Consider the following 43,843-nt stretch of genomic DNA (forward strand, 5'->3'; position numbering starts at 1 on the left):
ATTTATTTTTTGTTAATTTTGAATATTAGAACCATAATTAACAAGTATATCTATATTGAGAAATTTATTACAAAATTTGTTTAAAAATGATTCAAAGCTCCAATGTAAACTTTTACCCAAAAGTTTACTTTCATTTTCCCTTAAACATTGACTTCTATCTGATTTCGTTGATATTATAAAAATAGACAAAAAAAGTATACATTCAAATCATTGAAAATAAAGGGATTGAAAAACAGATGGATAAAAAGCAACATTTAATCGATGTACAACCAATTCGAAGCAAAGAACAGCTCGAAGACATGAAATGGTCTCTTAAACGTCATTGTTCAGATCGTGATTACATTTTATTTCTAATTGGTATTAATACGGGGTTACGTGTAAGTGATTTACTTAAAATGGAAACGAGTGAAATTTTAAAACTGAAGCGAAAAAAACGAAAAGAATTTAAAGTAAAAGAAGGAAAGACAAAAAAGGAGCGTATCATAAATATTACGTCCATTTTTGAGGAAGTACTTCCATACGCTGAAAGTCTAAAAAGTCCCTGGTTATTTCCTTCTCGAAAAGGTGATAAACCCATTAGTAAAATTCAAGCCTATCGACAGTTACAAAAAGCCGGAGATTTTGCCGGAGTGGAATCCTTAGGTACTCATACTATGCGTAAAACATTTGGATATTGGTTTTACAAGCAAACAAAAGATATTGCTATGTTACAAGAAATATTGAATCATAGTACACCACAAATTACACTAAGATATATCGGGATTAATAAGGAAGAAAAAGATAATGTACTTGATACATTCCGCATCTGATTTAAATTAGATGCTTGTTTATTTTCGGAGAATCGATAAGACGGATATGCAATTATGCATATCCGTCTTTATTATTTTAATAGTAATAAAATCTAATATATAATTAAAAAGTTTTTAATGAATTAATAAGGAGATGCGAGTATGAAGAAAGTCATAGGACTTATAGTATCATTATTTTTATTATTTTCTACCTATGCACCAACATTTACAGAAGCAGCCGAAGTTTTAAATAAGGTAGGCTGGGTGAAAGAAAATGAGAATTGGTACTATTACGAAAAAGATGGTAGTAAACGAAGCGACAACATTACTTTAGATGGAATAGAGTATTCCTTCTTTAAAGATGGAAGGTTATACCAAGGGAGAAAGCAAGCAGGGAAAGACAATTTATATTATAGTGAACCTGGTAAATTAAAGACCGGATGGAGTTTTTCTGCTACTTCATGGAGTTATTTAAAAGATGGGAAGTATGTGACAGGAACATTTACCTATCAAGGAAAATCATTTGAAATTAATAAGTACGGGGATATGGAAAAAGGATGGGTTACCCTTCGTTCTGCGATTAAGAGAATCTATCCAAAGCCAGAAACAAAATTTTTATTTAAATCTAAGCCTGTAAAAGATGGAGATGTTTTAGAAGTTCTCTCAAAACAAGGTTTATGGTACCAGGTCAAATACCAGGGAGAAATCGGTTATGTTCGGGTATTTGAGTCTGTTGTGATTGGTGAATCACCAGTTCGTTCCTGGGATGTAACAAAGGAAGCGACGAATTTATCTCATTTTATGATAACTGAGTATCATAAAGATCCTGAAAAGTACTTTCCGCCCAATATTCAAAAGAAATTTGATAAACAATTAGATAGTGATTTAACTCTTCTTGCGAATGGATTAACGTGGATTGATCAATTAAAAGAAGCACTCTATTTAGATAATAAACAAGGGTGGGTACAAGAAGAAGGAAAATGGACGTATTATAAAAAAGACGGGCAAAGAATTACTGGTTTCCAAGCAATTGATGGGAAACGTTTTTATTTTGGTACCGATGGTTATATGCAAACGGGATGGGTACATACAAATGGATCAGATTATTATCTGGGAACAGATGGTGTAGTGCAAACCGGAATCCAACATATTGATGGGAAAATCTATTACTTCAGCCCATTAGGTTCTGTACAGTCAGGGTTTACAAATGTTGATGGAAAACCATATTATTTTGATGCTTCCCATGAATCAAAAAATGGTTGGATGAAGCAAGAGTTTAATTGGTACTTACTACAGCCTTCAGGTGCATTACAAACAGGAGATTTTACATATAAAGATAAGAAATTCTCCTTTAATCAAGATGGAGAAATGGTTAAAGGGTGGGTTACATTAGAATCCCTTGTTAAAAAAGTATATCCAGAGCCAGATTTGAAAAAAGTATTGCGTGCAAAACGTGTTAATAATGGTGAAGTGATAGAAGTAACTGGGAAAGTTGGTTCTTGGTACGAGGTTAATTATCAAGGGGAAAAAGGATATGTACGTATCCATGATGCCATTATTTTTGACCAAGAAGCCAAAAGTCCACTTACTCTTCTTGATGGGAAAATAAAGATATTTGAAGGTGTATTTAATTATTTAAAAAGTGACGAAACACTTATAAATAACACGATTAAGATTTTAGAAGAGGAAGAACAACGTTGGGTAGATGATGCAGAAAACTTAGAGAATCTTTCCAGAGACATTAACGATGCCAAGCAAGATGTACAGTATAAAAGGCAAGTCATTAAAGAAGCGCATGATAAGTTAGAAGAATTAGTGAATGCAATGAAAGGCGATATAAGAAATTTAACGGTTACGCAAAGGAAAGAACTCGTAAAATTGCTTGGAGCCGACGGGAAAGAATTACTAGATTTTGGTATGGATACATATGTTTTTATACTTCAACAATATGTATCCATGGCTCAAGCATATGATAAAACCTACGAGATATTAAGCTTGTATGCAGATAAAACAAATGAATATCTAGAAGAACTTAGCAAAGATATTCATAAAATGAGATTGTATACGGAAGAGTTATCAAAGGGGTTTTCTGGTGTTGCTAAAGATTTAGTACCAGTCATAAATAGCTCCATTCGCTTGAAACATTCCATAGATGAAGCAAAACCTGGGATGGAGGAACTTGTGCAAGTAACTAGAAAAAATGTTCCAATTATTGCACAAGACTTACAGGCGTTAGATGCAAAAGTCCCAGGATTCTTCACAGATTTCAACATGGGATTAGATCTTGCGAATCTGTTTATGGATTCTGCGAACAAATTAAAAAGTCATAAAATTGATGTATCTGCTGCAGCTAAAAATATTGGAAATATTGATTTAAGTAGTGCTTTGTATGATTTGGGTGGAAACCCTTCTAAAATATATGACCGTAAGAATGACGGTGACCTATCATTTATATTGGATATTACACCAGTAATTGGGACAGGGAAAGAAATTGGACAACTTGTTACTGGGAAAGACGTAGTAACAGGACAAAAATATGGACCTGAAGATTATGGCTGGGGTACGCTAGCTGTTGTATCAGGTGGTACTTCACGTGTAGTCGGAAAAGTCGTAGGAAAGATTGGCGACCTTGAAAAGAAGGGAAAAGCACTAGAAGCAGCCGCTAAAGGTGGTCGTTCTGGAGAGATTGTTCTTGATAAGGTTCAAACATATGAACAAGCGAGAAATAAAGCAATGAGTTTATTGGGGGATTTAGGGACTGATTCACAACCATTTATAGGATCAATGGAAAAAAGCGCTGGTTATGGTAAAATTGTTGGTAGAGAGACTGCGGATCATAAAGCAAGATGGCGATTAGATTATGATCCTAGTAAAGGGATGCATATCAATGTAGAAGATTTTAGAAATGGAAAAAAAGATAAAGCAATTAAATATGCAATTCCTTTTGAAGGAGACGAAGAAACCTTTAAATCGTTATTAAAATATCTAAATAAATGAGGTAATAAAATGGCAACGTTGTTGGAAGAGTGTATTGAAGCATTGGACGAAGACATTGAAATTTTAGAAAATGCTCAAAGGAAAATGATAGTAACAAGTTTTGAAAATGCATTTCCTATTACATCATGGGGGAGAGTAGATTGGTCGAACATACAAAACTATGGTGATTTATATAATGAGGATGAAATAAGATTATATCTACAGAACTGTTTTGGAACATATTCTCAGACAGTATATATTATTTGGGATAATGCTAGAGTGCCAATAATAAAAACAAATTTACACCAAGTTTTAAATGTAATAGATGATGTTACAGCTGTTAGTTTTGATACCTGGATATACTCACCAGATGTGGGGTATGTTATTGAATATCATCATGATGGTGATATACGTATTGGAGACGTAAAAAATATTATTAAATAAATAGATTTTTATAAACAAACGTAGGAATTCTTGCAGTTTGGTGCCCATATTGTGCGACATGGCATCTTCATGGACAAGGAGACGGACATCGTAGTGCTCAATACTAAAATAAGAGAAGTCCATTTATTGAAAGAGGGTACATTATAAAAAAAGGTTCTAAACAAGATTATGCTTTCGCTAGAAAGTATTATGATGACTTAGATTTAAAATATCGTTATTAGAGGATTAACTATAATTTAGGAATAAATTCCTTTCGTAAAAAAAGCATCCGCTATGGATGCTTTTTTCATTGCTATATAAAATTTATATAATAAATGAGAAATTAACTAAGCAGACAACTGAATACTGTAACTCATGATGCCTCATACATTGATCCATAACTAAAATATTTAAAACAAACGTTTGTTTAATTTTCCTATACCTAATTTCTTTATCACATAAATAAAAAAAGATAAGACAATTCCATCTACATATATTCAAGGATTATATTTAGTTATAACATGAAATTAATTTTATTATAGTTAATTAATCCTGAATATAAATATATGTCTTTCTATAAGAATCCTACATTCTTCTCTATTTACCTATGTATACATCTTTACTAATTTATTATGATATAGATATTGATTTAAAATGTATTTTGCAAAATGTTAAATTAGAAATTTTAGGGGTTTGAAATATTTGTTTATTCCCTTTTCCTAAATTCACATAATTTTCAAATATTAAAAGTGCTTATGGTGAGATTTGTTATATAATGAAATCAAGCCATATGTAAGATGGTTTCCCCGTTACGAGTAATGAGATAGTTTGATTAACCTTTTATATATTATCTGAAAAAGAACTTGTAGGAATGCCTACAAGTTCTTTTGGTTTTTCATTTTAAATAACCTAGAATTGATCTTTAAAAGAAACTAAATATATTAATTAGAAAACTTGTTATTGTAACGTCTTCAACATGTTTTTTAAACTCCTTCTCATTAACCTTATTAGTCTGATAAACTCTCTATACAAGGTTCAGCCGATATTTTTTATGATTATTTGACATTATCAAGGTTTTTAATTCACACTCGCTTTTCAATCAGTTGAATTTGAAAAATGTCACTATCATTAATATCAAGCACCTTCATTTCCTCTTTAAACGAACGCCAGGGTTCCACTTTAATGGATTTTGTACTTTTATCCCGTAAAGTATATTCTCTTATATAATATGACTTTTGTTTTATATTTTTCTTCACACAATCTTCCTCCGCTATTTTTAATCGATGTAATCATAATATCTTTTTAACGAAAGCTTAGACTTAAAACCTACCTGTTTTATTATTTCTTCCTCAAAAACTTCATTTTCGATTAAACGTAAGATGAAGGTATTCCGTAGATGTTGTGCTGAAATTCCTTTTCGTAAATTCGCTCTTTCAACTTCAAGTCGAATCATTTTTTGAACAGCAATTTCTGTTAAGGCTTTTGGAGCATCGTTTTCATATGACCAGTGATAAGTTTTTCTAGTAAAATCGAATGCAACAAATAACGGATTATTGCTATGGTAACTTGGACGAACAGGTTCAGGAATAGTTTTGTAATAGTTAAATAAGCGCTTTTTATCGTCTTCAGCTAAAAGAATCATTCTTTCTATACCCACTTTCCCCGTTACAGCTATCGTATTGTTTTCGAAATGGACGTGCTTCATTTGTAGTCCTACAAGTTCTTGTAGGGTTAATCCATTATCAATGAGCAAATGCACAATAGAAATGTTACGATCCATAAGTACTGGTCGAACTGAGCGTTGTTTTTCTGTTAATCCTTCTAATGAGGTTAAAATGTATTTTAATCTTTTTTCTTCCGCTTTAGAAATAAAGTCTTCATCACGTAACGCACGATTCGGTTGAATTACAAAGTTTATATCTTCTATTGGATTAGGTAGCTCTAAATATCGATAAAGCCTACTTAGGACAATATAAACACGATGTATCGTTTTATCCGAGTAATTTCGTTGCTTCTTTAAATTATTAAAATACTCTTCATAATCCTCTGTTTTAAGTGTCGTCCATATATTTTGTAATGGAAGCTTTTTAGACTCTTGCAACCAATGGCCAAAATCTTCAATATCATATGTATAACGTTTAATTGTGGAAGGTTTTCTTCCTTTATCTAATAAGAACGTAGAAAAACGCTGTACTGTGTCTTGCAACTCTTTTGTTGGCATAACCGTATCATCCTATTTTTTCTTTTAGTATATCAAATTTCAAATGGGGTTCAGGTAAGATAAGTGTAAAAATAGGTCACAGCGATGCAGTATTCACCAATTTTTTGAGAATATTTGTAACTTAGATGTTTGTTCTTGATGTGGTGATTTCTATTAGCTGATTTAGTTGAGCACATCAATCTAAAAAACGATTATCTTTTAACATGCGAAATTCGCAAAATATTGGTGTTACCCCTTATAATATTTGTGATGACAGACAAAAAAATGGAATACAGGATTAAACAAGCATTGCAGGACTGATATCAAAATGAAATTTGAATTTTTTAGAGTGGGGGATTACTATTGAAACTTACTAGTAATATGAAATGTACCTGTGGAAGTGGAAGAAAGTACAAAAACTGTTGCAAAACTACAGATGATGAAGAGAAATTTATTTATCTTAAAGCTGAACAAAAACTATTATTTAAACTAGGTATACATGTAGATCTCGTGGATTTTTCATTTTCATATCGTGATATTAAGATAGAATTAGATGTTAAAGAAGGAAAATTTATAGCATTTCAAACAAGGAAGGTTTCTAACCGTGTAGTAAAGACACTTTTAGAAGAACATGCGAATTTTAATTACATGGAAAAAACAGTTGCCGATGATGTAATTATGATAATCAAAGATTTATGGTTGCCATTATCTTCAGCGATTGATGATCTAATAAACTGGATTCATTTAGTATTGTTTATTAATCATAATGACAGGATAATAGATGCAAAAACAAATAAGTTTAGCATTGACCAAGAAACTTGGAAAGAAGGCCCTAGTGATATAGAAGCGCACATTTCATTTTCACAACCTTATAATCTAACTCAAGAAAGAAAAGATTTTATACAAGGACAGCTAAATAATGAGAGATTACCTTTTATAGCTTTTAAATACTTAGCAAAAGCTAAGAATGAAGATGAAAGTGAAATCAAATGGATCAATGCTACGATTGCTGCTGAATTAGCTATTAAAGAATTTTATATGAATTACGATGAAAAATTTAGCTCTATCCTGTTAGAAATGCCGTCACCTCCATTGTATAAAATGTATGGAAAAATATTAGAATCTATTACTGGAAAAAAATGTACTAAACTCAAATCAATACAAAAGGGTGTGGAAATAAGAAATTCATTAGTACATAGTCCAAGTGAACAGGAACTATCTACACCTCAAGTGAATCAATATATATCTGATGTGGAGACTGCAATTTTTGAGCTATTAGATATATTAGGCAAAGATAAAAAATTTGTGGATGATTTTAACGAAAATGAGAAAACAAAAATGAAACTCTACGAAGAATTAAAAGAACAGGGAGCACATTTCATAATATCTAAAAATGGAGAAAAAGATCTATTAGCAAATATCAAGTTTCCTAATTGAAAACGAAATTTTGCAATAAGATAAGTGCTGAGATATGAATTTATAGAATTAACCAATTTTACAAATTCAATAAAAAATAGATCCTGGAGCTGCAGGATCTATTTTTTATGTGTATGGATAAAATACCATTATATGAACAACATGCCGAATAATTATTAAATTAATTTTAATAATATTACATATTTCCTGATTATTTAAAGTGGAATTTATTTGTATTTGTAATATGAATTTATGAATATCGTAATTTACATTTTATAAAACACAAAAATACCCCAATTGGAGTAGCAGTTTAATATTTAACTTGACATATATAGTGAGATTGTGTTATAAACAAATGGTAAGTGTATCCATGTTTTCGTTTACATAGCATCCAATAACAACAGCGATACATTTAACTATACACCGAAAGGAATGGTTCCAATGGAGTAGTTGAAAAAAATAACACGTTATTGTCGTGGCATCAGGAGGTGAATCCCCCTTGAACGGAAGATTAAACCTTCGTGCAATCGATAAGCTTCTAATCCAGTTCTTAGTCAGCTTAATATGGTGCGCCATTGGTTTTTATGCCAAGCCAACTATAGTTGTTTACGGCATTGAACTTAACTGGCTATTCATGACCATCATATTGGTTATCGTTTTACTAATCGCGTCTTATGTTTACAAACGTCGTCAAGAAGATAAGAACAATGAAAATCAAAATAACAAACATGCTTCATAACTCTCTCACATTTTACATGCAGCTTGCTCTCACACAGGCTGTATGTCTTTTTATTCAATAAAGATTTTTATAAGATCTTGTTTCTTTTTAATCAGCAAAAATCAAAATAACAAACATGCTTCATAACTCTCTCACATTTTACATACAGCTTGCTCTCACACAGGTTGTATGTTTTTTGTTCAATAGAGATTTTTTATAACATTTTGTTTTACTTTAGTCAACAATGCTACATAACAATATTAACATGTGCGTTTTGTTAATTCAATACTAAACCCTTAAATTTTCTACTCTAATTTGAGGAGTTTTCTGAGACTCCTCTAATATTTATCCTTTTTTTCTAAAAACCCTTAAATTTTCTACTCTAATTTGAGGAGTTTTCTAAGACTTTTCTGATGTTTATTCTTTTTTTCTAAAAACCCTCAAATTCTCTACTCTAATTTGAGGAGTTTTTTAAGACTTTTCTGATGTTTATTCTTTTTTCTAAAAACCCTCAAATTCTCTACTCTAATTTGAGGAGTTTTCTAAGACTTCAGAGAGAATAGAATTTAGTATAAAAGATTTATTTCTTAATCCATATATTCTTGCTCCCACTCAAATATTCTTATACCTTTTGTTAAAAGAAATTTAAAATGTAAAAGTTCATATAAAAACCATAGAAATAGATTCCTATTAATAAGGATTATATTTAATGTTAAGCGTTATGTATATTTGATGTCTGTTACATGATTAATTTTTATATATAGTACATTATCATGTTGGTTCCTAAATCTTAATTCATTACAGACCATATCGAAGTAATGAATATAACCCACTTCGGAATATACTTTGTTCTGTTTTTGGTATGAAATACTTACTTGCTTATTTTCAGCCATTGCACAACACACTATTTCATTTATAAGTTCTAATTTTTGTTCATCTAAGATTGGCATTGGGATATAGCTTTGTTTTTCATACAATTCATTTAATCCTTCAAACTGTTCTTTTATTGCTGAAAATGGAACCCATCGCATCATACCTCTATCAATCATGATCTGTATTCCTCCTTATGCTTTATGTCCACCTATTTTCCCATTTCTTTCCCTTTGTGTAGCACCTTTAACATAGCTAATACCTCTCATAATTGAATTTTTACCATGTTTATGCCGTATACTATCCATTGTTTTTGCTAATTTCCTTTTAGTATCTTTTTGGAGAGTATCTTCAAACAATGACATTTGAATTGCATCATCTCTGGTCAAATTTTTTAGTGTAATATGTATTTGGCGCACCGGATGACCGGAATGAAACTTTTTTAATAATTGCAATGAGACCTCATAAACATCTTCTGTTAAACATGTCGGTTGATCTAAGGTAATAGCTCGTTTAAAACCTCCACCGATGTATTTACTATAGCCTATAGAAAGCTCAATCGTACGACAGCATTTATCCATAGTTCGTAAACGAAAACAAGTTTCTTCAATCTGTTCTAGAAGAAGTAACTTTAATTTATTTGGACTGAAGCAATCCTCTAATAAAATTTGTCCTTTTGTTATAGAGGTACTTTTAGGAATGTATTTATTTGCAATCCGGCTCTCATCTATACCATAAGAAAAGCGATATAACTCTTCACCTTTAACTTTTCCAAACCGCTTTATTAGATGCTCTTTAGGCACTTTTGCAACTTCCTTCAAGGAAAATAGTCCCATATTGTGCAACGCTTCTTCTGTAGCCTTTCCAATTCCCCATACTTTTTGAAGCGGCTTAATTTCCCATAATTTTTTTGAAACATCTTCGTATGACCACATTCCAATTCTAACGCAACTTTTGCTAGGAATAGGTTAGGTGCAATTCCAATGGATGCAGTTATACCCGTTGTATCATATATCTCTTTTTGAATTCTTTTCGCAATTACAATTGGATCACGTCCAAAAAGGTGTGCTGTTTGTTGCATGTCCAGAAAGCATTCATCTATTGAGTAAACGTGTAAATCTTCAAGAGTTACATATTTTGTATAAATTTCCGTAATTTGATTTGAAATTTCAACGAAACTTCTCATTGTTGCATTCACAATAATAATGTTCGGATCTTTTGGGATTTCATACAATCTAGTTGCAGTAGAAATGCCCATTTTTTTTAGTTCGGGAGTAGCGGCAAGCACTATTGATCCTTTTCTATTTACATCCCCAACGACAGCTAGTCTTACTTTTAAAGGATCTAATCCCCTCATTACACACGCACAACTGGCAAAAAATGAACAGAGGTCTATGCATAAAATCATTCGATTTATACATTTCGAGTAATCAAACATTGTTTTACCCTCCAAAAATAGAACGTTTGTTCTTATTATATATCTTGTTTTCCGGTTTATACAATCCTTTTGTCAATAATTTTTATTGTTTCCTTACATAAATTCGAAAAAATATACGAACTATAAAAAGGATGAGGAAATCTATATTAACATTTGGAACTTTTGTCCCAACCAATAATATTGCACAGGCAGCTACTAGTTGTTATGATTCTTATAAGTTTAATGAGACATTTAGTTCTGTCCAAGAAACTGACTATTGGGCACTGTGTAAAGGGAAATTAAAAATTAAGGGTACTATAAGTGGAAGTGAATATTATGAGCCACAAGGTAACCGAGCTGTAGTAACTGTACAAATTTATCGTGAACAATGGGGATCAGATGAGTTTGTGGATGAATTTGATGTAGTTCTTTATGATGATGAGCCAGGTGACTTCAGTTATACTGTAGGGAAAACTGATTTAGCTAACTATTACTTGAAATTTAAAGCTAAAGAATATGAAGGTAATGGAAGGAAATGGACTTTTAAAGCCAAAGGAACAATTCCAACAAACTAGTTAATTTTTAATGTTGTACAGCATGATAAATATATATTAGCGATTGAACCCTATTCTCCTATACAAGGAGAATAGGATTCTTATTTTTCCAAAAGTGTCAGTGTACTATTGGTAAATTTATTAAATTATATATTTTAAAATAGTACCTCTGTCATTCTCTTTATTCAAATAACACCTAAAAAATGGGGAATGTTAATAAAAAAAGATGTCATTATAAAATGACATCTAAAATAAATTGTCTGCTTGGCGGATACAATGTGTGGTCTATCCTAAACGTTGCATACTGATGTTCTGAATAATCATTTATAGGCTCTACGTAAAGATGAAAATCTAGGTAATAAATGTAACATTTTCGGAAGTTAATTACTGGAAAGGTGGAAAATACGAACAAACTTTTGTCAAAAGCGATATCTATGTTTGTGTACTATCACTTGGACAATATTCGTAGGTAGGTTTCCAGCGACCATTTTTACAAACGTACCGAATATCACCTCTACAAACTCTAGCCCCTGGTTCATGACATGGGCTTCCTTCAAAGGAAAAATTTTGTTCGGGATTTTCTGTATTTGTATATTTTGTTTGATTGTTCATGTTTTATCACCTCCTAATAACCATTATCTTCTCAATTTGTTTAGTTACTTATTAAGGAAAGAAATGGTGACAGAACCGTCTATTTCCCGACCTAAAATTATATAAAATCTTGAATGCTTTTAGCATGGTTTTTTCCGAAATGCTGGCGGGACCCAAAAATAACTTGTAGTTATTAGCTACAAGTTATTTTTGGGCTTTAAACACGCAAATTTTCAATTAATTTATATTTGATCAAATTTAAGAACAGCCCATGTAATTAGTTGTGCTACCTTTATGGTTTTAGTCCTTGTTACTAACCATAGACCAGGAAAGAGTCCCACTCATTTATGTTTGCTTGACATCCTTAATTATTTGTACGTTTGGTTTACATTCTAATTAGTTATCTAATTCAGAGCGATATTGGTAATGTCCCACTGAATTTATCACCTTTTTTATCGTATTAGGATATGTTGAACTTATATAACCCAAATTAAAACTGAAGCTGCAATAGCCTCTTATCCTGCATGATTAAACTCTCTTTGCAAACCTCTTGTAAATCCCATAAGCATATTCTATGCGGCTAGGATAATCGGGATCTCCTGCTCGTTCAAAGGACCACTGAAATGCTTGAACGGCATCGTCTATACCCAATTTCTTAAGTCCTTTGACTCCACCATACTTTTGCAATCTGCGTACAGTTTCTTGATCACCGCCATTTAATTCATACCAAAGGAATTCAAGCTGAGTACTTAGCGCAAGTACCTCCTTACCTCTAGCATTCGCCCAATGAACTAAATTTTCCCAACGACCTGAACCTCCTGCTTGTATAGTCTCCCATTGACAAATTCCTCGTCCCGGTTTTCTTGGATTATTACCTTGTATTTGATGTGGATCCAAAGTTGGAGACTCGTGCCTTAAATTGCCCATAATACCAGCAGTTGCACCATCTAAAAATCCTAATGATTTAAAAAAATTCCAGGTTGTTTCAAGCCTTTCAGCGACTGATGATGAGTCAGTATCCCCTCCCCTGGCATTAGGTATGTTGATTTCTTGTCCAACTTGAAGATTCCTTGGGTCAATACCAGGATTTGCATTTATAATTTCATTAACATCCACATGATATATTTCTGCTAATTTCGAGAAGTTTTCTCCTTGTTGAACCTTATGCTTTCGCATTTGAGGCGAAGTGTAATATCTCTGTAACAAATCCCAAGTGTGTTTTCCGACTATTCCATCTACCTCTAGATGATTGTCTATTTGGAAATATCTTACAGCCTGGTCGGTTTTTAAGCCAAAATGCGAATCAATGTCTCCTGGTGAGAATCCAGCATTTTGAAGCGCTATTTGAACTTTATCTACATCTGGGCCCTTTGAGCCCATTTTCAATACTAGTCGAGTCATTACGGTTGTAGTCATTTTACCACTCCTTAGGAAATTGACTGAATAACAATTGTGCTTTTCGCACATAAATAATTTATGAAAAAAAGTTGAGTGCTATGTAATCTATTTTTTTACATTATTTATAGTTAACCTTATCTTTTAAGGCAAACATTAAAGAATAATCACATGAAATGATAAAACTTTTTTTAAAAATGCATTTTATCGTAAAACATGAAGGTACTAATGCAAATTAAAAGCTCTTCATTTGCATTAGTAAAAAAAGGGCATGTAGAACTACTCGTATAAATCAATTTTCGAAATTTGGCACACATTATCTTGCAGTGGCGAACAAAAAAACATATTTGCTTCCGAAATTGCATTAAACTCGGAGGCTATAGGCCATACACTATGTAGATTACACCGGAGATGGATCCAGACTAATTGCCCTCAACTATCCATTGAAATTTATGATAATCGTGCAGCATACTCTCTAGTAACAGCACCTGATTTCTTCCCTAACTGTGATTAAAGGGAACTAATGGATTGGTGGCTACAAACAGCTCCCGAAAAACTTAGAGGCTTTATTTGGGAACAAGCAAATCTTTATACTTTATCCAATACCAGAAAGGTTACTAACCTAAAATTAAAAGGTGCTAACTTCTGTGAACGTGATGATACTATGACTGTAATTGTATCTTTACCATATCAGACTCCTCCAAAATTAACCGGGCTCAACCTTCCAGAAACAACTAGACATTCTTACTTGCCCGATGCAGCATCAGGTACATTTGCACCTGGATGGGATGTCAGTTGGGATCTTACCCATAACCAGGAGGGTAAAAAATAGAATTCCTTGCTGCATATGGCCTTGGAAGTCCATTTCCTGAGGATTTTAAACTCTGTGCTGCTCTGAGCACGTACTGGACTGCTGTTGCTCCGGATGCAGCGCGTACCTACTATCCAAACTCTCCTACTGTAAGTCCATTAACTGATGAGGAAATTGGAATAGTAGGAAATTTGCCTTGGGATGGTATCAATGGTCCACTAATTAAGCAGGAAGACGAAAAAATTTTATCGTATATCCTAAAATGGAATACGTAGACTACGTTCAGATTGCCTTGGACAATAAGTTTTCTTTGATCCATACTAGTAAAGTTGGGATTTATGATTATGAGGCTAGAATATTAACAATGGCTTATGTATACAAAGCACTTGGAGCTACTCGTGAAGAACGAGATAAATAGATTGTCTTATCCTTCCGAAAAGTTAATCACGATGATGATGAATTACAAGCAGCACTAAATAATTTCGGGGATTTATCTTTTGATTCCATAAGTCCTAAAGGAACTGTGTATCGCTATGAAATGTGTTTAAAATCTAATGGAGAATCTTTGGTGTCAAATGATTTTAATAAAAATTTAATTCCCATTCAAGAAGTAGTTATTCTCTTCGTAAATGGATTAGATGTTTTATTAAAACGTGAAAAAGAGGATTGGAAGATTAAAAACGTTCAAAAACTCCTCTAACCAAGATGTCATTATTGTTGGCAGCGTACCTGCTGGTTCCACTGCCGCTATTTTTTGTGCTCAACGTGGATTACGTATAATTATAATTGACGGAGTAACTAGAAAAGTAGATGGATTAGGGCGTGTAGTAATCCCAAAGGAACTTAGAAATACGCTTGGTATTAAAGAAAAATCACCATTAGAGATTTTTGTAGAAGTAGAAAACATTGTTTTACAGAAGTATCAGCCTGATGGTGTTTGTGCATTAACAGGAGAAGTGTCAAATCATAACATAGTATTAGCAAATGGAAAGATAACATTAAGTCCATAAGGTGCAGAATTTTTACTAAAAGAAGTAGAATAGTATCTTGTAAAATAAATGCGTCTTTCAAGGGGCTTTTTTAAGTTTCATAAAATAATTTCACACAGTGTATTTGAAATAAAAATCACAAATTTATAAAAAGGGGGAAAATGTAGTTAAGAAAGGGGGCTTTATTATGACTGAAAAAGAACATATTCAAAAAATAATAGTAGAAAGTATTGTAAAGACATTTGATCATTATGGTTATGGAAATAGACTCGGAGAGAGTTGTGTATATGCTTCATATTTAACAAAAGATTTACTAAAAGAAAAATACAATTTAGATGCAGAATTGGTAGCAGGTGAGTTAGATTTTTCTCCTCGTTTTCTTCCTTTTGGTTTTATATGGAACCCACCTTATGAATTTCATATGTGGGCAAAATTAAACGGGGAAATTATCGATATTGCACCAGTTCGTCTTACCTCTAGAGATGAGTTTAAACCTGGTGGGAAATTTCATTTATTTAGAAATGAAATTATTAATGTTGTATGGGAAAAGAACTCCTTAGACAACAGGATTTATAGAGAAGTTAAAAATGGTGTAAAGAAAATAGATCCACCAGAAGAGAATGAATATAAAAAACTATATAAATATGCAAGTGACTTAATTGATAGTTGGAATAGTAAAGTTTAGTTTAGTTAGCAATATACAAAGTTCGTTAAAGGACTGTTTTAAGATCTATTTTGTGCTGGTTAGTTCATTTTTTTGTTAATTTTGTTTCTCACGTATGGCGAAACCCTATTAAAATAGAATGAAGTCGAAAGTCTAAATATCCTTAGGTAGCTCTCATAGGTGTAAGATCTATGGGGGCTTTTATAATAAGGAAATATTAAATTTCACGTATTGTAATATTTAATAAAAAGTAAAACACGGGGTAGCACCAACAAAACGCGAATTTCGTACGCTAAGGAACTTTTTTATTAAAAAACTTACTAGTTCTACAATGAATTAACTTTGTATAATTTTCTCCCCAATAAGGAATATTAAAGTTGATTGAACTTTTTTAAACACAGAAGGGAATGAAATTAAATGGAAAGATTTGATGACATGGAAATAAATGAAAAAGATGGTGACACTCATACACGAGGAACCTATATCATTTCAAAAGATAGAGAATTTTATGACATACACATCGGAATTAAGGTTACAAAATCCGGTGTGGCAGGTACTGGATACGGATCTGTTTTTATGGTTGTTGAAACAACAGACGGACAAAAACAGATATTTGGTCCGCTCACAAAAACGGTAGGAGCAAAGATTCCCGAGGGTGTACATACAGACGAAGGAGATAATCACTACCGTACAAAACTTGCATTTGATGATTCAAACGAAGTTATTTCATGGTATTTAGTAGTCGGAGCGTCAAATACCCGCGGTTTTCCAGACAGTATACCGAGTCTAAAAGAAACCATTCTAGAGAATGCAGAATTTATACATCAACTTTCAGAAATCGGCGCGGGAAAAAGTCAAAATATCGAAGGCCTAAACGTCACACGTACAACTAAACGATAAAATAATTATGACTGTAATAATCAACATGAAAGATGAATTGCAGTGGCTTAAAGATCGATGGAAAAAAAGATTCTACATTTTTATTAATCAATAAATACGTTGTATTTATAAAAGTACTTACCATAGCAAATATAAAAAAGTCAAAGAATACGTATATAGCTTAGAAAAAAGCAAACCTTCTTAAAAGGGAAGTTTGCTTTTTTCTTATTACCCCTTTACGAGGAGATGGGCAAAAACACCCACCTAATAATTCCTTAGCGTATGAAATTCGCGTTGTGTTGGCGGGACCCCAACACATAATCAATAGTCTACATTTAATTTTTATACCTAATTAATCCGCTTAACGGAGATGTTATTTTTATTCCGGATTGATTTCTTGCGAACCAAGTATATTAATTAACTGAATAGAACACACTGGGGTCTCGCCACATCACCATCAAGCTAAGATTAAAGTACTCCCAAAATAAAATTAATTTGAATTTAGCTCGTTTTTTTGTTTTGGGTGAAAAATATTTTTTTAACTTGATGGCAATGTGGTGCTACCCCCTCTTGTAAAAGGTGTTTAGCAGCCATGCATAGAATCACTTCTTTGAGGTGATGATTATGACAGTGGAAACATCAATAAGGCATAGAGAAATTACAGGAACTATATTTAGAAATGGACGGTTTCAATATGAAGCTAGCCATGTTGTATCATTTGATGATAATTATGAAGCCACCTTTATTCTAGGTGGGAAAATTAACGAGTTATTTACAATTCTTGGCCGATGTAATACGCTTTATCTTGAACCTGAGTATAAGAATGCACCTAGAATTATAATTGAACTCACTGGCTGTTATGATGAATTTAGTGAGTATTATTTTATGGATTCCTTTAGAGATGTAAATGCTTTTTTAAAGGAGATGCAACCCTTAATTGACGTTGCAAAACATATGGAACAACAAACTAAATATCCTGAATAATAATTTAAACACATGTGAGGGTGAATATACTCTCACATTTTTTGTATGCATTATGTAGTAGAGGAACATAGTTAACGAATACAGAATGTATACATTCCGAATCTATATGAGGTGATAACGTGGGGTATTTAGAACAGTTTGCTAGAAATAAAAGACGTTAGGAAAAGTCTGAGATACTAACAGCACGACTTCCTCACAGCTTATATGAGGGTTTTAAGACATACTGTGATGAGTTAGGGCTGTCTATTAGTGAGGCTGTTTGTTTACTTGTAGAACGTGAAATGGCTGGGATCAGACAACGCTTTCGATGAAGTAGCAACGACAAAAGAACACATAAAGAATACTGATAGTAGTGATGGTGTATACCAAACAACTTAATTTGTGTCCAAATTGTGTCTAAACTTATAATTTTCTTTTTTTGATATGGTGACTCCTTATTGGATACTACTTCATGTAAAATAGATATTATATTTAATTTTTTGATAGATTTCTTGCAAAATACGTATCTAGAGCGTTATTTAAATATGATACGATTGTTATATAGTAGCAAGTATTAGAAGATAAATAAAGGAAAAAGGGGACATCACTTTATTGTAAAAGTTTATAAGGAGTCATCATATATTTAAGGAGGATTAAAATGGGAAAAAACAGTCTAGGAATGAATCAGATAACGCTGGAACAATTATTACCAAATACAGATCAATTGCTGAAATTAGATGAATTAGTTAACTGCTTTAAGACACCAATGCCCGTATTGGATACTACAATATTGCAAAAGGCATTTAAAACACCAATGCTCGTATTGGATACTACAATATTGCAAGAGGCATTTAAAATACGAATGCCCGTATTGGATACTGCAATATTACAAGAGGCACTTCGTACGGTGCAGATACCTCCATCTACTTTTCAATTCCTTTCGACAATTGATATAGGAGAGATTCAGACTTTCCTAGGAGAGAGAGAGGTACAGGCGGAGATTCAACAAGAAATTAATTCTATACAGGAAGAAACTAGTCTAAAAAAGGTCATTGATTTTATAAATGATTTGGCTCTAAAAATTTTGAATGCACCAACTACTTTAAAAGAAAAAGCACCAGCTATATATTTATTTTTATGTTTCTTATTGCCTTTCATGGCTGGGAACTTTTTACTACCTTTCATTCAAGATGTTTGGAAAGAAAAGGTTTTACATGTTTCGGAATTTACAGAAGAGAAGCCTAAAGAAAATGCTAAACAATTAAAAAAATCTTTGGAAAAAGATTATGGAATCGCTCTTTCAACTGTAAATCAAATACGTGTGACCAATCGAGAAACACCAGTTTTCCAATCACATAAACGAATTTCTGGAGCAATTGATAGTATACCTTCTAATAAGCCTGTCATTATTATTGAAAAAAAACGGAACTGGTCATTTATAATGTATGCAAATACTTTAGGTGAAGAAGTTAATGGATGGGTTTTTACAGGTAATTTAGCAAAATAACATCAATATCTTTACTAATTTGTTTTTTCCTGTTGTAGAATCCTTAAGCTATTAAGGATTCCTTTTTTTGTATCTAAAATCCAAAAATAAAAAGATAAGATCCGGGAACAAAATCTTATCTTTAGCGCAAGGAATAAACAAAAGGATAACCATCATATTTTTATTATAATTTGTTTTTTGTTAATTTTGAATATTAGAATCACAATTAACAAGTATATCTATATTGAGAAATTTATTACAAAATTAGCTATAAATAATTCAAAACTCCAATGTAAACTTTTACCCAAAAGTACCATCACTAAATTTATTTTTAAAGAAAACAGGTAGTTCCGTATCAATATTAATACTTGGTTCTATTCCTTCATCAAATAATTGCTTTTTCCTTAACTCGACCAATTTATTAATATCATCAATATTTGCTTTACGATATTTCAACTTCTAATCACTCCTGTAAATGCAATAGCCAACATGCAAATATATATTTTTTTCATTTCACAAATTGTACCATAGTTTTTTGTCCAACTATGTGTAACCCCTATCTAGTATTCTCCTTAAGATACAGAATATATCCGGTTCAGTCATTCCCTTCCCACAGTACTTAAAAGTACTGTTTCCCCATATATAATAGTAACTTGGCATAAAGCAACGATGAGATTTGATTGAATAGTCTTGTCACCTTTTGGAAACCATGAGTATATAGGTTTCCATTAGCAATCGTTATAACAGGCATGATGTCACTACTAGCACTATTGTGATTGCTCCTTTTGCCTATTCGGGCAATTAATAAGATAGAGAATGTGCTAGTGATCGAGAAAAATAAAAAGGAAAATCCGCATGAGAAAAGAATTGCTAAAATCACGAAAAATAAACTTAAATAAATATTAACATAAAAAAATCGATTTATTATCGGGGGGAAAAGAATGAGTACTATATCATTTTGTGCTACAGGCGATAGCCTAATAACTCGTAGAATCTCAACGGAAGACAATAGTTTTAAGGAAATAGCGTCAATAATACAAAGCGCTGACGTGCGTTTTACAAATTTAGAAGGTACTGTCCATAATCTTGAAGGGTATCCTGGAGCAGTAAGCGGTGGTGGATGGGTAATGGCAACACCTAGTATGTTAAAAGATTTGAAAGAATATAGATTTAATATGATTGCCTGGGCTAATAATCATACCCTTGACTTTACATATGGTGGTCTTGAGGCTACAGAGAGAAATTTAAACACTCTAGATTTTGTTCACGCTGGTGCAGGGAGCAATTTGGCAAGAGCAAGTGAGCCAAGATATTTGGAACTGCCTTCAGCGCGAGTAGCTTTAATAGCAGCCACATCTAATTTTGATAGAACATGGATTGCTGGTGCACAGAGGCCAGATATAATTGGGAGGCCGGGTATTAACCCGTTGCGACATCATATGACTTATACGGTTTCAAAAGAAAAATTAGAACAACTCAAAAACATCGCAAAGGCTATTCCTGTAAACGCTACATACAATATATTAGCAAGAAGAGGTTTTGTGCAAAAAGATGGTGATGATTTATTTTTCTTTGGGGGAATATTTTTTCAAGAGGGCCTTGTGGAAGGTGAATGTACAGAACCTAATGAAAATGATATGAAACGAATATTATCAGCGATCTCAGAAGCTAAAAGGCAGTCGGATTATGTGATTGTCAGCATTCATTCTCATCAACCAAAAGGGGAAAATATAGAAGAGCCAGCGGATTTCTTAGTTAATTTTGCTAGAAGATGTATAGATGAGGGAGCACATTGTGTAATTGGTCACGGTCCACATATCCTAAGAGGAATAGAGATTTATAAAGATCGACCTATTTTTTATAGTCTTGGTAATTTTATTTTCCAATGTGAAACTCTAACCCATCAGCCCCAAGATTTATATGATAGGCTAGGCCTTGGCTTTTATAACAACATTGCAGATGCATTAGATAAACAGAGTAACACTATAGGATTTGCAGAAGAGCCGGAAGTATGGGAATCTATTATACCATTTTGGAAAATGCAGGATGGCAAATTGACTGAATTAATTCTCCATCCAATTGAACTTGATAATGGAATACTCCGTCATAGAAGAGGATGTCCCAAATTGTCCAAATCTGAAAAGATAATTAAGAAGATAGCTGAGCTTTCAAAACCATTTGGACTTTCTATAGAAAGTAGAGATGGAATCGGAAAAGTAATAATTAATCAGAAGAAATAGGGGTAGTACAACGGTTACTCGCAATACGCGCAAAATATACGCTAAGACAGTTTATGAAACAAAAAGCCGATTTTCCTATGCTAGCAAGGAAGATCAGCGATTGTATTGCCTATTTGATATTCGCAATGCTGAAAGCCCAATTTCTCAATTTTAATACTGAGAAATCGGGCTTTTTAATATTGTCATATTCTTAACGTTGTAAATGCTGTTTCCTGACGCTACCTCATATTAGTTATGAATATGTATTATCCTTTATTTATTCACGCAAATAAGTATTAAAAAAAGCGAAAAATAAATATAAAAATAACAGAAAGCCAGATTGAACAACTTATAAAATATGGGGTTGATGAAATCGTTCAAGAGAAAATAAGTGGAGTTTCTAAACAAAAGCAACAATTGAATGAACTTTTTTCCAAGTTAATTTCTAATGTCACATGGTTGTAAAAGAATGGATCGTCTAGGTCGAAACACTGTTCAGTTGCTGCAGCTAGTTGAACAGCTTTGTGAACGGAACATCCATTTTGTTATACTTAACTTGGGATTGAACAAATACACCGATAAAAAAAAGCTACTTGAAGAGTAATAATTTCAAATATGTAAAATAGGAAAACAGCCTTCAGGGGTGTCCCACCAATATTAATCGTAGTTAATAAGCAAAAAATATCGAGGAAAAGTAAAAAATAGGTTTATCGACAGATGAAGTTCGCCAGTGTTTTTTTGAAATCAGCTTCGCAATCTTTGAGTTACGAATGCTACGGTATCGGCAGAGAGAAGCATAACTCCCTCGAAAATGTTAATACTAATAAAATGAAGGAGGTGCAAGAAGTGGTTAATAATTTACAGGGTAAAGTTGTTGGGAAAATTGATTTAAACGGCAAACAGTTCCTTTTAGTCGAACCAACTCAACATGATAATTCTCGGTCTTTTTTTTAAGACAAATGCAAATTATGTGGTTGTATTGATCCTACGGAATGTTATTGCTAAATCCATAATATTGTGAAGAATAATTTTAAAATTCTTGAGTTGTTTTAATAGTAATAATATTTTTAAAAATTAAGAAAGCCAATCCATTATCAACATCATTAAACGTTTTGAAAAGAGGTTACATATGGGAACTAGTAAATTTAACGGGATAAACAAAATTCCTTATCAACAAGCAAGAAGCGAAATAAAGACAGGAGACATTTTCTTTTGTAGCGGTCACTATTTAGTTAGTGAGCTAATTCAAAAAGCTTCAAACTCTATATTTAGTCATGTAGGCTTGTTAATCCATTGGAATGACCGCGTACTTGTATTGGAAAGTGTGGAAGACGACGGTGTAAGGGCTGTCCCCCTTTCTCATTACCTTAACAATTATGAAAACAATAAGAAAAAATATAACGGAGAAATATATATAGCTCGGCATGAAGTAATTGATAGTCCTGATTTTGATAAAGAAAAAATAAAAAAAATGTTCGGAAAAGCAGTAGATCTACTTAATCGAAATTATGATAAAGACGAAATAGCCAAGATAGTTGCACGAATAGGTTTGGGTCTCGGGAGACACACAGATGATGATGAATATATATGTTCAGAATTCGTGGATAAATGTTTTAAGGAATTAGAATTAGAGCTTTCACGTGATCAAATGGGCTTTATTTTCCCTGAACATATTGCTGCAGACCCTAATATCAAACCTTTGTTTGAAATTTTATTTTAGTTAATAGATACTAACAAGCCAGGTGCTTACAAAAAAGGTTGACTTTATGTAAGCCAACCTTTCTCTATTTTTGCTAATTTAACTTATCAGATTCAATAAAAGTCCGTTATTTCTTATTATCATTATTTAAATCCGTATCATTCAAGGATCTTTGCATTTACTAAATATTCAGGTCCTTCTATTTGTGGATCTTGTTGGCCTCCTGAATTACTTAATACTTCTCCTCTTGCTAATTCGTATAATTCTCGATAAGTCATCCCTTTTTTGATATTTTTAATTAAGGCTTTTGTAAAATACCCGTTTGTACCATCGTCAAAAGATACTTCATGCGCTTTACATCCTGAAAATAATAGATAACCTGCTCCTGTTAGAGGATGCTCTAGATCTCTATTTCTTTTCCTTTTAACATCTACCATAATATTTTTGATTTTTTTAACTGTTTCAGAAGGTTCCATATAACGTTTTTTATGGTTTTTATGTTCTGAAATTGCCCTTGAAGTATTAATTCTGCCAATAATTTCTTTTATTTCTTCAACGCTTGTAGCATGACTAATAGTATCTTTTAATTCCACAATGTCGTCAGTGTTGTTTATCATCATTCTTGTTGCAGTTTCAGAATGGCAACTATCAAAAATAATCACAAAATGTACGCCACTTGCTAAATTGGATAGCACATTTTGGATTTCATCATCCCTTAAAAGGTTAGAATTGTCGCTAATAGCATCTATAGGTACAATAGCTTCATCTAACATATCTTCCTCACCAATTGGTGGTAAATCAGCTGTTTGTGTCCCGTGTCCCGCATATGTAAAAACTCCAATATCTCCGGGCTCTAGTTGCCTTATGAGCAATTCTAATCCATTTAGTATATTTTCCTTAGTTGCTACCTCTTCAATTAGTAGTTGTATATCAGATGAATTAAAATCAAATTCTTCTACAAGTTTGTGTAAAATCGCAGAAGCATCATTGATACAGCCGCCTAATTCATATTCAGTACCTTGATAATTTATCCCTGTAATTAACGCTAACTTCTTCATTTTTATCCTCCAAATAGTATATAAAGTGGACAAAGATATTAAAAATATCTTGTCCACTTTATAATTTACATTAAAATATATCGATGTTAAAATCTACAATACCACGTGAAGAATGAGCAATCGCACGACTATTAGTATTAGTAACTTCTTCAACTACAAGTAGCTTTTTGCCACCTAAATCTTCAATTTTCCCAACAACTTTATACTTCAAATTATTTTTTGCTGTATCCATTTTTTCACCTCTTTCATTGGGCTCATCAGAACTTTTTTAACTACATTGATAATTAAATAATGTCAACAATAGTACCAAGTGCGCCTCCGATGTCTGAGCCAGTATCTCCACCAACCCACTCTCCAACAGTTTCGCCAATTTCCTTCCAGAAACGAGTATTGGCTTGTTGATTACCTTCTAATAAAAGGTATTTTTTACCATTTAATTGAATCGATCCAACAACCTTACCCTGCATATTAGTTTCCATATTTTTCACCTCCACACAATACATTATTTACCATTTATAGAATTTTATGCATTTATTTAAACGATTTTATATAATTTTGCACTTACAACTTAAGTGTGAATTATATTTTGACAGGAGGAAAATGTACATTGTGGAAGCTATATGAATGAGTAAATTCTATTCTTAAACTACTCAAATGGGAAACCGGTAAGAATACCTGTTATATAATCCGGTTGATTTCAGTGATAGAGCAGCTTTTCCGTTACAATGGCCAAGTTTTTTTGTTGTAACAACATATAAGTAAACCTGCCGAAAATGATGGACTTACTACTTTTGATAAAGAAACTGTTCGGGCAATGGCTCCAAACATATGGTATCCATTAAGTAGAAAAACATTCAGAAGTTGGGACTTTCTATTTTCCACAGGTACTATTACAAGCTCTAAATTTTCCTTAAGCGAAAGCGATCGAAAGCTTATATGTTGTAATATTTCTCTCTACTTTAAATTGACATAAATAATCATAATCAATAATTGATTAATTTGATTGTTGATAAAATGTATTTGTGTTACCTCTTTCTAATGATTTCTATAAAGTCTTTCAACGCCTGCAATATCATCTGGTGTCAAAGCTCTCTTAGTGAAGTTTGGAAGATTTGTAGCAAACATAACAGCTCCCTCAACATTGGAATGATCTAAACCTAATATGTGCCCTATTTCGTGCAGTGCAACAGTTTCTACATCATAAGCTTTTGAAACAGCTCCAATGCACCAAGTGTGTTCACTATCATCGAAATGGATCGGCAGCGGTAAAGAATTAGTTATTTTTGAGCATCCTGGTGGATAATCGGCATGAGCTAACGTAGGTCCTATCATGCTTTGATCGTTGTCATCAGCACTCCTCCAACCAATAAGTACATCTGGCTCCCCCGTAACCGAAACCTCCTTAAAAGTTAGTGGAGTAACCACTTCCCACGTCTTAAACGCGTTTCGTACAGCTTCAAACTCATTTTTTTCATTAATATCGTCAGTTCCAAGTTCAAATGCATAAGTTATCTCACTTTTTTCCCACGGACAAATTGCTTCAAAAGTTATTGACGATCTTACAGCATCTGGGACTCCACATCTAGAGAGGTTCATTTGATCACGAGTTTGTTTGGTAAACGTTCCCGTCTCTGGAAGTCCATAAAACCTTTGATATTTTGAAAGCGCCTTAGATGTTTGTTTGTCCAAAATATTTTTTTTATAATTATTTTCTTGAAGATATCCAAAACGACAAAGATACTCTTGAACATATTTAAAATCTTCTTTATTTTCTTCTTTGTTTACTGGTGCCATCTTTGCTATTTGAGAGAACGTCTTCTTTTCTTTTTTTTGCAATTTTATATCTCCTTTTTATTGATTATAATGATAATTGCTTCGAACTAAAAAAATGGAAAAAAGATGAAATTAAACTTCTGATAAAAACACAAATGCCTTTAATGGTTGCAGAAAAATATTAACTTTTCAGGGTAAGGGCTTTTTATCAACCGAACCCGGTAATGTCTCAAAAGTTTTTAACCTACTATACCGTATTAAACAAAATTCAATACTCCCCAATTTAGATATAATTCCTGTCTAACAATTAAATTTTTTAACCTTTATTAATCCATAATTAACATGGTTATAAGGTGATAACATTTCCTTTTTTGGGGAGATATCTTCAATTTTTTCACAATTGCAATAACCATTTAAATTTCCGTAATAAAACATATTTCAATTGTCGTTTATCCCTCTATATTTCCTCTTATACTCTTCAAAATCCCAGCTTTCAAGAAACTTTTGTGCAGCATGATAACCTGATTCATATAAAAACTCTTGATCGCTTTCGCTTAAGGAAAATTTAGTACTTGGAATAGTTCCAGTGGGAATAAAGATAGTCCGAACTTCTGAATGTTTATCTACATGACGGATATCATGCGCTTGGTACATTGTCCGAACAATCGCTTTACCAAACGTAATAGGTCCATCAATTTCAGCTGGTTTACTTCGAATTTTTTCTTGTGATAAACGAAAACCAAACGTTGGCCATCGCGGCAAACCATCTGATCTATCAAAGATATCAACTGGGTAATTACTAAGTAGACCACCATCTACTATATAACAAACATTCTTACTTGTTTCCCATTTGATTGGTTTAAAGAAAAACGGAATGGAACTACTCATTCTTACAGCTTTTGCAATAGACATTTTTTCTTTAGGAATCCCATAATAATCGAGACTATCTGGAAATATTATCATTCTTCCATTAGTAACATCAGAAGCAATAATTTTGAGGTTATCATCTGGTAAATCGGCAAACGTATGGATGTTTTTTTTAGCTAATAGATTTTCTATCCATTTTTCTAAATAATCATTATCATGTATGCCGAATTGGAACCCTAATTCCAATCCTTTTCCTACCAAAGGGATGTTGTCTAGCCACGTATCTCCTAAAATTTTTTGGTAATCTAAATCATTCATGATACCAATTAATTCTTTTCCTGAAAAACCACTCGCAAGAAGTGCGGCAACAATTGACCCAGCAGAATTACCTGCTAATTTATTCCATTCATAACCTTGTTCTTCCAAGACTTGAACTGCACCAACATGTCCAATTCCCCGAACTCCTCCACCTTCAAAAACGGCATCAGCTTTCATTTTAAGTAATCCCTCCATACGCTCTATACGAACTTTATTATTAATTATTATTTAACTTTCCCAATCTATCCCCAAAGGACTCATTATTAGAGAAAATGACTTACAAAGAAGAGCTTGAAAATGGATATGTGTGAATAAAAAACTTCTCTCCTTTAGTTATAAAAGACTTTTCGGTTTTCAATCGAAACACTTAGGCTCTTTGTATCTTTGTTTTTTACACATGTAGATTGAAATAGACATCCATGACAATCTACAGACTTTAAAAGGTCGTTTGACGGAGGCATAGAGTTACCCTGATTTTGCGCAGTTTTTACGTTGTCGTTCCCGCTACGTTTAAACCGTTACAACCGGTGAACTGATTGAAGCAGTTCACCATGTATTTTTAAAGTTTTCAAAATTTCCGTAAGTTGATTTCAGTCTACGTGGTGTACTTCCCCAATCCGCAAGCTGGAAGTGCGGATTGTCCTTGAAGGATCTCCAATTGCCTCCCCATTCAAGACCGATGCTGACACCTATCTGACCAACCTTTGTGAAGAAATCCCCAGATTCATTATAATTGCCCTGACCGTCATTTCTGTAAATGTCAATGGCAACACCCCACTGATGCATACTGGAATAGGTGCTTCCCCTTGCATTTGTCACAATATCTCCGGGTTTTGTGCGACCCTGTGCATACAAAGCATCCTGTTCTGCTACACTTCTAAAACATTCACCAATTGCAATTTTAAGACCTTGATTTGCACATTCCTGAATCAATTTATTCGCTAAGACCTGTAATCTTGGATGACATTGTGTAATATCTCTTCCCATGAAATTTATCCCCCTTTTGATTGTTTTAAGTCAGTTACAAGCTGCATTAAGCTTTTTGCCGCTTAAAATAAATGTCACCTAGTTTCACTTTTAATTTTAGTAGTTTTACCCTTTTTACGGTATATGGCAGTATGTCCATCATTACACCCACAATTTCTAAAAGAAAATTGATAAACGCCCACACTTCCTTTGCACCATCCACTAACGGCAGTGAAAGTGACAATTGAAAGAATTAATTTTATCCATAAAACAATCCATATTGCATTCTTTTCCAGCAGTTGATTTCCTTGTCATACTCGTTGGTGTCCTGAACATCTTTACAGTTCACCTCTTATAGTTTGATTAATTATAAATTTTTCATATTTTTTTGATTTAATCTTCTCCCCTTTAATATAAAGTATTTTTCAAATTCGTTTAGTCTAAACATCTACATTACAACCAATATTAGGAATTTAATCCCTTCATTTCTAGACGTGGAAAATCTTTAAATTAAGCCAATCGCCGCCCCATTTAAAGCCTAAAAATCTTATTACCTTTTAGAATAAATTTGACAACTGATTCGATAAGGAGCTTGAATCTAAAATATAAAGTTTTCTAATATATAGCAATATCTATTGAAATAAATGTGTGTTTGATTGTATTCACAATAAGGTGCATCTATTACACTTAGCTGCTGGCATCTCATTTCCCCAAAATTGTATAAAAATAACGTTTTTGTTGCATTACCTTTTATACTTTTAATCATTAACGACTTGTTATTTATAAAAAAAGACTTAAAGGGCATTCTAGTTTTAGGTGAAGTAAAAGTTAAGTATATGCAAAAATGAGTCAAGGACGTTATCTATCCTCCTGACAAACAAATTTAACTTCGGTCTATTCAAACGGTTATTGTTTTAGGAAAAGTTACCATTTATTTTTTCATTAGTATTAAATATTTAATTTATTTGTATTCAATAATAATTTTACAAGGAGGTTTAATTAATGCCACAAGTAGGTCTTTATGTTGCTGGAGCAGCTTCTGGAATTGGGGGTGTGGGGATATTACTTGCCTGGGATCGCTTTGATCGAGGACCTTCCGCAGCAGATGATTTGGATACAAATGGATGCGGACTTTATTCTTGGATAGCTCCAACCACTGGAGCTTTATTGGCTAAAATGAAAACAAATTCACCTATACAAATTCCAGAGGAAAACTGCCCTACTTATCCAGACGGATTTCCTGGTGGAGACTTCGTGAATCGATTAGAAGTGAAACCAGGTGGAACTGCACTTACCCCAATTGGAGATTTTTCATTAGATATATTTGATGGATCTACACGAAAGTACAGCGCAGCTCCAGAGGGCACTATTCTGAAGTTTGAAGTTTCTTCTAATAGTATTCTATCGACGGCTGTGTCCATTCAAGATAGGCCAACACTTCAGCCGTGGGAGGATTCACTTGAAGGGTTTGCAGCATTTTTTACTCTTCTTCACCACGATATCCCAAGCAAAGAGTTATGGAGGGAACTGATGACTCCAAATAGGCCACTAGAATGGTGGTAGTAAGTTCAGGAAATTAAGGACTACTTTTTTGTGGTAGGTTCCAAACAGAAATTTTTGTTAAAATGCGGCGGCTGATTGCAGAAAATGTTACTTTTTCAGCTACCGCTCTTGATATTATTCATATAAATTTTAAAAATAAAAGAGGTGTTTTTTTGCAATCCTTTGATCCTAGTATGCACTTGATTGGTTTAGACATTAGCGAATATCAAGGAACTGTAAACTTTAGTAAAATGAAAGCAAATGGGGCAAGTTGGGTTATATGCCGTACCTATGGTACTAATCATCGTAATAATGGTGACACACGGTTTGAACAGCATGTAAGAAATGCACGGGGCGCTGGATTAAAAATAGGCACATATTATTTCGCTACTCCTAAAGTTCCTTTAGATTTACAAGATGCTCGTAACCAAGCACAACAATTTATAGATAAAATTATTTCTGGTACTGGAAACACTAATGATTTTGGAGATTTAATTCCCATGTTAGACATTGAAGACGATACTAATCATGTACGAGAAGGACAATCTATCCTTATATTAACAGTAACTGAATTAATTCAATGGATCCTAGAATTTAGAAGATATTTTGAGGATGCAACTCAATCAAGAATAGGTATTTATTGCTCTTCTTTTTTTTGGAATGAACAAATGCGTGGTGAACTCCCTACCGCTAATCCTCTTAAAGATATGCCTTTATGGATTGCAGAATACACCAAATATTGGCCAGATGGCAAAAAAAGCCCTAATAATTTTGGAGGATGGACCTCTTGGCATATTTGGCAACATAGTGAAGATGGGAAAGGTCAGAATTGGGGGTGCGAAGCGGAAAAAGTAGACCTTAACTATTCACTTTCTTTAGAAGCTATTTGCGAAAAAAACATTTAGGTCCGAAGGTGGCCTAGAAATCCTATCCACCCTTATTATCATTTTTATCATTACTTCCATTTTACAAATGACAGAATCGACACCCAGAAAATGTTCTCTGCTAGATACTCATCTTTATCTTCCGGATCTGCTTACTCATCCTCTGAAAGTTCCGTGTGTTTTTCTTCAAAAGCATCAGATACATATTTTTCAAAAATAAACCAAGTACCACATGTTTATATTCAGACGAATCTATGCTACCGCGCAGCTTGTTGGTCAGGATTTTTTTGTAGTAGGCAACGACGGTCGTGTCTACACTAGTTGGTATCACGAAAGATAATCCTAATAATTTTTAGCATATATAAAAAGGAGATAAGAGCAAAATATAAGTGCCTTATCTCTTTTTTTATGTGCTACTTTTTTATTTTGAATATAAGAAATACATAATAAACGTGAAGTCAAACAATATAAAGCGAAGGACATATGTAATATTTAATTATTATGTTGTGTTCAATAAATTTATAATAGTAAAATTCATGAGTTTTACAAAATATACAAAATGTTAAACTTATAAAACCCAGTGATATCAGTATGTGTGCATGAAGTCACTGGGTTTTTATTTGGATATTTAATGGTGTGTTTTACAAATTATAAAAAGATATGAACTTAGTTTTACTTTTTAAATATTATCCGTCCTAAAAATCTTGAGATATCAAAAAAGCAAATCACAAATTTATACAGAATTGTTTTCCAACCCCTATAAAAATATATGCATCAAAAGGTACACCTTTTTAAGTACTAAATAATTAATGATACCTTTTGAAAGGATGTCTATTTATTTTGAATACAAGAAAATTCGGATATATAAGAGTTAGTAGCAAAGATCAAAATGAAGATCGGCAGCTCGAAGCAATGAAACAACTCATCAATGACGAACGAGATATTTTTATCGACAAACAAAGTGGAAGAGATTTTAATCGTGATCAATATCAACTCGTAAAACGTATGTTAAGAAAAGATGATATTTTATATATTCATTCCCTAGATCGTTTCGGCAGAAATAAAGAAGCTATCCTTGAGGAGTGGAAAGATATTATCCAAAATATTCAAGCTCATATTGTCGTATTAGATATGCCACTTTTAGATACAACTCAATATAAAGATAGTTTAGGAAATCTTATTACTGATTTGGTACTCCAAATCTTGTCCTGGCTTGCTGAAGAAGAACGAACAAAAATAAAGACTCGTCAACGTGAGGGTATCGAAGCTGCAAAGAAAAAAGGTAAGCATTTGGGTAGACCCAAAACTGAAATAACTCAGGAATTTATCGATGTATATAACGATTGGAAACAAGGAAAGATCACAGCGCTATGCGCCATGAAAAAGTGTAATATGACAAGTCCTACATTTTACAGAGTAGTCAAAAGGTATGAGGATAAGGGGGGAAAAATATAACATGACTTCAAAAGGGATCCAACATAGAATAGAAGGCTTCTCTTCTTATTTATCAAACAAAGGAAGAAAATCTTCTACAATCAAACGATACATCTATGATGTGGAAAGTTTCATTCAATGGCTGCACCAATCAAAAAGGTTTACTAACGATACTATTTGGGAATCACTACAGAAAAAAGATTTCGAATCATTTTTTAACCATTTAAAAGCCGATCGTCAATACTCTGATAAAACTGTACATCGTATATATATTGTTTTAAATAGGCTGTACGAATACTTAGATTTACCAAGCCAAATTGAAGGGACTACTCATATAGATCCACCTACTCGATCATTACGTAGGGAGGATTTCGTTTCTTTCGAGGAAGAAAAGTGCTTAAAGGAAGTCATTTCTTCACTAGAAGACCTTACAGAAAAACAACGATCCGCACGCCCAATGATCTTAGAGCGGAATGTTTCTATCGTTACATTACTGCTGGATTATGGATTATCGTTGAAAGAGCTTGTTTCTTTACAAATGGTACATGTTCACTTCGAAAATAATACTTTATCCATTCCTGAAGACTCAAAAGTAAATAGAATCATTGATTTGAAGGAAGAAGATAAATTATACCTATATAATTACTATAAAACTATCCCTGAACCTGTACGTCCTAAATATCACAGCAATGATCCGTTATTTGTTGCTTTTGATTTTACCCGGGGAACATATCACTGGAGCTATGAGGATGATGCACCAAAATTTTCAACCGAAATCTCAATACAAAAAATGATTCGTTTAGAAGTGAAACGTGCTAATCTTCGAAAGGGAATTTCTGCTCAACACTTTCGAAATACCTATATTTTAAGATTTATTCAAGGGAACAATGCCCCTGAACAAATCATGCAGCAAGTAGGATTTAAATCTAATTTATCCTTAAAAAGATTTTATGATTACTATAAACGATCCACAACAAATACAGACTCACAACTATCACTTAATATATAATTTTTACACACCTACAGAACTTTAATGAATTCAATGAAAACAGAGGATTAACAATGAGAAACGATGAGGAATTATATTATATACACCAATACACTTTACTTGATAGAACTACTAAATCTATTAGAATTGAACCCTGGCGCTCACTAAAAGAAGAAATGCAAGTCTTGGGCATCAAAGACAGTGATATCTTTCAAATTCAAATGATCAAAATAGACTCAAAAAAAGAGTAACATAGCGTCATGCCATGCTACTCTTTTTATTTTAAATAAGACAATAAAAGACTGGACAAAATTGCAAGTCCAGTCGCTATTATCATCAAGTTACCTTTTGCAAAGTAACATTCAGTTTTAAAATATCTATTGATTAAGTCTTTCAAGTGATGCAGCAACTTCAGGATTTATTTCTTCGTTGCTTTCCACATACTCTTTAAGTTTCTTAATTAAATCCTCACCTTTTGATTTATTATCATTTTTTTCAAGTATTATTTGAACACAATAATCAATCCATTTAGAATCATTATTAATTAAATTCATAATACGATTAATACTTTCCTCATTTGAAGAAATCCATTCGGCCTCAATTAAGTCTTCCAGCGATTCTTTGATCATCCCCATACTTTCCGTAACATTTGAACGATTTGACAAAAGGGTTCTACGCGACTCTGAATTCATCGTTCTTGAAAGTTCAATGGCTTTAGTATAATTATTAAACGCTTTTTGATAAAACATCTGTTTTGTTTTTGTGCATTCTTCAAAGTTACCAAGATGCTTATAAGTGATTGCACTGCGATTATAATCATAGACATTTATTTCTTTTTCATTTTCTTTAACAATGTATTTCTCATATACATCTCTAGCCTTTTCATAACATAATTTCTTCTGTACCTCTATCTCTTCATTTCTAGCGCAATAAAAATATAATTTGGACAAATATCTATAATTATCAACCAAAATAATATTTCTACCAATAGCTTCCAATCCTCTTTCATAATGCTCAATGGCTTTTTCATAACATTCTTTACCACGATAAATCTCAGCTACATTAAAAAACAAATGATACTCTATATCTTTATTATTTATTAATTTTTTTTCTATTCTATTAATTTTAGATTCTGAGTTTTTATTATCTTCTTTTATTAAATCAATTAATTGGCGAAATAACTCATATATTTTCTCTTCGCTATCCGTCTCAGGTATTAGATTTACCATACCATCTTCTGAAATGATAACAATAATGCAGTTTTTATTGTCTTCTTTAAGTTTTTCTAAATATCGATATGCAGAGTTATATCTAGCTCCCCTTCTAGCATCACCTATATTTTCTTTGGCAATTCCATCTAATATTACACCTATTGCATGACACTTACCATTCGTATCAAAATAAATGGCGCCGTCAATAGATGTAAGAAATTGAATATATTCAGGGGTAATTTTTGTAGCTTCTATCAAAATCGATTGTTTCTTTAGCGTTTTCAGTTCAGAAACAGCTGTATCATAGTCAGTGATTACAACCATAGTTCCATGCTTTTGCTCTCTAGCGTACATTACTACCTGTTCAAGATATTCAATTACATCTTTATTTACTTTTAGTTTTTCATTAAATTTTTTGGACTCGAGAATCCGTTTGAATTTTTCGCTAGTATAGCCCTCTCCTCCTATTATAGGGCTTTTAAAAGATACATTTATAAGGCTTTTATCCATAATTTCTAGATTTTTGCTTGTCTTATATATCCTTTTTCCATTTTCAATCTGCAATACCCCATCACTGGATTCATTCTCTTTTATTGTTATTAGGTGAATATTATATTTAGATAGTCCTTTAAATTCAATCTTAAACAAAATACAATCGTTCAATTGAGTCCAATTTATTTCGCCCAAACCATAAATCATTTCATGATCGGAAATTAAATATAGATCATTTTCATTATTAGTCATTTCAAGCAATTTTCTAATCAATTTCGCATCATTTAATGCAACTAAATCATCAGATTGAAACTTAATAGTATAGTTAACAAGATTCACATTATTTTTTAAAATTTCACTATTAAAAAATAAAATCGATCCAAATGGACTGTTTCCTTCATATGTATGATTTGAAATGTTATCTATATTTTCTAACATATTATTAATATAATACTGATTATTCAATTCATTATTAAATATACATGTTAATTCTTTAACCTTACTCTTTGTATATAATATTTCTTGTAACTTTCCAAAATAGAGTCTCGTTATTCTTCTATTAAACTGTATACAGTCTTCATTATACTTTTTATTTATTACTTGATTTTCACCTATTTTTAAAGTTTTAGTTTTAGTTTCATTCTCAACAAAATAATCAATAAAAAAGTAATCTAAAGCCATTCTTAAAAAGCTTAAATCTGGAGTATTGTAAAATAAATCAATTACTTCTAAATCCACATTTCTAATTTCAATTACATAATTTACAGTCCCAATTCCATTGTCTACCCTAATATTAAAACTGTTCATATACAAAATTCTTGAATTGTCCCCCTGAATTGATGTCGCTTTCATATTATCCTCTTCGACATCAACCGAATTCCCATCATCTTGAAGTTCATTTTCTGCAATCAAATATTTTTGCAGATTGCAGTAATTTTTAAATTCCGTCCTAATTTGCTTCTCCGTAAAAGTAACATCTAGCCCTAATTCATTATATACATGGGGTAATTCATTAAGATTTTCCTGACTAACCTCTATCTCAGAATTATTATTGGATGATAGAGTTTTTTTCACTCTTAATATTTCCTTGCAGCTGTCGTTTTTATCTAATACTATAGAATAAATCTTTAAGTCTAATTTTTTATCAAGCATTTTTAAAATTTCATTAAGCTGAATATAAGTTTGTTTATTTAATATATTTATATCTTTAAAAAATGAACCCATTTCTAATTCTCCCTTTGCTCAATAAAAGTTATTAAATGAAACCCCTTAATAACCTTAGAGTTCTTCTCTTTTATTCTTCATTAATTATCCAAATGTATATTATAACAAATATTCTTTTTTATATGTAAAAAATGGTTAATTCTTCATTCTGAAATTTTTTCTTAATTATTCCTTCAAGATCTTCTAATGTCCTTTCTTGATTTTATTTTAATAAAAATGGCTTTTTATATTCGTTTTTAATCCAAATACACATCCGGTATGGAATAAAATCTTGTATGTTATTCCAGGTTTTAGATAGTTTAAATGAATTTATGAGCTAATTTGGGTGGAACGATGATTTTTTAAAAATCATTGCATATATTGTATTAAACAATAGCTATGCAATTCTCTCTTAGCAGGAATAGTCGTCATTATAAAGAAACACATGATAATTGCAAATATAAATTTTTTATTGATTATGTAATAGTCTACTTTATTTTTGTTCTTTATGGGAAACAAAGGATATCCTTTTTACAAGTACTTTTAACTTTTAGTGTCGGCAATTTCAATCACCTAATTAAGAAAATTTCTGTATGTACTGCAAATGCGTATACATCTACAAGGGATAAAAATCTGGTAATAACAAGAGTGAGTTGTAAGGAAAACAAGGGGAGTGAAGGAACCATGATACATCGATATGAAATAGAATTTTCAATAATGTATGGTGGCAAAGTAACAAACTTACAATCTACAATCATTCCAGCAAGTTCTTTAGAAGAAGCAAATGAAAAATTACACTCAGAAGTAAAACGACGATTAGGTACATGTCGCGTGAAAATTGATACTGCAAGTTTATGTAGTTCAGAGGATAGTCGATATATAATTGAACCAAAATGAAGAGAAAAGTCTTGTGATAAACAAGACTTTTTATTTTTCATTTGAAAATTTGAAACAGAGTTTACCATTCATTTTGTATTTGTTAATAATAGATTTCTTTCACTAACAGAACCTTTGAGATTTCCATTCATTAAATACGAACAATAAATGAAGTTTATAATAAATACACACTGCTAAATCCCTATAAAATTATTCAAACCCTTATGTATGTTGAAATAAGAGATTGTTTGCATGTGTATCACTCCTTTTTGTACAATGAAAGAAACACATATTATGAGGTGGGGAGAGGAAAACCCATGACCAACCAACAATTAGTGAATTTACGCATTGATTTTGCTTTTAAACAATTATTTGGTACAAGTGGAAATGAGGATATTCTAATTGCGTTTTTAAATGCAATGTTACAAGGTTCTTTAGAATCCCCTATTGTTTCTTTGCAATTAGAAGACCCACATTTGCATCGAGAACATGAAGAGGATAAATTATCGATTTTAGATATTTCTGCAACATTAGATACGGGAACAAAAGTAAATGTGGAAATACAGCTAAATAATAATCATGATATGATTAAGAGAAGTTTATATTATTGGGGAAGGCTTTACACATCTCAACTTCAAAAAGGAATGCCATATAGTTCTCTCCATAAAACAATTACGATTAATTTGTTAAATTTCGTTATGTTTTCTGAATACGAGGCATTTCATACAACAGGAACTCTATGGAATCAACAACAACAGAAGGTATTAAGTGATGACATAGAAATTCATATTGTAGAGATTCCAAAACTCATGCAACAGTGGCGTAATGAACAAGTAAATCCCTGGGAAGATTCCTTTGTTCGTTGGTTATTATTACTACCAGCGAATGAAGATGAACACTTAACCCAAACATTGGAGGATATTGCGATGAACCAAGACCCTATTTTACAAAAAGCAATGGATAAATGGGAACGTATGAGTCAAGATTCTTCTTTCCGACAAGCATATGAAGCAAGGGAGAAAACGTTGATGGATGAAGCTGCTAAGTTTGCTCATGCTCGTAATGAAGGGAAAAAAGAAGGTATTCAAGAAGGAGTTCAGCAAGGGAAAATACAAATGATTAAAGGTATGCATGAATTGGGTGTACCAATTGACACGATTGCAAAAGTAAGTAAATTAAGTATAGAAGAAGTTGAACATATTTTAAGAGAAAATTCATAATAAACAACTAAGAAAACAGATTGAATTTTTCAATCTGTTTTCTTAGTTGTTGTAATTTATTATTTTATTCTTTGGTTATTATTACTTTGAGCGAATGAAGATGAACACTTAACCCAACCATTGGAGGATATTACGATGAACCAAGACCCTATTTTACAAAAAGCAATGAATAAATGGGAACGTATGAGTCAAGATTCTTCTTTCCGACAAGCGAATGAAGCAAGGGAAAAAGCTCTCATGGATGAGGCAGCTAAGTTCGCTCATGCAGAGCAACAAGGGATTAAAAAAGGAATGGAAAAAGGGATGGAAAAGGGCATAGAAGAAGGGAAAATGCAACTTATTCGTGGTATGCACAAAAATGGAATGCCAATAGAAGATATTGCAAGGTTTACAAATTTAAGTATTGAAGAAATACAAGAAATTTTACAATCTTGAACTACTCACCACTTAACGTCCTTACGGACTTTTTGAAGTGGGAGATTCCTGCGAACACCGATGTATCCGCCGGTTATCTTAACAGGCTCTATCCGTAGTCCCTACGGTGAGAACATAAGTATCTTATACGTTGACGCACCACACTCCCTACTTTAGCTTGGTTTTCGCAACTTCGGCAAGCATGGGGCGATAGAACGTTGAAGATTTTACGGTTGCAACGTTTTTCTGCAACCAACCTCATATCTTCAGTTTTCGAAGAGCAATCTGTACAAGTAAATGATAGCAAACATGTTGGCTTATGCCAACCGACATTCATCTCCCACCTAAAATTGGTGTTTCACACCTTCATATTTTTGAGGAAGGAGTCTTCTGTCGGAAAACGATAAAAAAGCTAGCAAATAACACCAACGGAGATATCTGTTGGTGTTATTTGTTAATGACCAATGACAAGGGAAATAGAATGTATAGTACAGCTTTAAAGCATTTTAAAAGGTACATAGAGGAGTATAATGACAAGGATTTTCAAGAGGAGCTATTAAAAGAGGAACTGGAGTTTGAAAAGTACCTTACAGATAATCCTGCTTATGATCAAAACGGTATATTTATGGACATGTATAATTTATTCTTAAAATATGAATTAAAGTATCCTTTCGCATTTTAGAATTATTTTAACAACTTAATACAAGAACATCACGAATATTTCAGCAACTACTTTGATTATACTATCCCTCAAACTCTTGAACCATATGCTAATGAAGCATATAAATTATACATATTGGATTATATTTACAATCTTATAGAGAGCGAACGGAAATTAAAGGGGTATTATCGACAAATAGAAGATGTTTTCCCTGCAGTTTTTTTATACACCGCTTACCTTCAATCATTTCTAAATAATATACTAAGTTTTACCACAACAATTTGGTGGTTTAATCTTATAATGCCTGATTTCAAATATGCACCTATATTAACTTTTGAACGTGGACGTAACCAACAAGGATTATTTATATATCAAACATACTTAAATTACATTGAAGAAACATATGATACCCCAATTGCAACACTTCAAAGAGTTTGGCCTAATAAAATAATTGTTATTAATAATAAAGAAAAAATACTTAACGAACTTGATTTTATGGGAATTAATGAGAAGTTTAGCTATGGCGGCTATGATCATATCGCATCTTACGTAAGAAAAAAATTCCGTTAAAATATAGATTTTGTTCACTTTTACGATACATTTATGAAACATTCGTATGTTACGTTATATAAGTCCTTTTTTTGAATCATTTTCATTCTGTCAAAAAGTCCTAGCCCCTCTAGGACTTTTTACGTTTAAATAAAGAGGTATACCAAATTTTTCAATGTACAAAACAACTTAACATAGTAAAATAATAATTGTATTGGCGTCCAATACATATTATTAAAATTAAAGTGGTTCAAGTCGGAGGAAGGCACCTTTGGGTGCCTTTTCTTTTGTACATTAAAAAACTCACCATCCAACAGAAATGGCGAGATCCTTTTATATTATTTACTATCTTGTTTTCTCTAATACTTTGCTTCTTAGTTAAAAATTTATTTGCGTCATCAACAAATAACCAAAAATTATTGCAGAAATTACTAGTCCCGTAACAGCACCAAATAATCCTTGTCCTTCATTACTAGCCCAAAATTCTTTTAGATCTGCTTTTGCTTGTTTCCTATTTTCGCCTGTTGAAAATAGATAACGAATGGAATATGTAACAAGTAAAAAGAATGACAAGATTACCTCGATTATCTCTATCATTACTTATGTCTCCTCTCAAATATATATGTACCTTTAATTATTCAGTAATTTTCTTGCACCTTGTATCAGCCTGAGTAACTGGAATGCTTAGTTCAATAAAAGCCAAATGACAAAAATTACTCCCATAACTGCTCCAGTTCCAAAAAAACCTACCAACATTTTTCCCTCAGGACCATTAATAAGCTCTTTTAAAACTTCTTTTGCTATTCGCTGACCTTTACCACTTAAAGATATCGAAAGAATAAAGAATATTACCACTAATACAAATGAAGAAATTATTAGTTCCATGACTTGTGTACCTCCCTAATATATGTTCGCTATTAATTAACCAATAATTGCCTTATACATTATATCAACTAGGGTACATGGAAGTATAACAAATTATTTTTATAATTTAATTTATTAATCAGTACGGCATTTATGCAGGATAGTTCTAGTCAGAGAAAGGCACCTTTGGGTGTCTTTTTTATTACCTTTCGACAAAATACGACATTATACAGATAACTAGTTTGCTACCATTAGATCAGAAATCTTACATTTTTTCTGAAATAACTAGTATATACTGGAGGTACTCAACATGAAACGAAAATTACTTACAGCATTAGCATGTAGCGCATTATTTATTGGAATGGCTGCTTGTAGCTCAAATGAGAAGACTACAACTGAATTAAAACCTAAACAAGAAGAAAAGGTTCAGGAAAAACCGAAAGTTCAAACCATTCAAAAGCAACCAAAAGATAGTTATGTAGTAAGTGAAGGTGATTTATCTAAAGCAGCACAGTCGATTGGAGAAATCCGAGATGAGCAAACTATAAATGACATGATGATACATATGTGTCTCCAAAAAATCACATTTCATGGGAATAATCTTCATGGTCCCGGTACCCGTTTTATAGGTCAATTCCAAGTGACCAAAGAAAACATTCAATACCTAAAAAACAACTTAAATGTTATCAATACTGATGATGAAAGACACAGATATGAATCTCTTCTGAACAAATGGTACGCTGGAGATTTTGAATCTCCAGTTGAAGACTATAGTGAAATTCATTATTTACGTTCTGGAAAAAAGCAAAGTATGGAAGGATCTACACTAGCTAAAAAAACTAATAGTGATGAAAAAGAATTTATTCTCCATTACTTTGGTCAAGACGGATTAGATATTCATAATAAAGAGTGGAAACATGGAGAGTTATAGAGATAAAACCGAATTCCACTAAGAAGTAGAATATTTTTACTCTTTAATACGGTATTTCCTTTTGGAGTATTATGATAACTTAACTTGATCGGATTGGCATCCAATACATATTATTAATATTAAGATGGTTCAAGTCGGAGGAAGGCACCTTTGGGTGTCTTTTTTTATTTCCTTTCGACAAAATATGACAATATACAAATGAATCGTTTGCTACTATGAGATGAGAAATCTTACATATTGCAAATGGCATCCATTAAAACAATAAGAATTGAGGACAACTATGAAAAGAATCATTTTAACTATTATCACTGCAATGTTTATTTTATCAGGCTGTGGTGGACCAGAACATACTACTGAGAATTTGAATAGTATCGTCGCCGAAATATCAAACGATAAAGAAATTAAAAATCATCTAAAATCCGTAACGTATAAAGAACTAGAAAATACAGATCCAAATGCTGAAAATCCATATTATTCTTATGACATCGTAGCTTCCCTTAACAATTCATTTGATCACTTACAACCTAAAGAACAATATGAATACTTGGTATCCATAGGTAAAATCATTGAAAAACAAGGCGGAAAACCGCAAGGTAAAAATGGTGCGGGAAATTTATACTGTGGACAAGGCGTTGCATGCGAAGTGTTTAATATTGTATTGAAAACAGAGAAACACGAATATTACACATCTTATAACTATAATACTTTAGTTGGAGATAAGCTGCACTTAGATGATAAAGATAAAAATTATACTGAAAGTAATATTATCTACGATGCAAGTGCAAAAGATGGAAAATATATCAAACCTGAAAACAGTAGTCCATCACCTTCAACTAGCACTTCCTCATCAGCTAATGAAGAAGTAGAAAAGATTAAAAGTGCAACTGGTAGGGATTGGGTTAAGTTATCATTTGATGATAAGTTCATATATGTTCAAACTGTGATTGAATCTATGAAATCTTCCGGTAGATCAGTAACGGCCGATGCATATTGGTTTATTGATGCATTAAACGCCTACTATGGAGGCGGAGAAGAAGCCACCGTATCAGATAAAATAATTGATATTATGGCAATGTCCGGGGTTTCTGGTGGCGTAATCAAGTAATTTAAAAATATAGACCTGAATCATATTTCTCAATATATAAAAAATTTAACATGGTAAAATAATATTTGGATTGGCATCCGATACCATATTACGATGGTTCAAGTCGCAGGAAGACACCTTAGGGTGTCTTTTCTTTTTTCTTAAAAGGGGCTTTCCAGCACTTCGGAAAAAAAGCACGCTAAGAGTATGCAAGATTTTATACAGTTTTTCAGCTAATCCAGTAACAAACGAAAACCCTAAATCCGCGCTAGGATAGGAATGTATAAAAAAATGCATAGCTTTATAGAAAATGAAAAAGGGGATTCCTTCTGAGAGTAAGGATTCCCCTTTTCATTGCTACCGATAATGTTACGTTATATTAACTGAATGCGAATACCATATACATCCAAAAATCATAACAAATCGATTCTCCAAAATGGTACAATTAGGAAAAGGGGGAAAGGATATGTACGATTACAAATTCGTGAAAGTCGAAGTTAATAACTGGAAAGGGGAACCTAAAGAAGATTATAAGCGTATTATTGCCGAACATGCTGAAGACGGTTGGAAATTTGTTCAAATCTTTGCACCATCAATCGCAGGATACGCGCAATATTTTGAGATTATCTTCGAACGAATCAAATAACCCCTTTCGAGAACGAGAGGGATTTACTTTGAATAACATACAAAAAGAACTGAAATATTTTGGAATCTAATTGTTTTCAATTTAACTTATAAGACAAATAAGCTGTCCATATGGACAGCTATTGTATTTTCTGCTTAGCGTGTTTTTCCACCTCTTCTTATTAATCTAGGCCGAATAATATTTATAACAATAATAGGTAGTAGGTACTCTTAGGTTAATGACGATATGATGATACCACATGCCCATCAACTTAACATTCTGAAGTATCCCCCAAATGAAAAAATTGCAATGTTAAAGGTAAATATAGAATTAAAATATAGGTTATCAAGAATTAATAATTAGTAAAGTAGAAGATTTTAATAAAAATTGGTAAAATAATAACCAAGTATTGAAATTAGAAATAGGACTGTGTTAAAAAAGGAGATTCTATACTATGGAGCAAATTATTTCAAACAATAAGAACGGATCTACAGAGATATATTATAAATTATTCTCTATGTTATCTTTGTTAACTTTTTATAAAATCACATCCATTGAAAAGAAAAAGAAAAGCCTTAAGCTTTCCCTTGAAAACGAATTAAAAAATTTAACAAAAGATAATCCTCATAAATTATAATACGGTTCCCAAAGATTAAACTCTATAAGAGAATTTATAGGGTTTTATTAAACCAATATAATCTCATATTAATTTGACCTTAAAAACGCTATTCTTTTTGTAGAAATATACTGGTCTGGCCCCATTTGGTGAGACAAAGAAAAAACACCTAGATAACATGTTTCCTATAAGCTATAGGTGACATATTA

At 32.3% G+C, this 43,843-nt stretch carries 43 protein-coding genes and 3 pseudogenes; 29 read left to right on the forward strand and 17 right to left on the reverse strand.

Annotated features, from left to right (window positions below; translation table 11 throughout):
- Positions 1-236 precede the first annotated feature (236 nt).
- The 3 genes from JDS92_RS19200 to JDS92_RS19210 all read left to right on the forward strand — a co-directional run bounded on the left by JDS92_RS19200 (position 237) and on the right by JDS92_RS19210 (position 4,208).
- On the forward strand, positions 237-809 hold the full coding sequence (locus tag JDS92_RS19200) for a tyrosine-type recombinase/integrase (protein ID WP_069356851.1): 573 nt from the start codon (positions 237-239) through the stop codon (positions 807-809).
- A 141-nt stretch (positions 810-950) separates the two neighbouring features.
- Positions 951-3,785, forward strand: a complete 2,835-nt coding sequence (locus JDS92_RS19205) for a pre-toxin TG domain-containing protein (RefSeq protein ID WP_199632339.1) — start codon at positions 951-953, stop codon at positions 3,783-3,785.
- 9 nt (positions 3,786-3,794) lie between these two features.
- Positions 3,795-4,208 (forward strand): CDI toxin immunity protein, encoded by a 414-nt coding sequence (locus JDS92_RS19210; RefSeq protein ID WP_144467780.1) that lies wholly within the window; start codon positions 3,795-3,797, stop codon positions 4,206-4,208.
- Positions 4,209-5,269: 1,061 nt separating this feature from the next.
- On the opposite strand, the gene JDS92_RS19215 is transcribed toward JDS92_RS19210, so the two are convergent.
- Together JDS92_RS19215 and JDS92_RS19220 are read right to left on the reverse strand one after the other, a co-directional pair.
- The gene (locus tag JDS92_RS19215) at positions 5,270-5,443 is read right to left on the reverse strand and encodes a hypothetical protein (protein ID WP_199632340.1); all 174 of its coding nucleotides are present in this window, start codon (positions 5,441-5,443) and stop codon (positions 5,270-5,272) included.
- 20 nt (positions 5,444-5,463) lie between these two features.
- Positions 5,464-6,408 (reverse strand): tyrosine-type recombinase/integrase, encoded by a 945-nt coding sequence (locus tag JDS92_RS19220; protein ID WP_199632341.1) that lies wholly within the window; start codon positions 6,406-6,408, stop codon positions 5,464-5,466.
- A 342-nt stretch (positions 6,409-6,750) separates the two neighbouring features.
- On the opposite strand from JDS92_RS19220, the gene JDS92_RS19225 reads away from it, so the two are divergent.
- Positions 6,751-7,824, forward strand: a complete 1,074-nt coding sequence (locus tag JDS92_RS19225) for an SEC-C domain-containing protein (protein WP_199632342.1) — start codon at positions 6,751-6,753, stop codon at positions 7,822-7,824.
- Positions 7,825-8,302: 478 nt separating this feature from the next.
- Positions 8,303-8,542, forward strand: a complete 240-nt coding sequence (locus tag JDS92_RS19230; RefSeq protein ID WP_199632343.1) for a hypothetical protein — start codon at positions 8,303-8,305, stop codon at positions 8,540-8,542.
- A gap of 698 nt (positions 8,543-9,240) precedes the next feature.
- On the opposite strand, the gene JDS92_RS19235 is transcribed toward JDS92_RS19230, so the two are convergent.
- Both JDS92_RS19235 and JDS92_RS19240 read right to left on the reverse strand, forming a co-directional pair.
- The gene (locus tag JDS92_RS19235) at positions 9,241-9,570 is read right to left on the reverse strand and encodes a YolD-like family protein (RefSeq protein WP_199632344.1); all 330 of its coding nucleotides are present in this window, start codon (positions 9,568-9,570) and stop codon (positions 9,241-9,243) included.
- A 15-nt stretch (positions 9,571-9,585) separates the two neighbouring features.
- Positions 9,586-10,829 (reverse strand): annotated as a pseudogene (locus JDS92_RS19240) (Y-family DNA polymerase).
- Between the two features lie 131 nt (positions 10,830-10,960).
- Here JDS92_RS19240 and JDS92_RS19245 point away from each other — a divergent pair.
- A complete protein-coding gene (locus tag JDS92_RS19245) occupies positions 10,961-11,383 on the forward strand; it encodes a hypothetical protein (protein ID WP_199632345.1) in 423 nt (140 codons plus the stop codon).
- 411 nt (positions 11,384-11,794) lie between these two features.
- On the opposite strand, the gene JDS92_RS19250 is transcribed toward JDS92_RS19245, so the two are convergent.
- Together JDS92_RS19250 and JDS92_RS19255 are read right to left on the reverse strand one after the other, a co-directional pair.
- Complete coding sequence (locus JDS92_RS19250; protein ID WP_144507973.1) at positions 11,795-11,974, reverse strand: hypothetical protein; 180 nt, start codon at positions 11,972-11,974, stop codon at positions 11,795-11,797.
- Between the two features lie 507 nt (positions 11,975-12,481).
- Positions 12,482-13,369 carry a phage tail tip lysozyme gene (locus JDS92_RS19255; protein ID WP_199632346.1) on the reverse strand — a complete coding sequence of 296 codons (888 nt, stop codon included), beginning with the start codon at positions 13,367-13,369 and terminating at the stop codon, positions 12,482-12,484.
- A gap of 502 nt (positions 13,370-13,871) precedes the next feature.
- On the opposite strand from JDS92_RS19255, the gene JDS92_RS19260 reads away from it, so the two are divergent.
- The 6 genes from JDS92_RS19260 to JDS92_RS19285 all read left to right on the forward strand — a co-directional run bounded on the left by JDS92_RS19260 (position 13,872) and on the right by JDS92_RS19285 (position 19,161).
- A complete protein-coding gene (locus JDS92_RS19260) occupies positions 13,872-14,180 on the forward strand; it encodes a hypothetical protein (protein ID WP_199632347.1) in 309 nt (102 codons plus the stop codon).
- A gap of 758 nt (positions 14,181-14,938) precedes the next feature.
- Entirely contained in the window at positions 14,939-15,169 is a 231-nt protein-coding gene (locus JDS92_RS31550) for an AbrB/MazE/SpoVT family DNA-binding domain-containing protein (RefSeq protein ID WP_374191319.1), read from the forward strand.
- Positions 15,170-15,335: 166 nt separating this feature from the next.
- Positions 15,336-15,833, forward strand: coding sequence for a hypothetical protein (locus JDS92_RS19270; RefSeq protein ID WP_199632349.1), 498 nt, complete (start codon positions 15,336-15,338; stop codon positions 15,831-15,833).
- 396 nt (positions 15,834-16,229) lie between these two features.
- Entirely contained in the window at positions 16,230-16,712 is a 483-nt protein-coding gene (locus JDS92_RS19275) for a hypothetical protein (RefSeq protein WP_199632350.1), read from the forward strand.
- Positions 16,713-17,315: 603 nt separating this feature from the next.
- Positions 17,316-17,675, forward strand: coding sequence for a hypothetical protein (locus JDS92_RS19280; RefSeq protein ID WP_199632351.1), 360 nt, complete (start codon positions 17,316-17,318; stop codon positions 17,673-17,675).
- Between the two features lie 637 nt (positions 17,676-18,312).
- Complete coding sequence (locus JDS92_RS19285; protein ID WP_199632352.1) at positions 18,313-19,161, forward strand: hypothetical protein; 849 nt, start codon at positions 18,313-18,315, stop codon at positions 19,159-19,161.
- A 279-nt stretch (positions 19,162-19,440) separates the two neighbouring features.
- Here JDS92_RS19285 and JDS92_RS19290 read toward each other — a convergent pair whose 3' ends face one another.
- Positions 19,441-19,596, reverse strand: a complete 156-nt coding sequence (locus JDS92_RS19290) for a hypothetical protein (RefSeq protein WP_242476014.1) — start codon at positions 19,594-19,596, stop codon at positions 19,441-19,443.
- Positions 19,597-20,081: 485 nt separating this feature from the next.
- Between JDS92_RS19290 and JDS92_RS19295 the strand changes: the two genes are divergently transcribed.
- From JDS92_RS19295 to JDS92_RS19305, 3 genes are all read left to right on the forward strand, one after another.
- Complete coding sequence (locus JDS92_RS19295) at positions 20,082-21,380, forward strand: CapA family protein (protein ID WP_199632353.1); 1,299 nt, start codon at positions 20,082-20,084, stop codon at positions 21,378-21,380.
- A gap of 448 nt (positions 21,381-21,828) precedes the next feature.
- Positions 21,829-21,963, forward strand: a complete 135-nt coding sequence (locus tag JDS92_RS31555) for a recombinase family protein (protein WP_374191318.1) — start codon at positions 21,829-21,831, stop codon at positions 21,961-21,963.
- A gap of 525 nt (positions 21,964-22,488) precedes the next feature.
- Complete coding sequence (locus JDS92_RS19305) at positions 22,489-23,079, forward strand: YiiX/YebB-like N1pC/P60 family cysteine hydrolase (RefSeq protein ID WP_199632354.1); 591 nt, start codon at positions 22,489-22,491, stop codon at positions 23,077-23,079.
- 137 nt (positions 23,080-23,216) lie between these two features.
- Here the strand turns inward: JDS92_RS19305 and JDS92_RS19310 are convergent, their stop codons facing one another.
- The 6 genes from JDS92_RS19310 to JDS92_RS19335 form a co-directional block, all read right to left on the reverse strand.
- Complete coding sequence (locus JDS92_RS19310; RefSeq protein ID WP_199632355.1) at positions 23,217-24,116, reverse strand: caspase family protein; 900 nt, start codon at positions 24,114-24,116, stop codon at positions 23,217-23,219.
- Positions 24,117-24,186: 70 nt separating this feature from the next.
- Positions 24,187-24,348: a hypothetical protein gene (locus tag JDS92_RS19315; RefSeq protein ID WP_199632356.1), complete on the reverse strand. Its 162-nt coding sequence runs from the start codon at positions 24,346-24,348 to the stop codon at positions 24,187-24,189.
- A 52-nt stretch (positions 24,349-24,400) separates the two neighbouring features.
- Positions 24,401-24,595 carry a hypothetical protein gene (locus JDS92_RS19320; RefSeq protein ID WP_199632357.1) on the reverse strand — a complete coding sequence of 65 codons (195 nt, stop codon included), beginning with the start codon at positions 24,593-24,595 and terminating at the stop codon, positions 24,401-24,403.
- Positions 24,596-25,151: 556 nt separating this feature from the next.
- Positions 25,152-25,952 (reverse strand): matrixin family metalloprotease, encoded by an 801-nt coding sequence (locus JDS92_RS19325; protein WP_199632358.1) that lies wholly within the window; start codon positions 25,950-25,952, stop codon positions 25,152-25,154.
- 375 nt (positions 25,953-26,327) lie between these two features.
- Positions 26,328-27,251, reverse strand: a complete 924-nt coding sequence (locus tag JDS92_RS19330) for a patatin-like phospholipase family protein (protein ID WP_199632359.1) — start codon at positions 27,249-27,251, stop codon at positions 26,328-26,330.
- 369 nt (positions 27,252-27,620) lie between these two features.
- Positions 27,621-28,061: a M15 family metallopeptidase gene (locus JDS92_RS19335; protein WP_199632360.1), complete on the reverse strand. Its 441-nt coding sequence runs from the start codon at positions 28,059-28,061 to the stop codon at positions 27,621-27,623.
- A 981-nt stretch (positions 28,062-29,042) separates the two neighbouring features.
- Between JDS92_RS19335 and JDS92_RS19340 the strand changes: the two genes are divergently transcribed.
- Both JDS92_RS19340 and JDS92_RS19345 read left to right on the forward strand, forming a co-directional pair.
- Positions 29,043-29,603: a hypothetical protein gene (locus tag JDS92_RS19340; protein ID WP_199632361.1), complete on the forward strand. Its 561-nt coding sequence runs from the start codon at positions 29,043-29,045 to the stop codon at positions 29,601-29,603.
- A gap of 62 nt (positions 29,604-29,665) precedes the next feature.
- The gene (locus tag JDS92_RS19345; protein WP_199632362.1) at positions 29,666-30,487 is read left to right on the forward strand and encodes a glycoside hydrolase family 25 protein; all 822 of its coding nucleotides are present in this window, start codon (positions 29,666-29,668) and stop codon (positions 30,485-30,487) included.
- A gap of 134 nt (positions 30,488-30,621) precedes the next feature.
- On the opposite strand, the pseudogene JDS92_RS30990 reads toward JDS92_RS19345, so the two are convergent.
- Positions 30,622-30,749 (reverse strand): annotated as a pseudogene (locus JDS92_RS30990) (type I restriction-modification system subunit M N-terminal domain-containing protein); the annotation flags it as partial.
- 557 nt (positions 30,750-31,306) lie between these two features.
- Here JDS92_RS30990 and JDS92_RS19350 point away from each other — a divergent pair.
- Genes JDS92_RS19350 through JDS92_RS19360 form a run of 3 tightly spaced genes read left to right on the forward strand, consistent with a single transcriptional unit; the run spans position 31,307 to position 33,139 of the window.
- Positions 31,307-31,921 carry a recombinase family protein gene (locus JDS92_RS19350; RefSeq protein ID WP_199632363.1) on the forward strand — a complete coding sequence of 205 codons (615 nt, stop codon included), beginning with the start codon at positions 31,307-31,309 and terminating at the stop codon, positions 31,919-31,921.
- A 1-nt stretch (position 31,922) separates the two neighbouring features.
- Complete coding sequence (locus JDS92_RS19355; RefSeq protein WP_199632364.1) at positions 31,923-32,909, forward strand: tyrosine-type recombinase/integrase; 987 nt, start codon at positions 31,923-31,925, stop codon at positions 32,907-32,909.
- Between the two features lie 53 nt (positions 32,910-32,962).
- Positions 32,963-33,139 carry a hypothetical protein gene (locus JDS92_RS19360; RefSeq protein WP_199632365.1) on the forward strand — a complete coding sequence of 59 codons (177 nt, stop codon included), beginning with the start codon at positions 32,963-32,965 and terminating at the stop codon, positions 33,137-33,139.
- 126 nt (positions 33,140-33,265) lie between these two features.
- Here the strand turns inward: JDS92_RS19360 and JDS92_RS19365 are convergent, their stop codons facing one another.
- Entirely contained in the window at positions 33,266-35,815 is a 2,550-nt protein-coding gene (locus tag JDS92_RS19365) for a tetratricopeptide repeat protein (RefSeq protein ID WP_199632366.1), read from the reverse strand.
- A gap of 663 nt (positions 35,816-36,478) precedes the next feature.
- Between JDS92_RS19365 and JDS92_RS19370 the strand changes: the two genes are divergently transcribed.
- The 5 genes and pseudogenes from JDS92_RS19370 to JDS92_RS19390 all read left to right on the forward strand — a co-directional run bounded on the left by JDS92_RS19370 (position 36,479) and on the right by JDS92_RS19390 (position 39,535).
- Positions 36,479-36,691 (forward strand): hypothetical protein, encoded by a 213-nt coding sequence (locus JDS92_RS19370; RefSeq protein WP_199632367.1) that lies wholly within the window; start codon positions 36,479-36,481, stop codon positions 36,689-36,691.
- Positions 36,692-36,987: 296 nt separating this feature from the next.
- Entirely contained in the window at positions 36,988-37,890 is a 903-nt protein-coding gene (locus JDS92_RS19375) for an Rpn family recombination-promoting nuclease/putative transposase (protein WP_199632368.1), read from the forward strand.
- A 63-nt stretch (positions 37,891-37,953) separates the two neighbouring features.
- Positions 37,954-38,325: pseudogene (locus JDS92_RS19380) on the forward strand (Rpn family recombination-promoting nuclease/putative transposase); the annotation flags it as partial.
- A 460-nt stretch (positions 38,326-38,785) separates the two neighbouring features.
- On the forward strand, positions 38,786-38,986 hold the full coding sequence (locus tag JDS92_RS19385) for a hypothetical protein (protein WP_199632369.1): 201 nt from the start codon (positions 38,786-38,788) through the stop codon (positions 38,984-38,986).
- 279 nt (positions 38,987-39,265) lie between these two features.
- Entirely contained in the window at positions 39,266-39,535 is a 270-nt protein-coding gene (locus JDS92_RS19390) for a hypothetical protein (RefSeq protein WP_199632370.1), read from the forward strand.
- Between the two features lie 357 nt (positions 39,536-39,892).
- Here the strand turns inward: JDS92_RS19390 and JDS92_RS19395 are convergent, their stop codons facing one another.
- A complete protein-coding gene (locus JDS92_RS19395; RefSeq protein ID WP_199632374.1) occupies positions 39,893-40,102 on the reverse strand; it encodes a hypothetical protein in 210 nt (69 codons plus the stop codon).
- A gap of 96 nt (positions 40,103-40,198) precedes the next feature.
- Complete coding sequence (locus tag JDS92_RS19400) at positions 40,199-40,399, reverse strand: hypothetical protein (protein WP_147787541.1); 201 nt, start codon at positions 40,397-40,399, stop codon at positions 40,199-40,201.
- A 289-nt stretch (positions 40,400-40,688) separates the two neighbouring features.
- On the opposite strand from JDS92_RS19400, the gene JDS92_RS19405 reads away from it, so the two are divergent.
- The 4 genes from JDS92_RS19405 to JDS92_RS19420 all read left to right on the forward strand — a co-directional run bounded on the left by JDS92_RS19405 (position 40,689) and on the right by JDS92_RS19420 (position 43,655).
- Positions 40,689-41,309, forward strand: a complete 621-nt coding sequence (locus JDS92_RS19405) for a DUF6241 domain-containing protein (protein ID WP_199632371.1) — start codon at positions 40,689-40,691, stop codon at positions 41,307-41,309.
- Positions 41,310-41,589: 280 nt separating this feature from the next.
- Positions 41,590-42,414: a membrane lipoprotein lipid attachment site-containing protein gene (locus JDS92_RS19410; protein ID WP_199632372.1), complete on the forward strand. Its 825-nt coding sequence runs from the start codon at positions 41,590-41,592 to the stop codon at positions 42,412-42,414.
- 445 nt (positions 42,415-42,859) lie between these two features.
- A complete protein-coding gene (locus JDS92_RS19415) occupies positions 42,860-43,039 on the forward strand; it encodes a DUF4177 domain-containing protein (protein WP_000272495.1) in 180 nt (59 codons plus the stop codon).
- 433 nt (positions 43,040-43,472) lie between these two features.
- Entirely contained in the window at positions 43,473-43,655 is a 183-nt protein-coding gene (locus JDS92_RS19420; protein ID WP_199632373.1) for a hypothetical protein, read from the forward strand.
- The last annotated feature ends 188 nt before the right edge of the window (positions 43,656-43,843 follow it).

Source organism: Bacillus cereus group sp. N12 (genome assembly GCF_016483575.1).
Lineage (GTDB): Bacteria > Bacillota > Bacilli > Bacillales > Bacillaceae_G > Bacillus_A > Bacillus_A toyonensis.

Coding starts and splice junctions, on each gene's coding strand:
- JDS92_RS19360 (WP_199632365.1), top strand. CDS start 32,963: ATGAGAAACGATGAGGAATTATATTATATACACCAATACACTTTACTT.
- JDS92_RS19260 (WP_199632347.1), top strand. CDS start 13,872: ATGGATTGGTGGCTACAAACAGCTCCCGAAAAACTTAGAGGCTTTATT.
- JDS92_RS19335 (WP_199632360.1), bottom strand. CDS start 28,061: ATGGGAAGAGATATTACACAATGTCATCCAAGATTACAGGTCTTAGCG.
- JDS92_RS19295 (WP_199632353.1), top strand. CDS start 20,082: ATGAGTACTATATCATTTTGTGCTACAGGCGATAGCCTAATAACTCGT.
- JDS92_RS19365 (WP_199632366.1), bottom strand. CDS start 35,815: ATGGGTTCATTTTTTAAAGATATAAATATATTAAATAAACAAACTTAT.
- JDS92_RS19410 (WP_199632372.1), top strand. CDS start 41,590: ATGAAAAGAATCATTTTAACTATTATCACTGCAATGTTTATTTTATCA.
- JDS92_RS19280 (WP_199632351.1), top strand. CDS start 17,316: ATGACAGTGGAAACATCAATAAGGCATAGAGAAATTACAGGAACTATA.
- JDS92_RS31555 (WP_374191318.1), top strand. CDS start 21,829: ATGGATCGTCTAGGTCGAAACACTGTTCAGTTGCTGCAGCTAGTTGAA.
- JDS92_RS19330 (WP_199632359.1), bottom strand. CDS start 27,251: ATGAAAGCTGATGCCGTTTTTGAAGGTGGAGGAGTTCGGGGAATTGGA.
- JDS92_RS19315 (WP_199632356.1), bottom strand. CDS start 24,348: ATGGATACAGCAAAAAATAATTTGAAGTATAAAGTTGTTGGGAAAATT.
- JDS92_RS19375 (WP_199632368.1), top strand. CDS start 36,988: ATGACCAACCAACAATTAGTGAATTTACGCATTGATTTTGCTTTTAAA.
- JDS92_RS19340 (WP_199632361.1), top strand. CDS start 29,043: ATGCCACAAGTAGGTCTTTATGTTGCTGGAGCAGCTTCTGGAATTGGG.
- JDS92_RS19210 (WP_144467780.1), top strand. CDS start 3,795: ATGGCAACGTTGTTGGAAGAGTGTATTGAAGCATTGGACGAAGACATT.
- JDS92_RS19310 (WP_199632355.1), bottom strand. CDS start 24,116: ATGAAGAAGTTAGCGTTAATTACAGGGATAAATTATCAAGGTACTGAA.
- JDS92_RS19370 (WP_199632367.1), top strand. CDS start 36,479: ATGATACATCGATATGAAATAGAATTTTCAATAATGTATGGTGGCAAA.
- JDS92_RS19220 (WP_199632341.1), bottom strand. CDS start 6,408: ATGCCAACAAAAGAGTTGCAAGACACAGTACAGCGTTTTTCTACGTTC.
- JDS92_RS19275 (WP_199632350.1), top strand. CDS start 16,230: ATGGAAAGATTTGATGACATGGAAATAAATGAAAAAGATGGTGACACT.
- JDS92_RS19355 (WP_199632364.1), top strand. CDS start 31,923: ATGACTTCAAAAGGGATCCAACATAGAATAGAAGGCTTCTCTTCTTAT.
- JDS92_RS19405 (WP_199632371.1), top strand. CDS start 40,689: ATGAAACGAAAATTACTTACAGCATTAGCATGTAGCGCATTATTTATT.
- JDS92_RS19255 (WP_199632346.1), bottom strand. CDS start 13,369: ATGACTACAACCGTAATGACTCGACTAGTATTGAAAATGGGCTCAAAG.
- JDS92_RS19345 (WP_199632362.1), top strand. CDS start 29,666: ATGCGGCGGCTGATTGCAGAAAATGTTACTTTTTCAGCTACCGCTCTT.
- JDS92_RS19200 (WP_069356851.1), top strand. CDS start 237: ATGGATAAAAAGCAACATTTAATCGATGTACAACCAATTCGAAGCAAA.
- JDS92_RS19400 (WP_147787541.1), bottom strand. CDS start 40,399: ATGGAACTAATAATTTCTTCATTTGTATTAGTGGTAATATTCTTTATT.
- JDS92_RS19320 (WP_199632357.1), bottom strand. CDS start 24,595: ATGGAAACTAATATGCAGGGTAAGGTTGTTGGATCGATTCAATTAAAT.
- JDS92_RS19420 (WP_199632373.1), top strand. CDS start 43,473: ATGGAGCAAATTATTTCAAACAATAAGAACGGATCTACAGAGATATAT.
- JDS92_RS19270 (WP_199632349.1), top strand. CDS start 15,336: ATGACTGAAAAAGAACATATTCAAAAAATAATAGTAGAAAGTATTGTA.
- JDS92_RS19390 (WP_199632370.1), top strand. CDS start 39,266: ATGCCTGATTTCAAATATGCACCTATATTAACTTTTGAACGTGGACGT.
- JDS92_RS19415 (WP_000272495.1), top strand. CDS start 42,860: ATGTACGATTACAAATTCGTGAAAGTCGAAGTTAATAACTGGAAAGGG.
- JDS92_RS19205 (WP_199632339.1), top strand. CDS start 951: ATGAAGAAAGTCATAGGACTTATAGTATCATTATTTTTATTATTTTCT.
- JDS92_RS19305 (WP_199632354.1), top strand. CDS start 22,489: ATGGGAACTAGTAAATTTAACGGGATAAACAAAATTCCTTATCAACAA.
- JDS92_RS19245 (WP_199632345.1), top strand. CDS start 10,961: ATGAGGAAATCTATATTAACATTTGGAACTTTTGTCCCAACCAATAAT.
- JDS92_RS19285 (WP_199632352.1), top strand. CDS start 18,313: ATGGGAAAAAACAGTCTAGGAATGAATCAGATAACGCTGGAACAATTA.
- JDS92_RS19250 (WP_144507973.1), bottom strand. CDS start 11,974: ATGAACAATCAAACAAAATATACAAATACAGAAAATCCCGAACAAAAT.
- JDS92_RS19385 (WP_199632369.1), top strand. CDS start 38,786: ATGTATAGTACAGCTTTAAAGCATTTTAAAAGGTACATAGAGGAGTAT.
- JDS92_RS19235 (WP_199632344.1), bottom strand. CDS start 9,570: ATGATTGATAGAGGTATGATGCGATGGGTTCCATTTTCAGCAATAAAA.